The 55,536-nt window shown below is 68.5% G+C and carries 53 protein-coding genes, 1 tRNA gene and 1 pseudogene (1 of these 55 running past the window's edge); 32 read left to right on the top strand and 23 right to left on the bottom strand.

Annotated features, from left to right (window positions below):
* Positions 1 to 523, bottom strand: partial view of a protease SohB gene (sohB, locus tag HUS23_03715; protein ID QKT02977.1) — the 5' portion only. The gene continues 458 nt to the left of window position 1, outside the view; the window shows 523 of its 981 coding nt (coding positions 1–523); it begins with the start codon at positions 521 to 523; its stop codon lies beyond the left edge, outside the window.
* A gap of 108 nt (positions 524 to 631) precedes the next feature.
* Entirely contained in the window at positions 632 to 2,713 is a 2,082-nt protein-coding gene (locus HUS23_03710; GenBank protein ID QKT02976.1) for a thioredoxin domain-containing protein, read from the bottom strand.
* A gap of 171 nt (positions 2,714 to 2,884) precedes the next feature.
* Here HUS23_03710 and HUS23_03705 point away from each other — a divergent pair, with 171 nt between their 5' ends.
* The 5 genes from HUS23_03705 (at position 2,885) to HUS23_03685 (ending at position 8,399) form a co-directional block, all read left to right on the top strand.
* Positions 2,885 to 4,075, top strand: coding sequence for a class I SAM-dependent rRNA methyltransferase (locus HUS23_03705; protein QKT02975.1), 1,191 nt, complete (start codon positions 2,885 to 2,887; stop codon positions 4,073 to 4,075).
* Between the two features lie 75 nt (positions 4,076 to 4,150).
* Positions 4,151 to 4,951 carry a prolipoprotein diacylglyceryl transferase gene (locus tag HUS23_03700; protein ID QKT02974.1) on the top strand — a complete coding sequence of 267 codons (801 nt, stop codon included), beginning with the start codon at positions 4,151 to 4,153 and terminating at the stop codon, positions 4,949 to 4,951.
* Between the two features lie 7 nt (positions 4,952 to 4,958).
* Positions 4,959 to 5,753 (top strand): thymidylate synthase, encoded by a 795-nt coding sequence (locus HUS23_03695; GenBank protein QKT02973.1) that lies wholly within the window; start codon positions 4,959 to 4,961, stop codon positions 5,751 to 5,753.
* A complete protein-coding gene (locus tag HUS23_03690) occupies positions 5,753 to 7,108 on the top strand; it encodes a deoxyguanosinetriphosphate triphosphohydrolase (protein QKT02972.1) in 1,356 nt (451 codons plus the stop codon). The genes HUS23_03695 and HUS23_03690 overlap by 1 nt, the downstream gene beginning before the upstream one ends.
* A gap of 148 nt (positions 7,109 to 7,256) precedes the next feature.
* A complete protein-coding gene (locus HUS23_03685) occupies positions 7,257 to 8,399 on the top strand; it encodes a DUF1343 domain-containing protein (GenBank protein QKT02971.1) in 1,143 nt (380 codons plus the stop codon).
* A 195-nt stretch (positions 8,400 to 8,594) separates the two neighbouring features.
* On the opposite strand, the gene HUS23_03680 is transcribed toward HUS23_03685, so the two are convergent.
* The 6 genes and pseudogenes from HUS23_03680 to HUS23_03655 all read right to left on the bottom strand — a co-directional run bounded on the left by HUS23_03680 (position 8,595) and on the right by HUS23_03655 (position 14,634).
* Positions 8,595 to 11,627, bottom strand: coding sequence for a hypothetical protein (locus HUS23_03680; GenBank protein QKT02970.1), 3,033 nt, complete (start codon positions 11,625 to 11,627; stop codon positions 8,595 to 8,597).
* A gap of 3 nt (positions 11,628 to 11,630) precedes the next feature.
* Entirely contained in the window at positions 11,631 to 12,149 is a 519-nt protein-coding gene (locus HUS23_03675; GenBank protein QKT02969.1) for a hypothetical protein, read from the bottom strand.
* Positions 12,150 to 13,033: 884 nt separating this feature from the next.
* Positions 13,034 to 13,234: pseudogene (locus HUS23_03670) on the bottom strand (prepilin-type N-terminal cleavage/methylation domain-containing protein).
* Entirely contained in the window at positions 13,146 to 13,697 is a 552-nt protein-coding gene (gene pilV / locus HUS23_03665; protein ID QKT02968.1) for a type IV pilus modification protein PilV, read from the bottom strand. Before pilV ends, HUS23_03670 begins: the two are co-directional and overlap by 89 nt.
* Complete coding sequence (locus tag HUS23_03660) at positions 13,694 to 14,203, bottom strand: GspH/FimT family pseudopilin (protein QKT02967.1); 510 nt, start codon at positions 14,201 to 14,203, stop codon at positions 13,694 to 13,696. Before HUS23_03660 ends, pilV begins: the two co-directional genes overlap by 4 nt.
* Positions 14,203 to 14,634: a type IV pilin protein gene (locus HUS23_03655; protein QKT02966.1), complete on the bottom strand. Its 432-nt coding sequence runs from the start codon at positions 14,632 to 14,634 to the stop codon at positions 14,203 to 14,205. The genes HUS23_03660 and HUS23_03655 overlap by 1 nt, the downstream gene beginning before the upstream one ends.
* 32 nt (positions 14,635 to 14,666) lie before the next feature.
* Here HUS23_03655 and thiO point away from each other — a divergent pair, with 32 nt between their 5' ends.
* The 5 genes from thiO (at position 14,667) to HUS23_03630 (ending at position 18,511) form a co-directional block, all read left to right on the top strand.
* On the top strand, positions 14,667 to 15,845 hold the full coding sequence (thiO, locus tag HUS23_03650; GenBank protein QKT02965.1) for a glycine oxidase ThiO: 1,179 nt from the start codon (positions 14,667 to 14,669) through the stop codon (positions 15,843 to 15,845).
* A gap of 78 nt (positions 15,846 to 15,923) precedes the next feature.
* A complete protein-coding gene (locus HUS23_03645) occupies positions 15,924 to 16,364 on the top strand; it encodes a transcriptional repressor (GenBank protein QKT02964.1) in 441 nt (146 codons plus the stop codon).
* 50 nt (positions 16,365 to 16,414) lie between these two features.
* Positions 16,415 to 16,490 (top strand) — tRNA-Thr (locus HUS23_03640).
* Positions 16,491 to 16,647: 157 nt separating this feature from the next.
* Positions 16,648 to 18,126 (top strand): AAA family ATPase, encoded by a 1,479-nt coding sequence (locus HUS23_03635; protein ID QKT02963.1) that lies wholly within the window; start codon positions 16,648 to 16,650, stop codon positions 18,124 to 18,126.
* A gap of 1 nt (position 18,127) precedes the next feature.
* The gene (locus tag HUS23_03630) at positions 18,128 to 18,511 is read left to right on the top strand and encodes a response regulator (protein QKT02962.1); all 384 of its coding nucleotides are present in this window, start codon (positions 18,128 to 18,130) and stop codon (positions 18,509 to 18,511) included.
* A gap of 8 nt (positions 18,512 to 18,519) precedes the next feature.
* Here the strand turns inward: HUS23_03630 and HUS23_03625 are convergent, their stop codons facing one another.
* The gene (locus HUS23_03625) at positions 18,520 to 20,361 is read right to left on the bottom strand and encodes an EAL domain-containing protein (protein QKT02961.1); all 1,842 of its coding nucleotides are present in this window, start codon (positions 20,359 to 20,361) and stop codon (positions 18,520 to 18,522) included.
* A gap of 181 nt (positions 20,362 to 20,542) precedes the next feature.
* On the opposite strand from HUS23_03625, the gene HUS23_03620 reads away from it, so the two are divergent.
* Complete coding sequence (locus HUS23_03620) at positions 20,543 to 20,944, top strand: HNH nuclease family protein (GenBank protein ID QKT02960.1); 402 nt, start codon at positions 20,543 to 20,545, stop codon at positions 20,942 to 20,944.
* Between the two features lie 6 nt (positions 20,945 to 20,950).
* On the opposite strand, the gene HUS23_03615 is transcribed toward HUS23_03620, so the two are convergent.
* Positions 20,951 to 22,270, bottom strand: coding sequence for a DUF2254 domain-containing protein (locus HUS23_03615; protein QKT02959.1), 1,320 nt, complete (start codon positions 22,268 to 22,270; stop codon positions 20,951 to 20,953).
* 96 nt (positions 22,271 to 22,366) lie between these two features.
* On the opposite strand from HUS23_03615, the gene HUS23_03610 reads away from it, so the two are divergent.
* A complete protein-coding gene (locus HUS23_03610; protein QKT02958.1) occupies positions 22,367 to 23,407 on the top strand; it encodes a 6-carboxytetrahydropterin synthase in 1,041 nt (346 codons plus the stop codon).
* A gap of 86 nt (positions 23,408 to 23,493) precedes the next feature.
* Here the strand turns inward: HUS23_03610 and HUS23_03605 are convergent, their stop codons facing one another.
* Positions 23,494 to 24,450: a YihY/virulence factor BrkB family protein gene (locus tag HUS23_03605; GenBank protein ID QKT02957.1), complete on the bottom strand. Its 957-nt coding sequence runs from the start codon at positions 24,448 to 24,450 to the stop codon at positions 23,494 to 23,496.
* Positions 24,451 to 24,459: 9 nt separating this feature from the next.
* A complete protein-coding gene (locus HUS23_03600; protein ID QKT02956.1) occupies positions 24,460 to 25,152 on the bottom strand; it encodes a hypothetical protein in 693 nt (230 codons plus the stop codon).
* 231 nt (positions 25,153 to 25,383) lie between these two features.
* Here HUS23_03600 and HUS23_03595 point away from each other — a divergent pair, with 231 nt between their 5' ends.
* Positions 25,384 to 25,584, top strand: a complete 201-nt coding sequence (locus tag HUS23_03595) for a hypothetical protein (protein QKT02955.1) — start codon at positions 25,384 to 25,386, stop codon at positions 25,582 to 25,584.
* A 29-nt stretch (positions 25,585 to 25,613) separates the two neighbouring features.
* Here HUS23_03595 and HUS23_03590 read toward each other — a convergent pair whose 3' ends face one another.
* Positions 25,614 to 26,456: a LysR family transcriptional regulator gene (locus tag HUS23_03590; GenBank protein QKT02954.1), complete on the bottom strand. Its 843-nt coding sequence runs from the start codon at positions 26,454 to 26,456 to the stop codon at positions 25,614 to 25,616.
* On the opposite strand from HUS23_03590, the gene HUS23_03585 reads away from it, so the two are divergent.
* Positions 26,455 to 26,955 carry a GNAT family N-acetyltransferase gene (locus tag HUS23_03585; GenBank protein QKT04956.1) on the top strand — a complete coding sequence of 167 codons (501 nt, stop codon included), beginning with the start codon at positions 26,455 to 26,457 and terminating at the stop codon, positions 26,953 to 26,955. The two genes, HUS23_03590 and HUS23_03585, sit on opposite strands and share 2 nt — an antisense overlap.
* On the opposite strand, the gene HUS23_03580 is transcribed toward HUS23_03585, so the two are convergent.
* From HUS23_03580 to HUS23_03570, 3 genes are all read right to left on the bottom strand, one after another.
* Entirely contained in the window at positions 26,943 to 27,521 is a 579-nt protein-coding gene (locus tag HUS23_03580; GenBank protein QKT02953.1) for a thioredoxin family protein, read from the bottom strand. The two genes, HUS23_03585 and HUS23_03580, sit on opposite strands and share 13 nt — an antisense overlap.
* 98 nt (positions 27,522 to 27,619) lie before the next feature.
* Positions 27,620 to 27,853, bottom strand: a complete 234-nt coding sequence (locus tag HUS23_03575; GenBank protein ID QKT02952.1) for a hypothetical protein — start codon at positions 27,851 to 27,853, stop codon at positions 27,620 to 27,622.
* A gap of 9 nt (positions 27,854 to 27,862) precedes the next feature.
* Positions 27,863 to 28,111 (bottom strand): hypothetical protein, encoded by a 249-nt coding sequence (locus tag HUS23_03570; GenBank protein ID QKT02951.1) that lies wholly within the window; start codon positions 28,109 to 28,111, stop codon positions 27,863 to 27,865.
* Between the two features lie 147 nt (positions 28,112 to 28,258).
* Here HUS23_03570 and HUS23_03565 point away from each other — a divergent pair, with 147 nt between their 5' ends.
* From HUS23_03565 to HUS23_03555, 3 genes are all read left to right on the top strand, one after another.
* On the top strand, positions 28,259 to 28,969 hold the full coding sequence (locus tag HUS23_03565; protein ID QKT02950.1) for a M48 family metallopeptidase: 711 nt from the start codon (positions 28,259 to 28,261) through the stop codon (positions 28,967 to 28,969).
* Positions 28,970 to 29,038: 69 nt separating this feature from the next.
* Positions 29,039 to 29,701: an NERD domain-containing protein gene (locus HUS23_03560; GenBank protein QKT02949.1), complete on the top strand. Its 663-nt coding sequence runs from the start codon at positions 29,039 to 29,041 to the stop codon at positions 29,699 to 29,701.
* Positions 29,702 to 29,728: 27 nt separating this feature from the next.
* Positions 29,729 to 30,349 (top strand): DnaJ domain-containing protein, encoded by a 621-nt coding sequence (locus HUS23_03555; protein ID QKT02948.1) that lies wholly within the window; start codon positions 29,729 to 29,731, stop codon positions 30,347 to 30,349.
* A gap of 9 nt (positions 30,350 to 30,358) precedes the next feature.
* On the opposite strand, the gene HUS23_03550 is transcribed toward HUS23_03555, so the two are convergent.
* Complete coding sequence (locus HUS23_03550) at positions 30,359 to 31,009, bottom strand: hypothetical protein (protein QKT02947.1); 651 nt, start codon at positions 31,007 to 31,009, stop codon at positions 30,359 to 30,361.
* A 282-nt stretch (positions 31,010 to 31,291) separates the two neighbouring features.
* On the opposite strand from HUS23_03550, the gene HUS23_03545 reads away from it, so the two are divergent.
* The 5 genes from HUS23_03545 to HUS23_03525 all read left to right on the top strand — a co-directional run bounded on the left by HUS23_03545 (position 31,292) and on the right by HUS23_03525 (position 36,473).
* Entirely contained in the window at positions 31,292 to 32,566 is a 1,275-nt protein-coding gene (locus tag HUS23_03545) for a class I SAM-dependent methyltransferase (GenBank protein ID QKT02946.1), read from the top strand.
* The gene (locus tag HUS23_03540) at positions 32,563 to 33,690 is read left to right on the top strand and encodes an NAD(P)/FAD-dependent oxidoreductase (protein ID QKT02945.1); all 1,128 of its coding nucleotides are present in this window, start codon (positions 32,563 to 32,565) and stop codon (positions 33,688 to 33,690) included. Before HUS23_03545 ends, HUS23_03540 begins: the two co-directional genes overlap by 4 nt.
* Positions 33,691 to 34,200 (top strand): histidine phosphatase family protein, encoded by a 510-nt coding sequence (locus HUS23_03535; GenBank protein QKT02944.1) that lies wholly within the window; start codon positions 33,691 to 33,693, stop codon positions 34,198 to 34,200.
* Positions 34,187 to 35,698, top strand: coding sequence for a Ppx/GppA family phosphatase (locus HUS23_03530; GenBank protein QKT02943.1), 1,512 nt, complete (start codon positions 34,187 to 34,189; stop codon positions 35,696 to 35,698). Before HUS23_03535 ends, HUS23_03530 begins: the two co-directional genes overlap by 14 nt.
* 151 nt (positions 35,699 to 35,849) lie before the next feature.
* Entirely contained in the window at positions 35,850 to 36,473 is a 624-nt protein-coding gene (locus tag HUS23_03525) for an MgtC/SapB family protein (GenBank protein ID QKT04955.1), read from the top strand.
* Positions 36,474 to 36,496: 23 nt separating this feature from the next.
* On the opposite strand, the gene ppk1 is transcribed toward HUS23_03525, so the two are convergent.
* The gene (gene ppk1 / locus HUS23_03520; protein ID QKT02942.1) at positions 36,497 to 38,572 is read right to left on the bottom strand and encodes a polyphosphate kinase 1; all 2,076 of its coding nucleotides are present in this window, start codon (positions 38,570 to 38,572) and stop codon (positions 36,497 to 36,499) included.
* Positions 38,573 to 38,751: 179 nt separating this feature from the next.
* Between ppk1 and HUS23_03515 the strand changes: the two genes are divergently transcribed.
* The 9 genes from HUS23_03515 (at position 38,752) to HUS23_03475 (ending at position 48,137) form a co-directional block, all read left to right on the top strand.
* Entirely contained in the window at positions 38,752 to 39,771 is a 1,020-nt protein-coding gene (locus HUS23_03515; protein ID QKT02941.1) for an MBL fold metallo-hydrolase, read from the top strand.
* A complete protein-coding gene (locus tag HUS23_03510) occupies positions 39,755 to 40,744 on the top strand; it encodes a glutathione S-transferase family protein (GenBank protein QKT02940.1) in 990 nt (329 codons plus the stop codon). The genes HUS23_03515 and HUS23_03510 overlap by 17 nt, the downstream gene beginning before the upstream one ends.
* A gap of 250 nt (positions 40,745 to 40,994) precedes the next feature.
* Positions 40,995 to 44,819, top strand: coding sequence for an ATP-dependent RNA helicase HrpA (gene hrpA, locus HUS23_03505; GenBank protein ID QKT02939.1), 3,825 nt, complete (start codon positions 40,995 to 40,997; stop codon positions 44,817 to 44,819).
* 13 nt (positions 44,820 to 44,832) lie between these two features.
* Positions 44,833 to 45,456, top strand: a complete 624-nt coding sequence (locus HUS23_03500; GenBank protein ID QKT02938.1) for a UdgX family uracil-DNA binding protein — start codon at positions 44,833 to 44,835, stop codon at positions 45,454 to 45,456.
* 53 nt (positions 45,457 to 45,509) lie between these two features.
* The gene (gene mug / locus HUS23_03495; GenBank protein ID QKT04954.1) at positions 45,510 to 46,037 is read left to right on the top strand and encodes a G/U mismatch-specific DNA glycosylase; all 528 of its coding nucleotides are present in this window, start codon (positions 45,510 to 45,512) and stop codon (positions 46,035 to 46,037) included.
* Positions 46,038 to 46,112: 75 nt separating this feature from the next.
* Positions 46,113 to 46,565 (top strand): DNA lyase, encoded by a 453-nt coding sequence (locus HUS23_03490; GenBank protein ID QKT02937.1) that lies wholly within the window; start codon positions 46,113 to 46,115, stop codon positions 46,563 to 46,565.
* Positions 46,555 to 46,878 carry a carboxymuconolactone decarboxylase family protein gene (locus tag HUS23_03485; GenBank protein QKT02936.1) on the top strand — a complete coding sequence of 108 codons (324 nt, stop codon included), beginning with the start codon at positions 46,555 to 46,557 and terminating at the stop codon, positions 46,876 to 46,878. Before HUS23_03490 ends, HUS23_03485 begins: the two co-directional genes overlap by 11 nt.
* Positions 46,879 to 46,962: 84 nt before the next feature.
* On the top strand, positions 46,963 to 47,394 hold the full coding sequence (locus HUS23_03480; GenBank protein QKT02935.1) for a hypothetical protein: 432 nt from the start codon (positions 46,963 to 46,965) through the stop codon (positions 47,392 to 47,394).
* Positions 47,395 to 47,606: 212 nt separating this feature from the next.
* Positions 47,607 to 48,137, top strand: coding sequence for a hypothetical protein (locus tag HUS23_03475; protein ID QKT02934.1), 531 nt, complete (start codon positions 47,607 to 47,609; stop codon positions 48,135 to 48,137).
* 44 nt (positions 48,138 to 48,181) lie between these two features.
* On the opposite strand, the gene HUS23_03470 is transcribed toward HUS23_03475, so the two are convergent.
* From HUS23_03470 to HUS23_03450, 5 genes are all read right to left on the bottom strand, one after another.
* Positions 48,182 to 49,615 (bottom strand): hypothetical protein, encoded by a 1,434-nt coding sequence (locus tag HUS23_03470; GenBank protein QKT04953.1) that lies wholly within the window; start codon positions 49,613 to 49,615, stop codon positions 48,182 to 48,184.
* On the bottom strand, positions 49,615 to 50,664 hold the full coding sequence (locus HUS23_03465) for an SDR family oxidoreductase (protein ID QKT02933.1): 1,050 nt from the start codon (positions 50,662 to 50,664) through the stop codon (positions 49,615 to 49,617). The genes HUS23_03470 and HUS23_03465 overlap by 1 nt, the downstream gene beginning before the upstream one ends.
* Before the next feature lie 278 nt (positions 50,665 to 50,942).
* Complete coding sequence (locus HUS23_03460) at positions 50,943 to 51,329, bottom strand: PilZ domain-containing protein (protein QKT02932.1); 387 nt, start codon at positions 51,327 to 51,329, stop codon at positions 50,943 to 50,945.
* Between the two features lie 701 nt (positions 51,330 to 52,030).
* Positions 52,031 to 52,699 (bottom strand): response regulator transcription factor, encoded by a 669-nt coding sequence (locus HUS23_03455; GenBank protein QKT02931.1) that lies wholly within the window; start codon positions 52,697 to 52,699, stop codon positions 52,031 to 52,033.
* Positions 52,689 to 54,431, bottom strand: coding sequence for a PAS domain S-box protein (locus HUS23_03450; GenBank protein ID QKT02930.1), 1,743 nt, complete (start codon positions 54,429 to 54,431; stop codon positions 52,689 to 52,691). The genes HUS23_03455 and HUS23_03450 overlap by 11 nt, the downstream gene beginning before the upstream one ends.
* 217 nt (positions 54,432 to 54,648) lie before the next feature.
* Between HUS23_03450 and HUS23_03445 the strand changes: the two genes are divergently transcribed.
* Positions 54,649 to 55,464 carry a M48 family metallopeptidase gene (locus HUS23_03445; protein ID QKT02929.1) on the top strand — a complete coding sequence of 272 codons (816 nt, stop codon included), beginning with the start codon at positions 54,649 to 54,651 and terminating at the stop codon, positions 55,462 to 55,464.
* Positions 55,465 to 55,536 lie beyond the last annotated feature (72 nt).

Genomic DNA, 55,536 nt, shown 5'->3' with positions numbered 1-55,536 from the left:
CGCAGGCCATCATGTAGCCGCCGCTCGCCGCGACCTTGTCGACCGCCACTGTGAGCGGCAGGCCCTTGGCCTTGAGGCGCAACAGCTGCGAGGCGGCCAGGCCGTAGCCGTGCACCACGCCGCCCGGGCTCTGCAGGCGCAGCAGCACCCGGTCGCCCTCGCGCGCGGCGCCCAGGATGGCGGAGATCTCCTCGCGCAGCGAGGCGACCGCCGAGGCGCGCACGTCGCCGGTGAAGTTGAGCACGAACATGCGGGGCCGACCCTTGCGCGGCCCGGCGGGCGGCGGCGGGCGCTTGCGCGGGCGCGCCAGCCAGTGGCGGTAGCTGCGTGCCGGCTCCATGCCGCGCTCCAGGGCGCGCGCCATGGCGTCGTAGCGGGCGTTGAGATGATGCACTTGCAGGCGTCCCTCCGGCGCGTGCTTGTGCCGGCCGCGCCCGCCGAGCAGGGCCGCCAGGGCCACGAGGGCAAGCACGATGGTGACGGTCTTGGCCAGGAAGAGGGCGTAGTCGCCGAGCAGGTCCATAACACCTTGAGCGGGTTGCAGGAGTCTTGGCGATTCTAGCAGGATGCTGAAAAAGAGCTGGCACGTCCACCGTTAGAACCGCCCGGTGCGGGCGCCGGACGGGGGATGTTACTGCAGCGGTGCCCCCGCCAGGGCGTTGCCCAGGGCCTCGGAGCTCTCCAGCGGCGCGGAGCAGGTCTGCCCGCGGCACAGGTAAGCGACGCCCGCGCCGCGCGGCGCACGCTGCGCGAGCGCGCCGGGCAGGGCCTGCGCCTCGGCCGGGATGCAGAACTGCAGCCGGCGCGGGGCGTAGTCGGCGCTGCGCCGCCAAGCCGCGCAGGCCTCCTGCGGCGCGCGCACCACCACCGTCTCCAGTGGGTAGGCGTACTCTTCCAGCGCGATCAGCAGCGCGCCGTAGGCGTACGGCATTTGGTTCATCTCGCGCCAGGCGGCCTTCAGCGTGCGCTCGGCGGCCTCCAGGTAGCGTGTGTCGCCGAGCAGGTGACCGAGCCGGCCGAGCACCTGGGCGGCCACGCCGTTGCCCGCCGGGGTGGCGTCGTCGGCCATGGGCTTGGGTCGGTGGATCAGGTTTTCGTGGTCGTGCGAGGTGAAGTAGAACCCGCCGCGCCGATCCTGGAAGTGGGCAAGCAGGGCGTCGGCCAGGGCCATCGCGAGCGTCATGTCGGCGTCGCGCCAGCGCGCCTGCAGCAGTTCCACCACCGCGTCGATCAGGAACACGTAGTCGTCGAGGTAGGCGTTGAACTGGGCGCGGCCGTCCTTGTACGAGGCGAGCAGCCGCCCGTCGCGGTACAGCTCGGTGCGGATGAAGCCGAGCGCCCGCTCGGCCGAGTCGAGCAGGTCGGGGCGCTCGAACACCCGCCCCGCCATGGCCATGCCCTTGATCATGAGAGCATTCCAGGCCGTGAGGATCTTCTCGTCGCGGCCCGGGCGCTCGCGCTGCTCGCGCGCCTCGAACAGGCGGTGGCGCGCGCTTGCGAGCAGCTCGCGGGCGCGCGCAAGGGAAAGGCCGGCCTCCTCGGCGACGTCCTCCAGCGGGCGCGCAACGTGCAGGTGCCAGCGGCCCTCGAAGTTCGGGGCGTCATCCAGGCCGTAGTGCGGCGCGAGGATGCGGTACTCGTCGGGCGAGAGCAGCGCCTGCGCCTCGGTCCGCGTCCAGGCGTAGAACTTGCCTTCCTCGCCCTCCGAGTCGGCGTCCAGCGTGGCGTAGAAACCGCCCTCGGGCGCCTGCATCTCGCGCATTGCCCACTCGGCCACCTCCAGGGCGACGCGCCGCATGGCGTCGTCGTCGGTGGCCTGCCAGCCCTGGGTATACAAGGCCAGCAGCGGGCCGTTGTCGTACAGCATCTTCTCGAAGTGCGGGATCTGCCAGCGCTCGTCCACCGAGTAACGACAGAAGCCGCCACCGAGCTGGTCGTACAGGCCGCCGGAGGCCATCGCGTGCAGCGTGGTGCGCGCCATGTCCAGCGCCTCGTAGTCGGCGTCGAGGTTGGCGCGCGTGTGCGCGTAGCGGCGCAGCAGCACCTCCACGTTGGTCGGGTGCGGGAACTTCGGCGCGTTGCCGAAGCCGCCGTAGCGCACGTCGTAGTGCTCGCCGAGCTGACGGCGCGCCGCGGCCAGCGGCTCGTCGTTGATTACCACGTCGTCCGGCGTGCGCTCGGTGAGGGTGGCCAGCGCGCGGCGCAGCGAGGTGTTTTGCTTGTCGATCTCCTCGCGGTTCTCGCGGTAGAAGGCCGCCACGCGGCGCAGCACGTCGGCGAAGCTGGGCAGGCCGTGGCGCGGCTTGACCGGGAAGTAGGTGCCGCCGAAGAAGGGCGTCAGGTCCTCGGGGGTGAGGAACATGGTCAGCGGCCAGCCGCCGCCGCGGCCGATGATGAGCTGGTGGGCGGTTTGGTAGATCTTGTCGAGGTCCGGGCGCTCCTCGCGGTCGACCTTGATGTTGACGAACAGCGCGTTCATCACCTCGGCGGTCTCGGGATCCTCGAAGGATTCGTGCGCCATCACATGACACCAGTGACAGGCCGAGTAGCCGATGGACAGCAGGATGGGTTTGCCCTCGTCGCGCGCGCGCGCGAGCGCTTCCTCGCCCCAGGGATACCAGTCGACCGGGTTGTCCGCGTGCTGCAACAGGTAGGGGCTGGTCTGCGAGGCCAGCCGGTTGCGTTGGGTGTCACCCCCTGTGCGTGCGCCCATGGTGTGCTCCTTGCGCAGTTAGGGGCTCATCATAGCAGCGCCGCGCGGCGGCTGTGGATGCCCGCAGGCGGCAGAGTCACTTAGCTGGCAACTGGCGCCGGCAGCGCGAGGCGCTACGCTGTGGCGGCGGTGCAGTATCATGGCGCCCGCAGGCACAACAGGAGTCCGAGGGTGAGCGAAGCGGTATTGCGGTTGAAGCGGAATGAGGAGCGGCGCCTCAAGGCGGGACACTTGTGGGTGTTCAGCAACGAGGTCGACGTGCAGGCGACGCCGCTGGCGGGCCTGGAGCCCGGCCAGGCGGTGCGCATCGAGGCCGCCGGCGGACAGCCGATCGGCATGGGTTACGTCAATCCGCGCTCGCTGATCTGCGCCCGCTTGATGGCGCGCGATGTGCGCCGCGCGCTGGATGCGGACCTGTTGATGCACCGCCTGCAGAGCGCGCTCGCCTTGCGCACGCGCCTGTTCTCCGAGCCTTGTTACCGCCTGGTGTACGGCGAGTCCGACGCGCTGCCCGGCCTGGTGGTGGACCGTTACGGCGACGTGCTGGTGGGGCAGATCACCACCGCGGGCATGGAGCGGCTCAAGCCGCTCCTCACCGAACTGCTGCAGACCCTGCTCGCGCCGCGCGCGCTGGTGTGGCGCAACGACGGGCCGCTGCGCGCCCTGGAGGGTCTGCCGGCCTACAGCGAGACCGCCTTCGGCGAGGTGGCGGGGCTGGCGCTGGCGGAGAACGGCGTGCGTTTTGAATTGGACCTCGACACCGCCCAGAAGACCGGCTGGTTCTACGATCACCGCCTCAACCGCGCGCGCCTGCAGGCCTACGTGAAGGATATGAAGGTGCTGGATCTGTTCTCCTACGTCGGCGGCTGGGGGGTGCAGGCGGCCGCGTTCGGGGCGCGCGAGGTGTTGTGTGTGGATGCCTCCGGCCCGGCGGTGGCGCAGGTGGCGCACAACGCGCGCCTGAACGGCGTGGAGCGGCGCGTGAGCGCGCGCCAGGCCGATGCCTTCGAGGCCCTCAAGGCCCTGCGCGCCGAGCGCGCGCGCTTCGACGTGGTGATCCTCGACCCGCCCGCGTTCATCAAACGCAAGAAGGACCTCAAGGAGGGCACGCTGGCCTACCAGCGGCTCTACCACGCCGCGCTCGGCGTGCTGGAGCAGGATGGCATCCTGGTGGCCGGCTCCTGTTCCTACCACCTGCCGCGCGAGCGCCTGCCGCAGCTGCTCGGCCAGGCGGCGCGCCCGCTGGGCCGCCACCTGCAGATCCTCGAGCAGGGCCACCAGGGGCCGGACCACCCGGTGCACCCGGCGATCCCCGAGACCGACTACCTGAAGGCCGCCATCGCGCGCGCGGTGGTCGGCTGAGCGCCGCGCCCCCCGCATGGATTTTCGGCCGCCGAACAAGGTAAGGTAGGCGCGCCACGTGGTACACGAGATCTCATGCTGACATACCCCGACATCGACCCGGTCGCGTTCTCGATCGGCCCGCTCGCCGTGCACTGGTACGGCCTGATGTATCTGTTCGGCTTCGCCGCCGCCTGGTGGCTGGGGCGCCGGCGCGCGCGCGCACCGCACTGGGGTATCGGCGCGCAGCAGGTCGACGACCTGGTGTTCTACAACGTGCTGGGCGTGATCCTGGGCGGGCGGCTCGGCTACATCCTGTTCTACAACTTCGGCGAGTGGATGGCCGATCCGCTCATGCTGCTGCGCGTGTGGGAGGGCGGCATGTCCTTCCACGGCGGGCTGCTCGGGGTGCTCATCGCGACCTGGTGGTACGCGCACCGCAACGGCTACGCCTTCTTCCAGCTCACCGACTTCATCGCGCCGTTGGTGCCGATCGGGTTGGGGCTGGGGCGCCTCGGCAACTTCATCAACGGCGAACTGTGGGGTCGGGTCACCGACCTGCCGTGGGGCATGGTGTTCCCCGGCGCGGGCCCCCTGCCGCGTCACCCCTCGCAGCTCTACCAGTTCGCGCTGGAAGGGGTGGCCCTGTTCGTGATCCTGTGGCTGTACTCGGCGCGCCCGCGGCCCACCATGGCCGTGTCGGGGCTGTTCCTGATCGGCTACGGCGTGTTCCGCTTCCTGGTGGAATTCGCGCGCGAACCGGACGCCCACCTCGGTTACCTCGCCTTCGGCTGGCTCACCATGGGGCAGGTGTTGTCGCTGCCGATGATCCTGGTCGGCGTGGGGTTGTTCTGGCTGGCCCACAAACGCGCGCCGGCGGGCGCGCCGGTAAAGTAGAGGCGGCATGCGTCAGTATCTCGAGTTGATGCGCCACGTGCGCGAGCACGGCGTGAAGAAGACCGACCGCACCGGCACCGGCACGCTTAGCGTGTTCGGCCACCAGATGCGCTTCGACCTCGACGAGGGCTTCCCGGTGGTCACCACCAAGAAGCTGCACCTGCGCTCCATCATCCACGAGCTGCTGTGGTTTCTGCGCGGCGACACCAACATCGCCTACCTGAACGAACACGGCGTGAGCATCTGGGACGAGTGGGCGGACGAGCAGGGCGAGCTCGGTCCGGTGTACGGCGCGCAGTGGCGCTCCTGGCCGACGCCCGACGGCGGTCACATCGACCAGATCGCGCAGGTGGTGGAGGACATCCGTCGCACGCCCGACTCGCGGCGCCTGATCGTGAGCGCGTGGAATCCGGCCGATGTGCCGCGCATGGCGTTGCCGCCCTGCCACGCCTTTTTCCAGTTTTACGTGGCCGAGGGCAAGCTCTCCTGCCAGCTCTATCAGCGCAGCGCCGACATCTTCCTCGGCGTGCCGTTCAACATCGCCTCGTACGCCCTGCTCACGATGATGATCGCGCAGGTCACCGACCTTAAGCCGGGCGAGTTCATCCACACCCTGGGCGATGCGCACCTGTACCTCAACCACCTTGAGCAGGCCGACGAGCAGCTCGCGCGCGCGCCGTTCCCGCTGCCGCGCATGGTGTTGAACCCCGCGGTGACGTCGATCTTCGCGTTCCGCTACGAGGACTTCACGCTGGAAGGCTACCAGTGCCACCCGGCGATCAAGGCGCCGGTGGCGGTCTGATGGCCATGCGCTGGGAGACGCTGCTCTCGCGCCGGCGCCTCGGCAAGCGCGAGGTCGACGCCGCGGTCAGCGCGCGCACGGACTTCCAGCGCGATTTCGACCGCATCGTGTTCAGCTCCGCCTTCCGGCGCCTGCAGGACAAGACGCAGGTATTTCCGCTGGCGGGCAACGACTACGTGCGCACGCGCCTCACCCACAGCCTGGAGTCGTCCTCGGTAGGGCGCTCGCTGGGCACCCTGGTGGGCGAGCGTATCATCGCGCGCCACCGCCTCGGCCGCGACGTCGACCCGTCCGATTTCGGTGCCATTGTCGCCGCGGCCTGCCTGTCGCACGACATTGGCAACCCGCCTTTCGGCCACCTCGGCGAGGACGCCATCTGCGAGTGGTTCGCGAGCTCGCCGCTGGGGCAACGGGTGCTGGAGCAACTCACCCCGGCCGAACGGCTGGATCTCGCGCGCTTCGAGGGCAATGCGCAAGGCTTTCGCATCCTGGCGCGGCTGCAGAGCCGCGACAACCCGGGCGGGCTGCAGCTCACCGCCGCCACGCTCGGCGCCTTCACCAAGTATCCGCGCGGCAGCACGGCGGCCGGGCAGGGGCAGGGCGCGAGCGCCAAGAAGCACGGCTACTTCGCCGACGACGCGGCGCTGTTCGCCGAGGTGGCCGAGACGCTCGCGCTTCTGCCGCGCGGGGAGGGTGCTTGGTGTCGCCATCCGCTCGCCTTCCTGGTCGAGGCCGCGGACGACATCTGCTACCGGGTGATCGACCTCGAAGACAGCTACCGCGTGGGCCTCCTTGAGTACCGCGAGGTCCATGACTTGCTGCGCGCGGTGGTGGCGGAGCCCGATCTCGACCGGCGCCTGGCCGGCATCCGCGGGCCCAAGGAGCGCATCGAGTACCTGCGCGCGCGGGCCATCAACAGCATCATCCTGCAGGTCACCGAGAGCTTCATGGAGCACGAGGCGGCGATGCTCGAAGGGCGCTTCGATGCCTCGCTGCTGGACCACATTCCCGCCGCCCCCGCAGTGCAGGGGCTGCTCGAGATCGCCATGGCGCGCATCTATGTCGCGCCGCAGGTGATGGAGGTCGAGGCCGCCGGCTTCGAGGTACTGGGCGGGCTGCTGGAGGCCTTCGTCGCCGCCGCGGAGGAGGTGGCCGCGCACGGCGCGCGGGCCGCCTCGCGCAGCCGGGTGTTCCTGCGCCTGATCCCCGAGCAGTTCATCGGCTCGGCCACCGCGCCCGAGCCGGCCGCCTACCGGCGCCTGCTGGGCATCACCGATTTCGTATCCGGCATGACGGACTCCTATGCAGTCACCCTCTACAAACGCATCAAGGGGATCTCGCTCCCCCAGCGCTGAGCGCGGCAGCCGCGGCGCGCGCCTATCACTCTTTGCCGTCCTCGCCTGCCTGCTGTGGTTGAGTGCCTGCGGGCATGAGTCGCGGCCGGCCGATCCCCCGCCCGACCCGCCGCACCCGGCGCCCGAACGCGTACTCTCTGGCATCGACGTGCTGGCGGCGCAGGACTTCGCGCCGCTGGCCGGAAAGCGCGTCGGCCTGATCACCAACGCCACCGGCGTGGACCGCGCGCTGCGCTCCACCGCCGACCTGCTGCACGAGAGCCCTGAGGTGGAACTGGTCGCGCTGTTCGCGCCCGAGCACGGCGTGCGCGGCGACCGCCCGGCAGGCGAGCGCATCGCCTCCTACACCGACGAGACCACCGGCCTGCCGGTGCACTCGCTGTACGGGCGCACGCGCGCGCCCACGCCCGAGATGCTGGCGGGCCTGGACGTGCTGGTCTACGACATCCAGGACATCGGCGTGCGCTCCTACACTTACATCAGCACACTGGGGCTCGCCATGGGGGCCGCGGCGCGCGCCGGCGTGGCGGTGCTGGTGCTGGATCGCCCCAACCCGCTCGGCGGCGAACGGGTGGAGGGGGCGCCGGTCGAGCCCGGCCACGAGACCTTCGTCGGCGCCTATCCGATTCCTTACGTCTACGGGCTTACCGTGGGCGAGCTCGCGCAGATGATGGTGGGCGAGGGCTGGTTGGGCGAGGACCTCACGGTCGACCTCGAGGTGGTGCCGCTCGAAGGCTGGCGCCGCGACATGGACTTTCGTGCCACCGGGCTGCCCTGGGTGATGACCTCGCCGCATATCCCGACCCCCGAAAGCGCCGCGTTCTATGCCGCCACCGGCATCCTCGGCGAGTTGCAGGTGCTGTCTGAAGGCGTGGGTTACACGGCGCCGTTTCGGTTCATCGGCGCGCCGTGGATCGAACCGGCGCGCTTTGCGGCCGAACTCAATGCGCTGGGCCTGCCAGGCGTGCACTTTCGGCCGGTGCACTACACGCCTTTCTATGGGCGCGACCAGGGCAAAGCCCTCGGCGGCGTCGAACTGCACCTGCGCGACCCGGCGCAGGCGCCGCTGATGGCCATCCAGCTGCACGCGCTCGCGGTGCACAACCGGCTCTATCCTCAGCACGACGCCTTTGCGCGCGCGGCGACCGACCGCCTGCGCATGTTCGACCACGTCGCCGGCGGTCCGCGCCTGCGCGCGGCGCTCATGGAAGGTGGCAACGCGTGGCAGGCGGAACTCGAGCGCGGGGTGGCGACGTTCCAGGAACGGGCGGCGCGCTATTACCTCTACTGAGCGTAGAGTGGCGCGTATGAGGCCATTGGGGCGCATCGCACGCACCGCAATGCTGATCTCCCTCAAGAGTTAAACGCCCTTGGCGCAATGCGCTGCGCTTATTGCGCCCTACGGCCGCCGATACTTCGGACGAATGTTTCAGCCCAAACGAGACCGGGGGCCTGTGGCCCCCGGTTTTGCCTAGCTTGGTTCGCGTCAGTTGTCGTCCTCGTAATCGCGATACCAGAATGTCCGCGTGCGCCGTTGCAGCGGCTCCGACTGGCTGGGCGCGATGTTGGTGCCGAGCATCGAGCCTTCCACAAGACGCGTATTGCCCTCGTCGTCCTCAATCGTCGTGATGAAGTAAACGGGCGAGGGCGGAAAGCCGCCGCCGGGGACGATCTGAGCACGCTCGCCCCCCTCGAGCCGCCCCGCACCATTGCGGAAGTCAATGGAGTAGATACGGGCGATACCCAGTGCTGCGCATGAGCCGGCCGCCGGCGGCGCGGGTTGGTTGGTGGCGAAGGTCACGGTATTCGCGAGCGTCTGCGCCGTGCCGACCGTCTTCTCTGCTGGTCCCAGGTTGACGTACCAACCGTTGCGCGTGACTGTTCCCGAGGAACCGTCAGTTACATCCGTAAGGTCAGCGTTTTCCAACGGATACTGAGTCGGTTGATACGGTTGTTCCTCATCCGTTCCATCCGTCCCATCCGTCCCATCCGTCCCATCTGTTCCGTCTGTTCCGTCCGTTTCAAACGTTTGGGGTCGGTCCTTGACCATGTAAAAACGATCTTGTACGTCGGTTCGGAAGGGCGCCTCCCGATTGCCGCTGCCGATCGCGATTCCATAGAACTGCCCGTAGTCGTCAGTGCCCCGAACGACATCAGGGCGGAACAGGAACTTCCGCTCTTGCCCGCCCGCAAGCTGGGCAAGCTTGGTGACCGACCAGTCCTCGAAAGGCTCGTCCGGATTATCGGGGATAGACACGCGCCAGATGTTCCCGCCCGTGTCGCCGAAGTACAGCCGGTCTGCGTAGGGGCGGTCGGAGCGAACCACCGCGATATCCGCCGGCACGCTGAACTCCATCCCTTCCACTTCGACGTGCGCCCCCGAGTCGGGCGGACCGGCGCGCCACAGGACGTCGCCGTTTTCGGCATCCACCACGAAGATGCCGCGCCCCATGGTTGCGGCGGCAGCTGGATCCTGGTCTTCCGCGGCGGCATCGTAGCCTGCACCGAAGATGAGGACGGGACGATCGTACTTGGGGACCCAGGCGACTTGTGGCGCCGACCACGTCTGGCCCAGTTCATCCCAATGCGAATCGGATAGGTACCCCTCCATCCCGGGGCCGCGCCGCCACATCAGGCGAGGGTTGTCGACATCTGTCACATCCAGCGCGTACAAGAAACGGCCACCACGGCGCATGCTGAGGAACAACCACGCTTGCTCCATCTGGCCGTCGCTTCCCATCTGACGATGAACGCCGATCGATCCATCGACAAAGTAGGGTTTCCAGCCGGCCTGCCCAGGGACGGCGTCGTCCTCCCGGAGCTTATTCAGGTCGGCAAAAAACTCCGGTAGAACAAGGCTCCACAGCTCCTGGCCGCCGTCGTATCCGCCACGGATCGCCCGAAACATGCCGTCGTTGGAGCCGTAGTACACGACGATGTTCTCTAGGTTGTCGTCGCTATAGTTGAGCACTGCGGGTTGCGAGTGCAGCACGTCGCCGTGTACGGACGGTCGCGTTATCGTGGTCGCGGCCCCGGGGCGTTCCCGAATCGAGGTGTTGTCCGCGCCGCGAGCCCAGTTAATCACGGCATCCCGCTGGTCAGTGGCGACTTGTAGCGCCGCCGCGGTGATGTCGCTATTGTCGGTCGAAAACAGGGTGAACGGCTGGGTACCGGACCCAGTCCTACAGCTGCCCGTGCACGTATAGACCAACCGATTGCCGTGTGATACTGCGCGTTGCTGCTGTGCGGCACCACCTTTCTCCACTATGCCGCCATCAGGCAAGTCCGATGGCTGCTCAGGGTACTCCGAAGCCCAATAATTAACACTGTCGTACGTCCAATAGCTTTCCGCATGGGGAACGATAAACCCCGTATCTGCACTTTGCGCAGGGATACCTCGACGATCCGCCAGAAAGACTTGGCCGGTTACCGAATCGTAGCCGAGACGATAGAGCTTGAGATTGCCGAGCCATCGCGGACCGTCGTCCGGACGGAACACCCCCATATACACCTGGTTGAGGTGCGTGCCGCGTACGTTCACGCTTACTGGGAGGGAGGTAGATGCAAACACGCTATTTACCGCCTGGATGGAAGTCAGAATCTTCTCCAGCGCATCCTTCAGCTTGTCGGTAGTGTCGGGCTCGAAATACTGCCCACGTCCTTGCCCGGCCGCACTCCGCAATAACGCCCTGGCTGACAGAGGCTGGCGCTGCCGCTCATTCGCATGAACGGCAATGGTATGCGTCACGATGTTGCGGGCGCTGTTGGGGTCAGGATCGAGACGCGCTAGATAACGCGCGTACTCGTCCATCCAGTTGTCCTCGAACTGGTCGTAATCGATGATCTCTATCTTGTAGTCGGTGCTCCCGCCAATATCGCGAAGCGCTCGACCCGCTTGAGTGTCGTTTTCCGATGGTCCTCCAAACCCGATAAACACAATGTAGTTGCGTTGGCAGTCGGAATTGGGCGGGGCGACGTAATGCGTTCGCGCCTCGTTGAGGGCATCCCGATGATTGGGGCCGTCCTCGTCCTCCGGCCCATTGCGTAGCTCAGCGCCTGCGAAGTACCGGTACGCGTCGTTCATCGTATGCGCGAAGGGGCTGTTGTTTGTGCCATCGTCCTGGTGGGTCCACGCGGCGATCTTGGTGCGGAGGTCCTGTTGGTACTCGGCCGTTAGGGTTCGTATGGGTGCGTACACGTGGGCGCCCGCACTGCTTCCCGAAGGGTTAAACCGCATGATCCCGAGCCGGAACTGATTCTGCAGCCCCTCATTGCTCAGGATTGCGTCCAGCGCGGCCTTCAATGCGTCACGCCTAGTCTTATGGACGGGGTCGTCGAAACTAGAACCCCAGTTCGCCGAATTATCAATAATGAGAAGGACATTCGGCAAGATATCGCTGTCTGGATCGGGGGGCGGTATCAGGAATAGGTCGATGTCCTCCGCCACCGCCGATGAAACCAGTAGCACTACCAGGAAAAGCGAGTTCAGGAGATAGCGAGTTGAGGTTATGATCTGCATGTCCTAGCTTTCCTCGGTTGGCTCGGGCTCATCATCATCGGAGCTGCCCACACTGACACAGTCGGGATTGGCGGCGAGCATCGCCATGCGCACGCCTTGCGCGATGGCCATGCGCGCGTTGGTACTCGCGTTAAGAACCTGCGCGCGGGCGTGCCAGTAGGCGATCTCTACGCCCACGTCGTCATCGATTAGTTCGGAGTAACCAGCCTGCGGGCGCTGTTCCATGCACTGCAGCGTGTACTGCAGTTCTACTTCGTCGCCGACGCCCCGCGCGGCGAGAAACGCGGCCGCGAAGCTTTGCGCTTCCGTTTCGTCGCCGTCGATGCGGCGGAAGTTGCCGTAGTCGCCGAGCAGCTCTTCGATGAAGTCGGCGGCGAGTGCCTCGGCCTCCTGCTGCATCTGGATGTTGCCCGAGATGCGCATGTCCACCTGGGTCAGGTTGATGCTGGAGACGGCCAGGATGGTCAGCGCGAGCAGCACCACCAAGCTGACCAGCAGCGCGAAGCCGCGTTGAGCGATCATGAGGTCTGCTCCCAGAAGATGTTCTGCATGCGCACCGTGGCGCTGTAGACGTGGCGGCGGAATGCGTCGTTGAGCGGCCCGACCTCGGTACCGCCGAGCACATAGGTCTTGCGGTCGCGATGGCCGCGACTGGGCTCCACGTTGCGCGCCAACACATGCACGCGCGCGGCGACCACTTGCGCCCATTGGGCGCTGGTCGGCGTGCTCACGTAGGCGTCGCCGCTGGTGCCGGGGCTGCTTTCGTTGGGCTGGCCGTCGCCGTTGCGGTCGATGCCGTACTCGATCTGCAGGTTCTCGATGCCTTCGACCAGCGGCTGCGAGGCCCAGCCGCCGCCGCTCAACTCCGTGCGCCACAGGGTGGGAATGCCGTCGCCGCCGTCTTCGCAACGGCTGCACTCGCGTACGTAGTAGAAGCGGGTGAGGTAACGGCGTACACCGCGCTGTGCGGTACCGTCACCAAAAACGGGGTTGTTGGTGCCCTCCAGGAGTTGGGCGTTGCGAGCGTTGGTGTGCAGGTAGTACTGGTTGCTCTGGCGCCGGTCGGGGTCGCCCGGCTCGACCGATAGCTCATCGGTGTGGGCGCGGCGGATCACCAGCACCTCGGTGCCTGCGCGCGGGGTTCCCGCCAGACACGACGGGGCCGATGCGGCGGGGTAGCCCTGTAGACTTGCGGGCGGCAGGTCCGCCTGCAAGGCGCTTAGCGCGCTCGCGCAAGGGTCGGCGGGCAGGGTGGGCGTCTGGTCGGTGCGCACCCATTCGCCCCAGAAGCCGGCATGGCGGATCTCGTTGCGCAGTACCTCCAGGGCGTAGCGGCCGTTCTCGAGTTGTCGACCCGTCTGGGCGAGCTCGCCGTAGCGGGCACTGCTGGCGGTGATGATGGCGATCACGCCGCCCAGCAGCAGCAGGCTGATGGTGAGCGCGACCATGAGCTCTACGAGCGAGAAGCCCTGCTGCGCGCGGCGGTGGTGGACGGCTGGCGTCATGATGGCCCTCGTGTCAGTCCAGATGCGCGATGCGGAAGCGGTAGCTGACCACCCGGCGCAGGCGGTCATCATCGCCATAGGCACCCGTTGCGCACTCGTCATCGGGTACGGCGGTAGGGAGCATGCCTTGCCAAGCCACCGCCACGGTGTATTCTTCCGTCGCGTCGTCGTAGCGGATGCAGCCGCGGGCGCCGACCATGGCGCCGGCGTCGTTGTCGTCCTCGGTCTGGACGGCGGCGCCTTTGAGCAGGGCGTCCCATTCGGCTAGGTTCGTGGTGACGTGGTGACGCAGGTCGCCGCCCCAGGTGCAGGTGTAGTCATCGTCGTTGCCGGCGCCGAGTGTGTTATCGCCCAGTGCTTCCGCGTGGCAGGGGGCGAAGCTGCGTCCCACGCTGCGCATGCGCTCGACCATGTCCTCCACGATCATCAGTGCCTGCGTACGCTGCTGAGCCTCCAGCGCGCTTTGCTGCGCGCGTACCTGCAGCCCGGCGATGCCGAGGATGCCGAGCGCGACCACCAACAGCGCCACCAGGATCTCGATCAGGGTGAAGCCGCGCATTCTCATGAGCTGGCCTCGCAGTTGTCGCCTAGGGCGAGGTTGGGTCGGCCGCTGAGGTCGATGCGGATGGTGCGCTGGAATGCACCGCCGGTGGTGTTGCAGAGTTCGATGGTGGCGCCGGTGGTGCTCAACCGGCCACTGCGTTCGTAAATCAGTAAGTCCGGGCCGGTGATGCTCAGCCCCTCGATGGCCGACTTCAGGCGGACGCAGTCGGTGTTGTTGGGCGTCGTGCGGCAGCTGTCGTAGCTCGTGGCGCCGTCGGCAACGATTACCCAGCCGTTCTCCCAGTTCCCGTCGTTCGGTCGCACCCATACGCGCCCGTTGCGCTTGATGGCCTCCGCGCGGGCGTAGTTCAAGTCCGCGAACAAATTGGCCGCTTCGGTCTTCACACGCTGGTTGACCACGAAGGTCCCGAGGCTGGGCGCGGCGATGGCGGCGAGGATCCCGAGCACCGCGAGCGCCACCATCAGCTCGACGAGCGTGAAGCCGCCGGTGCGCGTCGGGCGCGTCATCAGCAGGCGTTCCCGCTGGTGTCGACGTCGGCCCAACCCGGCCAGCAGCCGCGGCGGTTACCGTTCGAGTCGAGCGAGATGGCCGAGGTGCCCGCCATGACGCCGCGCGGGGTGGCGAGCAGGGTGTAGCGCGGCGGGGCGGTGTCTGGCACCGTGATGCCGATGGTGTAGTGCGGGTCGACCTCGCTCGGCACGCTGGTGTTCAGGGCCGCCACGGTGCCGACATAGGCCCGCGTGTCGAGCAGCATCTGTTCCTGGCGGCTGGCGAGGTCGAGCAGGAACTGCTGCGCTGCCGAGGCGTTGCTGCGCTCGACGTAGCGCTGGTAAGAGGGCAGGGCGACCGCTGCGAGGATGCCGATCACGACCAGCACGATCAGCAGTTCGATGAGGGTGAAGCCCCGCGCCGCGTGATTGATTCGGATAGCCTGCATAGTTCCTCCCCTGGGTTTGGGGCTACGGTAGAATGCGGGCGCGCGGGGCAGCCAGCCCGCGCAGGACGAGCGGTCGAATCCGGCCGACGAATGGTCGACAAGGGGTGCGGGTGGGCAAATCGGATGTCATCGTGGTCGGCGGCGGCCTCATCGGCTTGCTGACTGCGCGCGAGTTGGCCCTCGGCGGGGTCGAGGTACGGGTGGTCGAGCGCGGCCAGACTGGGCGCGAGTCCTCCTGGGCCGGGGGCGGCATCCTCTCGCCGCTGTATCCCTGGCGCTATCCCGAGGCGGTCACCGCACTGGCGGCATGGAGCCAGCGGCACTATCCCGAACTCTGCCGGGCGCTCGCCGACGAAACTCCCACCGACCCGGAGTGGACCCAGAGCGGCCTGCTGGTGCTGGACGCCGCCGACGAGGCCGACGCGGCTGCGGCGTGGGCCGCGCGCCACGGCGTCGCCATCGAGCGGCTGGCGGGCGAGGCCGTACAGGCGGTGGAGCCGGCGCTCGGCACAGGCGCGCGGGGCGTGGCGCTGTGGTTTCCCGAACTCGCCCAGGTGCGCAACCCGCGCCTGGTGCGCGCGGCCCGCCAAAGCCTGGATGCGCGGGGTATGGCGGTGCTCGAACACACGCCGGTGGAAGGCTTTGTCGTCGCGGACGGGCGCGTCACCGGCGTGCGCACCGCGCAGGGCGTGCTGGCCGCCGAGCGCGTGGTGGTGGCGGGCGGCGCGTGGACCGCCGAGCTGCTGCGCGCGACCGGCTACGCGCCCGCCGTGGAGCCGGTGAAAGGGCAGATGATCCTGCTGAAGGGGCCGCCGGGCTTGGTGCAGCGCGTCGTGCTCAGCCGCGACCGCTACGTGATTCCCCGGCGCGACGGTCACGTGCTGGTCGGCAGCACGCTCGAGTCGGCCGGATTCGACGTGCAGCCGTCGGCAGAGGTCGCGGCCGAACTGCGACGCGAGGCCGCGCGCATTGTGCCCGCGCTGGGCGAGCTGCCCCTGGTGCATCACTGGGCGGGGTTGCGGCCGGGTTCGCCGGACGGCACGCCCTACATCGGGGAACATCCGGGCGTGCGCGGCCTCTATATTAATGCCGGCCACTTTCGCAACGGCGTCGTGATGGGCTACGCCTCGGCGCGGTTGCTGTCCGACCTCATGCTGGCCCGCCCGCCGGTGGTGGATCCGCAGCCGTACCGGCCCCGGGCGCCGGGGTAGCGCGAAGCCGCTCCCAGGATCGCGCCGCGCAGCCAGCTACCCTAGACGCGGTCTAAGCAGGCACCCTATAATCGGATCATGGCCAAATTTCAGGACATTACGCCCAGCACCCGCCGCGTGATCGAGCTGCTGCAGGCGCACGGCATCCAGCCGACCCAGCAGCGCGTCGATATCGGCGAGATCCTGTTCGCCCAGCCGCAGCATATGTCGGCCGAACAGGTGCTTACGCTGGTCAACCAGGACCAGCCCGGCAGCGTCTCCAAGGCCACCGTGTACAACACGCTGGGCCTGTTCGCCGAGAAAGGCCTGGTGCGCGAAGTGATCGTGGACCCCAGCAAGGTGTTCTACGACTCCAACACCAGCGATCACCATCATTTCTACAACGTCGACACCGGCGCGCTCACCGACGTGGACGCCGAGCATGTCGCGGTCACGCGCCTGCCGCAGTTGCCGGACGGCACCGAGGCCGCAGGCGTCGACATCATCATCCGTATCCGCAGCGCCCACGCCCCCCGCTGACGCGGTTGTCCGGCTTTTCGCCCTCACGTATACTTCCGGGCTCTTCGCACGCCGGTGTAGCTCAGTCGGTAGAGCAACTGATTCGTAATCAGTAGGTCGGGGGTTCGATTCCTCTCGCCGGCACCATTCCATCTTTTCCATCTTTCTGCCTCACCCAACGTGGGCCGGGACGCCGGCGCGCATTTGCTCTTCTCCGACGGTTGCCCGCGCCTGGTGGGCTACGCTCAGCATAGGGATATCTTCCTTTGCGGCGCGCGGCGCCGCGGCACGGAGTGCTGAACACATGAGCGAACCGGAGGAGTGGTCACCCGCCGCGGCGCAGCGGCTGACGACCGGCGTCGCGGGGCTCGACGAGATCCTGCACGGCGGACTGATCGAGGGATCGGCCTACCTGGTGCAGGGCGCGCCGGGGACCGGCAAGACCATCCTGGCCAACCAGCTATGCTTCTCTCTCGCGCGCCAGGGCGGTCAGGCGCTGTACCTCACGCTGCTCTCCGAGACGCACGATCGACTCATCTCTCACCTAGCCGACATGAGCTTCTATGACCGGAATGCCGTGTCGAGGGGGGTTTATTACGCCAGCGGCTTCGGGGCGTTCGAGCGTGAGGGCCTGGCGGGGATCCTGCGCTTGATGCGCACCGAAAGCCGCGCCCGCGGCGCCACGCTGCTGGTGTTGGACGGATTGTTCGTGCTGGAGGATGCCAGCGTCAGCGAGGTCGCGTTCCGTCGCTTCGTTTACGATGTGACCATCTTCGCGCAGCTCACCGGCATGACTGTGCTGCTGTTGACCAACAGCAGACGCGGCGCGGGCTGCCCGGAGTACACCTTGGTCGATGGCTGGATCGAACTCGGCGCGGATCTGAAGGATCTTCGGACCTACCGCTACCTGCACGTGCACAAGTTTCGCGGCAGTGCCTTCAGCGAAGGCCGCCATATGCTCACCATTTCGCAGGCGGGGCTGCGCGTGCTGCCGCGCCTGGAAAGCGAACATCTTCCTCAGACGCCAGAGGATGCGCGCGATCCCCGCGAGCGCATGCGCTATGCCACCGGCATCGAGGGCCTCGACCGCATGTTCGGCGGGGGCATTCCGCAATACTCCACCACGCTGCTGGTGGGGCCGACCGGCATCGGTAAGACCGCCTTCGGACTGCATTTCATGAGCCAGTGCACCACCGAGGACCCGGGGCTGATCTTCAGTTTCTTCGAGAACGCGGTCGAGCTGTGCGAGAAGGCCGCAGACTTCGGCATCGACCTGGAACCGCTGCTCGCCAGCGGCGCTTTGTCTATACGCCGCGAGCCGTCGATCGAACGTCTGCTCGACGAGTTGGCTTACGACTTGCTGGAGGAGGTCCGCGGTCGCGGCGTGAAGCGGCTTTTCGTGGAGGGGGTGGAGGCGTTTCACCAAGCGGCGGTGTATCCGGAGCGCCTTGGGCGCTTTTTGACCGAGTTGACCACTCGGCTGCGGGCGGCCGGCGTGACGTCCATGTACACCCTTGAGGTCCCCGAACTCATGGGCGGCGAGCAGGCGATCAAGGTCGGGCCGGTGTCGGCGGTCGCACACAACATCGTGTTACTGCGTTACGTCGAACTGCAATCCGAGACGCGGCGCAGCATCGCGATCATGAAGGCGCGCGAAAGCCGCTTCGACGCGAAGATCCGCGAGTACCGCCTGACGGATGAGGGCATCCGCATCGAGTCGCCTTTTGCGCACCCGGAGGATGTCCTGACGGGGCATCCGCATCGGCGTCGGGGGCGCGAGTAACGTGGACGACGTGACCAACAAGGCCCATGTGTTGCTGGTGGATGACGAGCCGGGCGTGCGCGACTCCATCGCATTGCTGCTCGAGTTGGAAGGCTATCGGGTCACTCAGGCCCCCGACGGTCAGGAAGCCTGGGAGCTGTTGGGACAGGCGCGTCCGGATCTTGTGATCTCGGACTATATGATGCCGCGCTTGAACGGCCGGCAGTTGGCCGAACGTCTACGCAGCGATCCGACGCTCGAAGACATACCGATACTGCTGATGAGCGGCGCCCTGCCGCCCGCGGTCGATCCTGCGGCCATCGCCGATGGATTCCTGCAAAAGCCCGCGAGTTTCGCGCACCTCAATCAGATGGTGGAGCTGCTGCTGTCGCGCGCCGCCGATTGACAACCACGCTAGCGCAAGGTCGCCACCCACCGTTCCTCGAACTCCGCCGCCGGCAGCGGCTCGCTGAACAGGTAACCCTGCCCCTCGTGGCAGCCCCAGGCTCGCAGCTGGTCGCGCTGGCGCTCGTTTTCGATTCCCTCCGCCACCACGCGTAGCGAGAAGTTGTGCCCGAGCTCGATGATCGAGCGCACGATACGCGCGGCCGCTGCGTCTTTCGGTAGACGCGAGACGAAGCTCTGGTCGATCTTCACGGTCTGCACCGGAAAGTGCAGGAAGTACGCGAACGACGAGAAGCCGGTGCCGAAGTCGTCGATGGCGATGCCCAGCCCCATGTCCACGAGTTCGGTGAGCATGCGCCGGTGCTCGGCGGGATCCTCGATGAGGACGCGCTCCGTGAGCTCCACTTCGAGCGCGTGCGCGAGCGCGGGATGCTCCGCCAGCGCGGCGCGCACGTCATGCAGCAGCCGGTCGTCCCGAAACTGATGCGCCGAGGCGTTGAACGAGACCGCGGGAATCGGCCCCGCCGCCTGCCAGCGCGCCAAGTCCTCGCACACCTGGGTGAGCACCGCCTGTCCTAGCGCGTTGATGAGGCCCGCGTCTTCGGCCACCCGCACGAACACCTCCGGCGTGACGTAGCCATGGTCCGGGCGGCACCAGCGCACCAGAGCCTCGGCGCTCGACATGCGGCCGGTGTCCAGGTCAACGCGCGGCTGATAATGCACCTCGAGCTGCCGCGCGCCGATGGCCTCGGCCAGCGCGCTGCGCAGCGTGACGCGCTGTGTCATCGCGTGGTGCAGTTGTGGCTCGAAGAATTCGATGCGATTGCGTCCGCGCGATTTGGCCTGGTGCAGGGCTGCGTCGGCGCGCTCGATCAGGTCGGTGGAGTCGCCGGCGCCGGCACTGAGCGCCACGCCGATGCTCGCCGCGAGATAAAGACGGCGGCCGTCCACTACCAGTTCCTGTTGCAGCGCGTCGAGCAGGCGCTGCGCGGCCTGTGCCGCCACTTCGCGGTCGCGCGCGTCGGCCAGGAGCACGAAGAACTCGTCGCCGCCTTGGCGCGCGAGCACGTCGCCGTAGTCCAGCGCCGCCTCGAGCCGTTCCGCCAAGGCCTTGATAATCTGGTCGCCGCGCGTGTGGCCCAGCGTGTCATTGACCGTCTTGAAATCGTCCAGGTCGAGCACGATGACCGCCGGCGCACGCACGCCGTGCTCCTGGTCGGCGACGGCGCGGACCAGCAACTCGTTGAACAGGGCGCGGTTGGGCAGGCCCGTCAACGGGTCGTGCTGGGCAGCGTAGGTGAGGTTCGCGCCCAGTCGCTCGCGAGCCGAGATTTCCTTCAGAAGCGACCGCGTGCGCTGGTCCACCTGTTCCTGCAGGGCGGCGTTGATTTGCTCGGCCTCGCGACATTGGCGGCGCAGTTCACGGCAGGTGCGCAGTCCCCAAAGACCGGCGGGCACCGCCAGCGCCGCGATGAGCAGCGGCCATAAGTGGTCGGCCCAAACCAACGCGAGCCCCGCCGTGGGGAGGTGGTCCGCCATCGGCCACGCGGCGGCACTGACGCCGCTGTACAGCAGGCCCGGCAGCGCCACGAGGGCGAGCGCAAAGGCCGGGGGCTCGGCGCCGCGCAGGGCCAGCCATTCCGAGAGGCCGAACAGCAGCGCCAAGGCGCCGAGCAGGCACAGCGCGGTCACCTCGGGCGACAGCCTGCCGGCTTCGGGCGCCGCAAGGGCGCGCCCGAGCAGGGCGAGTACCCCGAATAGTGTGAGCCACGCGGCCAAGCGCGCCAGACGGTGCAGTGGAGATGCATGCGGGCTGTCTGTGCGGTGTAACTTAGCGTCGATGCTATTCATTTCTTCTAGGCCGGTGGTGCAGCCGCGGCAGGCGGCGCGTGCGGCGCAGGGTTATTTCAAACAAGCTTAGCCGCTGTGGCGCAAATGGGCAGTCGTCCCGGCGGGTGGCCCCGCTGGCGGCGCCGCGCGCGCTCTGCGAGAATCGGGGCAAGACGTCTTGTTCGATGAATGAGGAGACATCATGAGTTCCGGAGACGGCGGGCCGCGAAAGCCGCGCGAGGGCAAGCTCGATGCCGGTCGCCTGGATGAGGTGGTACGCGCGGCGCAGCAGGCGCGCCTGGCGCGCGAGCAGGACTATCGCGCCCAATCGCTCAAGATCCATCCCTGGGTGTGCGGCCGCTGCGGGCGTGAGTTCACGCGCGAGAATCTGCATCTGCTCACCGTGCACCACAAGGACCACAACCACGACAACAACCCACCCGACGGCAGCAACTGGGAGAACCTCTGCATCTACTGCCACGACAACGAGCACGCGCGCTACCTCGATCACGCGGCCGGCGGTGGCAGCCATGCGCCCGACAAGGCTGCGGCGGCCACCCACAATCCGTTCGCGAGCCTGAAGGATCTGCTCAAGGACGACTGACCCTCGTCATGCCCCACGCGCGTCCTCCAGGCGCGCCAACGCCCGCGCCCGCCGCGCCTCCAGGGCGGCGAGGTCGCGCGGTTCCTCCAGGCTGCGGCGCCCTGCCTCGGCCACCATGCGGACGTGCTCTCCGATGATCCGCCGATGGTCCGCGTGGCGGGTCTGGCCCGCCAGCTGATCCAGCGTCGCCAGCAGGTGAATCAGCACCGCCGCGTTGCCCTGGGCGGCCTGACGGATCTCGTTCAGCGCGGCATCGACGATGCCGTCAAAGTCGGGGAAGCGGGCGTGCAGCCGCAGCACGCCCTCCTGGTCGCGCCAGGCGCGCCGCCCCGGTTGTTGCGCCATGGCCAGCGCCAGCGCGCGCCCGAGGCGGTCGACAACGGCGACTGCGGTATGGGGATCGTTGATGCCGGAGGAGAGGGCGCGTAGGGCGATCTCGACCAATTGCCGCAAGGAGAACTCCACGTCCTGCGCGGCGGTGCGCGCGTCGCCGATGACCACCGCCTCGCGTACGGCCTCGCGCAGCGCATCGCCGAGCGCGGTGGGCGGCCACACGCGCGCCAAGGCGCACCCCGCCAGCAGGTGGTGGCCGGGCCGGAAGTCGAGCGCGACGATGGCATCGTCGCGTTGCGCCTGGGCGAGGATGCTCTCGACATCCACGGTCTGCACGTAGCCGCCGCGCGTGGCTTCCACTTCCGCATACGGCAGATGCTCGCCCGGAGGGCGGGCGCCATCCTTCTCCACGGGGGCCTCGGTACTGGGCGCCAGCTGCGCCCGAATCGCCTGATCCAGCGCCGCGCCCACGCGCTGAATCATGGTGTCGGCCACGATCGAGCGCGCCAGGTGGTGGACGTAGAACAGCAGCGCGAAAACGCTCAGCAGGACCAGGGCGGTGCCGGCGGTCACGGCAGCGCGCGGCACCGCGTCCGCGTCCAACTCTCCGTGCAGGGTGCGCAGTACCAGGACGAGGTAAACTATCGTCCCGATGAACAGTCCCAGCACCAGTTGCGTGCGCTGGTCGGCGATGAAGCTGCGGATCAGGCGTGGGCCGAGCTGGGCGGCCGCGAGCGTGAGAACCACCATGGTGATCGACAGGGCCAGTGTGGCCATGGTGATCAACGCGGTGAGCAGGTTGGCCAGCAGGTCGAAGGCGTCGGTGGCATCGCCCCCGTGCAGCCACCACATGGACGCGGCTTCCGGCGGCAGCCCGCCGGGGACTTGCAAGGCCAGCCAGGCCAAGCCTGCCGCCCCCACGCTGATGATGGCCGGTGTAAACCACAGCCCGGTGCGAACTTTTTCCCAAACGGGTAGTAACCGCGCCAGCATGAGCCCTCCTTGGCCGTCGAGGCAGGCAGCGGGGTGCAAGAGGAACTGTATGCGGTCCGCCGGCGGGTGCAAGCGCGCGGGGGACGGGAGGAACGTTTGAGCGAGCACAGCCTGCTGTACACCGCCGCCGATGGCTTCGAGGCCGCGCGCCGGGTGGGTGGCCTCCACGGCCACAGCTTTGCGGTGCGTGCCTGGGCCGCCGCGGATCGGCTGGCCCCGGCCTTTCCCGGCGACGAGGCCGCCGCGCTCGGTGTGCGCCTCGCCGAGGTGCTGGGGCCGCTGCGCCACAGCCTGTTGGAGGATCGCGTGGAGGGAAGCGCCGACATCGAACTGGTGGCGTGGCTTGCCGCCCGCGTGCCGGGCACCGCGCTGTCGCTGCGCAGCGCGCCGGATCGCGGTGCCGCGGCAGGCGCCCGAGGCGAGCGGCTGCTCTGGCAGTGCTTTCGCATCGAGGCCGCGCATCGGCTGCCCCATGTGCCGGCGGGCCATCAGTGCGGCCGCATGCACGGGCATGGCTTCGAGGTGGTGCTGCACGCGCGGTGGGCGCCGGGCGTGGGCGAGCGTCTGGCGGCGGCCTGGGCACCGCTGCAGGCCCGGCTGCACCTCAGTTGTCTCAACGACCTGGCCGGGCTGGAGAACCCCACCAGCGAGGTTCTGGCTGCCTGGCTATGGGCCCGTCTGATCGAGCCGTTGCCCGAACTGGCGACGGTGAGCGTGCACGAGACGGCGACCGCCGGCTGCCGCTACGACGGCAGCCACTACCGCATCTGGAAGGACACGCACTTCGAGAGCGCGGTGCGGCTGCAGCGTGCGCCGCCGAGCGATGCGCGCCGCTTGCTGCACGGCCACAGTTATCGCCTCCGTCTGCACCTCGAAGCCCCGCTCGACGCCGTCATGGGCTGGACCGTCGACTATGGCGACGTGAAGGCGTGCTTCGCGCCCGTCTATGCGCGCCTCGACCACCACGCCCTGCACGAGCTGAACGGGCTGGAGGATGCCGATGCGGCCAGCCTGCTGCACTGGATCCGCGCCCGCACCGAGCCGGCCCTGCCGGCGCTCGACGCCATCGAACTGCACGAGTCGCCGACCCGCGGCGCGCAGCTCGCGTGGCGGCACGTGAGTCGGTTGCCGTTCTAGGGAAGCTCTGCGTTAGCGGACTACAGGAACGCGGATCAGAGCTTCCCTGGGCGGGCATCGCAGAACATGGCGGCCCACGGACCGGATCAGGGGCGCTCGCCGACGGTGTCGGCCACATGGGCCTCGCGATCACCGAGCGCGCGCTCGTCGCCCACGGTGGTGTCGTGGCGGGTCTGATGCTCCATCTCGGCATTCAGGGTCGCGCCCAGCAGCGCGATGAAGGCGGTCACCCACAGCCACATCAGCATCACGATCACCGCGCCCAGCGAGCCGTAGGTCTCGTTGTAGTCGCCGAAGTTCTGGACGTAGAACGAGAAGGCCCAGGAGCCGATCAACCACAGTACCGTGGCGAGCACGGCGCCCCACGTCACCCAACGCTTCTGGGGATTACGCCGGTCCGGTCCGTAGCGGTAGAGCACGCCCAGCGCCAGCACCACCGCCAGCCCGAGCAGCGGCCAGCGCACGATGGAGATCAGTGTCTGGCCGATCCCCTCCCAGCCCACCACCGCGAACATGATCGGCACCACCACGATGGTGGCAAGCGCCGCCAGCAGCACCAGGATCAGCACCAGGGTCAGCAGCAGGGCGGTGCCGTACAGACGGATCATGCCGCGCGACTCTTGCTCGCCGTACACGACGTTGAGCGCGATCATGGTCGCGTAGACGCCGCGCATGGCGCCCCACAGCGCGATCGCCAGACCGATCAGCGCACCGAGGCCGAGCGCCGCTCCCGAAGCCTCGGTCACCTCACTGAGCTGTTCGAGAATGAGCTCGCGCGTATCGGCCGGCACCATCTGCAGGTTTTCGACCAACTCCTGCACGTCGGCCGGGTCGAACGCGATGCCGTAGATGGAGACCAGTGCCGCGAGGGCGGGGAAGATGGCGAACAAGGCGTAGAAGGCCACGCCCGCGGCGATGATGGAGAGGTTGTTCTCGCTGATTTGGCTTTTGACGCGTAGGCCGACGTCGCGCCAGCCCTTACGGGGGATGTCTTTGGGCGCGCGGGCTCCCCGCCCGCGCGCGGCGGCGTCGTCGTCGGCCATCGGTGCGGCTCAGGCGGCGCGGCGCCAACGGCGCAGTGTGCCGCCGAACTCGCTGCCCCGCTTCTTCAACACGCCCCCAAGCACGGCCCCCAACGCGAGTCCCGCCGCCCCGAGCACCAGCGGCCGCTCGTGCATGATGCGCTGAGCATTGCCCATCGCGCGGCGGGCGCCCTGGCGGGCGTGCTCCGTCATGGCCTGCGCGCGCTGGCGTAAGCGCTCGCGGGCCGTCTCCAGATCGGCGCCTTCGTCGAGTGCGGCCTGGGCCTCTTCGAGTAGCGCGGCCGCATCCAGGTCGTCGATGCTATAGCCGAGCTCGCCGAGGGCATAGTCGAAGTCCTGGCGCAGCGCCTTCAGGTCGGGATTCTCCGGCGTGCGGTGGCGGCGGCGGCTCAACGCCGCGCCGAGTGCCGCGGCGCCGGCCAGCGTCGCAGCGATCCCTGCGCCGATCCATACCTTGCGATTTTGGACGTAGGGCATCGCGGCACCGCGCCAGCGCTTCGCGCTGTCCATGGCACGCTGCGTGAGCGGTTGCTCGCCGCGCACGCGATTTCCCAGGTTCTGTAAGCGGTTCGAGAAACCTTCGAGCTGTCGTGACAGGCGCTCCTCCTGCGCCGCCCATGTGGCGCGGGCGCGTTCCGCGACAGCCTGCGCGTGCTCCGGCAACGCCTCGGCGCTTGCCTTGGTGCGCGTCCAAAGTGCCATTGAGACCTCCTTGTCCCGTGTCGATCGGCTGCGGACCTCATGTAAAAACGAACGTGTTGCAGCGTTCAAAGCGAGTATAGCAGCGCGTCCGAACACGCCCTGCGCCTGGGCTGGATCGCGCAGCAAAATTGGTCGTGACGTGCAGCATTTTTCGATGCACGACGCACGCGGGGGGCGTTATAAAGCGCCCATCAACCGGCACCGCCGTAAACAGGACGGGAGGTTCAAGGCATGAGCGGATACGAGCAGGGCGAGGCGTTGTTTCAGGACGAGGCCGCCGACAGCGGGACCGACTGGCAGGATCTCGATGAGGAGCGTCTGATCGGGCGTCAGGAACGCAAGCGGCACGCCGACAAGCGGCGTGCCATCGAACGTTACTGGGAGGAGCAGCGGCTGCGGCGTCAACTCGGTGACTTCGACGAACTGGGCTGATCCTCGCACCGCGCGCCGCAGGCGACTGTTCAGCGCCGCAGGAATTGCTGCAGCGCCTCGTCGACCAAGCGGCGCCGCGCGCCGCGATACGCATAGGCGGCGAACGCCTGGCGCTCGATGACCGGGGCATCGGCAACGGCGTGGAGGCGCCCCGCGTCGAGGTGGGATTGGGCGGTGGGCTGCGGTAGGTAGGCCGCGCCCCCGCGTGCAAGGATGAAGTCCAAGGCGAGCCGTCCCTGGGCCATGCGCAGGCGCGGTTCCGGCGCGTCCGGGAAATGGCGTCCGTGCAGCACGTTGAACGAGGTGCCCCAGTCGACCCGCACGTAGCCCTCGCCAAGGGCCTCTCCGGCACTTACACCCGGTCGGGTGGTCAGCAGCACCAGACGCACGTCGGGCAGCTGCACGACGTGCAGATCCGGAATCTGCGGCGCCTCGAATAGGAAGGCGACGTCCAACACGCCCTCCAACAGCCGACGAATCAGGATGTCGGCGCCGTGCGCCTCGGCACGCAGTCGCAGTTCGGGGTGGGTCGCGTGCAGACCCTGCAGCCAGGGCTGCACCAGCATGTCCCACAGGTCGGCCATGCCGCCCACCGCGAGCGTCAGACCCTCCTCTTCGCTGAGCGGCACGCTCTGCAGCGCCGCCTGCCACTGGGCGAGGATGGCTTCGGCGTGACGCAGCAGGCGCTCGCCGGCCGGAGTGAGCTGGATATTGTTGCGCGCGCGCGTGAGTAGCCGCGCGCCGAGCAGTTCTTCCAGTTGGCGGATGCGGGCGCTGGCGGCGGAGTGGGTGATGTAAAGGTTATCGGCAGCGCGCCCGAAATGGCGCGTGCGGTAGACTTCCACGAAGGTCTTCAGAAGGTCGATGTCCATGTGCGCATCTTCGCCCGCCACGCGTCCCGCCGCCACCGTGCGCGCGGCCCGCGCCGCGGACCGGCCCCAGCTCGAGGCCTTGGAGGCCCTGTTTCCGGGCGACCGCCTCTCGGCACGCGCCTGGCGGCACCTGCTCAGCCGCGCCCAGGCGGACGTGCTGGTGGTCGAGGAGGCAGCAGGGGTGCTGGTGGCCGACGCCGTGGTGCTGTATCGGCGTGGCTCGCACCGCGCGCGCCTGTACTCGCTGGTGGTGCATCCGCAGTGGGGCCGCCGTGGCATTGCCACCGCGCTGTTGGACGCCGTCGAGTCACATGCCGCGGCGCGCGGCTGTCGCGAGTTGCGGCTGGAGGTGCGGGCCGACAACGCCGGCGCCATCGCGCTGTATCGCCGGCGCGGCTTTCACGAGCAAGGCTATCGTGCCGCGTACTACGACGACGGGGTCGGCGCGCTACGCATGGGCAAGCCGCTTCCGCCCCCGGTCTCGCCTCAGCCGAAGTAGGGCGGTTCGTTCCCCGGCTTCCACTTGATGTTGCAGCCGATGCTCGGCTTCTGGTCTGCCGGCAGCGGCTCGCCGGCCAGTGCCGCCTCGGCCGCCGCGCGCAGGTCATTGCCCGTGACCGGCAGGTTGTTGCCCGGTCGGCTCTCGTCGAACTGACCGCGATACACCAGGCGGCGCGCCTTGTCGAACAGGAAGAAATCGGGCGTGCAGGCGGCCATGTAGGCCTTCGCCACGGCCTGCGTCTCGTCGAACAGGTAGGGGAAGGTGTAGCCGACGGAGCGCGCCTCCTCGGCCATCTTGGCGGGACTGTCGTCGGGCTTTTGGCTAATATCGTTGGCGTTGATGCCGACCACCGCCAAGCCGCGCGGCTGATAGTCGGCGGCGAAGCGCGCCAACTCGCTGCGGATGTGCTTCACGTAGGGGCAGTGGTTGCACATGAACACCACCAGTAGCGCGGGCTGGTCGGCGAAGTCGGCCAGCGTGTACTGGCGCCCGGTGGGATCGGGTAGCGCGAAGTCCGGCGCCGGGGTGCCCAGCGCGAGCATGGTGGAAGGGGTCAACGCCATGATCGGCCTCCAGTAATCGCGACGCAGGGCATTGTAGAGGCGCCCGCGCGCGCTGAAAAGCGCGCCGCGGCGCGCGCCGCGGCGCGTGCTCCCGTGGGCTAGAGCCGGTCCTGCAGGCCGGTGATGCCCTCGGCCTCGGCGCAATGTGCGCAACAGTAGATTTTGTCGGACGCCTCGACGCCGTGCCCCATGACCAGGCAGCCGCAGTGGGCGCAGCGGGGGGCGAGTGCATGCACGGCGCATTCAAAGCTGTCGAAGGTGTGCTGCTTGCCCGCCATCACCACGTCGAAGCTCTTGTCGTAGTCGTTGCCACAAACCTCACAGCGCGACATGGTGACCTCCTAGGAAATGCGTTGGGTCAGCAACTGCTTGGCCCGTTCGGCGATACGGCGGTTGTGATCCTGCACCTCTTGGAAGAATTGTTTGGCTTCCTGATCACCTTCCTGATCCGCGTCGCCGATGTACTTCTCGGCCGTGTCCGCCGCCTGTAGCGCATGGTAGAGCGTGCTGACGATGTCGTAATCTTCGTCTCGGACGCCGGTGGCGCGTTCGCTTTCACGCATGGTAATGTCCTCCTGTCGCGTGGCCATCCTTGGTTGAGCGAAAGAACGCCCGACGGCGCGGTTATGCAAACAGCGGGCGCCGCCCAGCGCGCGTTACCTTGAAGTGTAGGACCCGCCTCTGCACTGTAAAGCGCCTGCGCAAGGCATACACCAGCCACTCCTCGAGTCCCGTTCATGTCGCAAGCGCTCGATCTCTTCAGCGTCCAAGTGCGTATCAGCGCGCGCGCGCGTTCCGTGCGCCTGCGCGTCACCGCGCACGGTGCGGTGGAGGTCGTGGTGCCGCCCGGCTTCGATCAGGCGCAGCTGCCGCAGATCCTGGCGGAGGGGGCGGTCTGGGTGCGACGTACCCAGGCGCGCCTGGCCGCCCGCCGGGCCGATCTCGCACCGCACTTGGTCGAGCCGCTGCCGCGCGAGGTCCGCCTGGCGGCGGTGGCGCGGCATTGGCAGGTCGACTACCGTCTCGGCGCCCGGCGGCGCTGGCGGATGCAGGATGAGCGCTTGGTGTTGCACGGTCCCGAGGATGTGCAAGGCTGGCGCGGGGCATTGCACGCCTGGCTGCTCGCCCAGGGGCGGCACCATCTGCCCGACTGGCTGGCGCGCGTCGCCGCCGAGGCCGCTTTACCGTTCGCGGGCTTGAGCGTGCGTCGCCAGCGTGGCCGCTGGGGTAGCTGCTCCGCGCGCAAGACCATCAACCTCAACTGCAAGCTGTTGTTCCTGCCGGCGCCACTGGTGCGCCACGTGATGCTGCACGAGCTCTGCCACACCCGACACCTCGATCACTCGCCGCGCTTCTACGCCTTGCTGCACCGCCTCGACCCCGACACGGCGGTGCATCGGCAGGCGCTCAGCGAGGCCTGGCGTTACGTCCCCCTTTGGGCAGAGTGACGCGCATCACCGCCGCCGCCTACCGGGCGCGTGGTAACATGGCGCAAAAACCGCCACACATACCAGCCGATGCCCCTCGATTACCCGGTGTTACTGCTACCCGCCACGCTGCTGCTGGCGCTGTTCCTGTTGCTCGTGCTGTGGGTGCAACTGCCTCGTCTGCGCGCGTCCACGCGGCGGCGGCGCATCGAGCGTGTGGTGCGTCGCCTCGGCGGCGAGTACCTGCGCGACGTGATGCTGCCCGATCCCGTGGACGGTCATCTGCAGATCGATTACCTGGTGCTCGCCCCGCGCAGCCTGCTGGTGCTGGACGTGCGTCCTTATGAGGGCGCCATCTTCGCCGGGGCCTCGCTCGATGCCTGGACACAGATGATCGGCCGGCGCAGCTTCAAGTTCGCCAATCCGCTGGCCGACGTGCGCCTGCGCTGCGCGGCGCTGGCGCCTTATGCCCAGGCAATCCCGGTGGAGGGGCGCGTGGTGTTCACGCGTGAGGCCTGGTTCCCCAAGGGGGTGCCGGAAGGCGTCTCGCGCCTGGATGAATTGGTGCAGGACATCGGCACCACGCCCGGCGAGGGCGAGCCGGGGCCGAAGCTGCGCGAGGCCTGGACACGTATCAAGGCGGCGGTGCAGCCGGCGGTCCTGCCGGCCCCCCGGTATCCAAGACGCACCAGCTACGCGTTGTTGGTGGCGCTGCTCGGCCTGCTCCTGGTGTCGGCGCGCCTGGTGGTGTGAGGTCGATGTTGCGCGGGGCGCGAGCCGATGACTGAGACGCCGCGCGCGGCGGATGCGCAGGCGCTCGGCGCGCAGCTCTATGCCGCGCTGGCGCCGCGGGTGCAGCAGACGCTGCGCGCCCACCCGGGCGGCGTCAAGGAGGCCGAATTGCTGCGCCGGCTGGGGGAGGCGGGCACGCCGGGCTTCGAGCGCGAGGCGCGCGGCACCTCGCTCGGGCTGTTCCGCGCCCACTTCATGTTGTTCCACGTGCTGTACCGCCTGCGCGATACCCTGGCGCCCGACGAGACGCTGGATATCGACTGTCGCTGCATCCGGCTGCGGCCGGCCGCGCCGGCGCGCGCGCGGGCGGTGCAGGCGGTCGATCCGCTGCGCCTCTACTACCTTGACCTGTCGCGCCTGGCCCTGAACGAAACCGATGTGCAGGCCCTGCTGGCGGGCTTCTGGCGCGGCGCGCGCGGCGTGGATGTCGGCGGTCGCGCGGGCGCGCTGGCGGAGCTGGGACTCAGTGAGCCGGTGACCGCGGCAGCCATCAAGCGGCGCTACCGAGAGCTCGCCATGCAACGTCATCCCGATCGCGGCGGCAGCACCGAGGCGCTGCAGGCCCTGAACGCCGCGCTGGCCGTGTTGCTGCCGAACGGCAGCCGCTGAGGAACCTGCCTAAAACTCGCGGCGCGCGTACAGCTGCCAGCCATCCTCCGCCCCCTGCCGGTATTCCAGCCCGATGCCGCCTGGTCCCGCAGTCACCACCTCGGCACCCAGCCGGTGCAGGAAGCGCTCGCGTTGGCGCAGATCCACCGTGCGGTCCACCGGCCCGCGCAGGCGTTCCTCGCCCTCCAGGTACACCCGCGAAGTGCCCGCGCTGAGCCGCAGCCGCTCGGCCACGCGCCAGGTGCCCGCGACGCCGACCTCCGCCCGGTGTGCGTGCAGGCGCAGGCGCTGCTCGTCGCGCTCGTCGTCGGCGTCCATGTAGCGGTAGCCGGCGCCGAGGTCGAGCGCGAAGGGGCCGCGGCTCCAGGCGTGATAGCGCAGGTCGAAGCCGAGGTACCAACCGCGGGCGTCCATGGCCGGGTTGCGGGTGCGCGGGCGCAGATACAGAAAACCGAGTTCCACGCCGCCGCTCAGCCGCGCGTCCAGTCCTTCGCGCCAGCTGATGCCGAGACGCTCGGCGCGCACCCGTTCATCCTCGCCGTCGAAGCGCCAGGTGCTGTTGACGCGCGTGCCCTCCAGGCTCATGTCCGTTATCGGATAGGGGCCGCCGCCGAAGGCCGCCGCGCCCTGCGCGCCGGCCAGCAGCGCCAGGCTCGACATCGATATCAAAAGCATTCTCCGCATAGGCTTGGCAGCCCTCCGCGCACTGGTTTAAGGTTGACCAACAAAAACAAAGGCTAGGGAAGCTCTGATCCATTCAGACCTTCCCGCGGCGCAGGGATTGTGCCGCGTGGTCTGAGCCATCCAGGATGGATTCAGACCTTCCCTGGCCGCGCGCCGCAGGGGTTTTGAGGCCGTTGTGCCAAGGGCCGTGAAAGGTGCCCCGATGCGGCATATGCTTTCCAGAACCGTTTGAAGCGTATGCAAGGAGGAGTCGGACGGATGAGAAAGAACAAGACCGCCCCCCTCAGTCTGCCTTCCGGGCAGGTTTATTCCGAGGAAACTTCGGCGCGAGGCCAATCGGTATCGGCCCTGCACCGCTGGCTGGTGCGCCGCCTGATCGAGGCCGCCGGCCGTCCGCCCTGCGCGATTGTGCTGTGGAACGGCGAAACGTTCTATGGCAGTACCCGCAAGCCCGTCGCGCAACTGCACGTGCGCGACCGCGGGGCCCTGTTCCGCCTGCTGCGTAACCCCGGCCTGCAATTCGGCGAACTCTACACCGAGGGCCGTTTGCGCATCGAGGGCAGTCTGCGCGGCTTTCTCGAGGTGGTCTACCGCGCCATGGACCGCGCCGAGCGTTCGCCCTTGCTGCGCGTGCTCGGTTATACCCGTCGCCGCTCCAATTCCCTTGCCGGCTCGCGCGACAACATCCACCATCATTACGACCTCGGCAACGAGTTCTACCAACTGTGGCTGGACACCGCGTACACGCAGTATACCTGCGCGTACTATGCCGACCCGAGCATGTCCCTGGAGCAGGCGCAGATCGCCAAGCTGCACCACGTGTGCCGCAAGCTGCAGTTGAAGCCCGGGCAGACGGTGGTCGAGGCCGGCTGCGGCTGGGGCGGGCTGGCGCGCTTCATGGCCGAGCATTACGGGGTGCGCGTCAAGGCATTCAACATCTCCCATGAGCAGGTGCGCTACGCGCGGGCACGCGCCGCCGCCGATGGCCTGGACGACCGGGTCGAGTACATCGAGGACGATTACCGCAACATCCAGGGCGAGTACGACGCCTTCGTCTCGGTGGGCATGCTCGAGCACGTGGGTCGCGACAACTACCGCACCCTCGGCGACGTCGTCGACCGCTGCCTGAAACCCGAGGGGCGCGGCCTGATTCACACCATCGGGCGTAACCGCCCCAAGCCGATGAACGCGTGGATCGAGCGGCACATCTTTCCCGGCGCCTATCCGCCGACGCTGCGCGAGATGATGGACATCTTCGAGGGCGCGCCCTTTTCGGTGTTGGACGTGGAGAACCTGCGCATGCACTACGCGCGCACCCTGGAGCATTGGCTGGAGCGCTACGACGGCCACGTCGAGCAGGTGCGCGAGATGTTCGACGAGGGTTTCGTGCGCGCCTGGCGCCTGTACCTCGTCGGTTCGGCGGCCGCGTTCGCCAGTGGCGAGCTGCAGCTCTTCCAGGTGGCCTTCGCCCGCGCCCATGACAACGAGGTGCCGGCCACCCGCCGACATGTGTACGCGGAGAGTGGCGTATGAGCACGACCGAGCTCGACGTGCTGATCGTGGGCGGCGGCCCGGCGGGCTCCACCCTGGCGTGGCGTCTGCGCGGTAGCGGGCTGCGCGTGGGCATCGTGGACAAGCGCCGCTTCCCGCGCGACAAGGTCTGCGCCGGCTGGATCACCCCGGCCGTGGTGCAGGAGCTCGCGCTGGACCTCGAGGACTACGGCAGCGGGCACGTGTTGCAGCCCATTACCGGCTTTCGCGTGGGCATGCTGGGCGGGCGCATGAGCGAGAGCGACTATGGCGAGGTGGTGAGTTACGGCATCCGGCGCTGCGAGTTCGATCACTACCTACTGGCGCGCTGCGGCGCCGAGCTGCACCTGGACACCGCGGTCAAGTCGCTGCGGCGCGACGGAGGTGTCTGGGTGGTGAATGAGCACCTGCGCGCGCCGCTGCTGGTGGGGGCGGGCGGCCACTTCTGCCCGGTGGCGCGCGCGCTGGGCGCCGACCTCGGGCGCAGCGAGATGGTGATCGCGGCGCAGGAGGTCGAGTTTCGGCTGAGCCCGGCCCAGGCCGCCGCGAGCCCGGTGCGCGGGGCGGTGCCCGAGCTGTATTTCTGTCGCGACCTGAAGGGCTATGCCTGGGTGTTTCGCAAGGGCGAGTACCTGAACGTGGGCCTCGGCCGCGAGGGCAACCACCGCCTCGCCGCCCACGTCAGCGATTTCGTCGCCTTCCTGCAGCGCGAGGGCCGAATCCCGGCGGACGCGCCCTCACGCTTCTCCGGCCACGCTTACCTGTTGTACCCCAGCGCCCCGCGGCCCCTGACCGGGGAGGGGGCGCTGCTCATCGGCGACGCGGCCGGTCTTGCCTATCCGCAGAGCGGCGAGGGCATCCGCCCGGCCGTGGAGTCCGCGTTGCTCGCCGCCGAGGCGATAGCCGCCGCGCCCGAACCCGCGGCCACCGACCTCGCCGCCTACGCGCGCGCCATGACCGCGCGCTTCGGTCCCCGCCAGAGCAAGCCCGCGGTCAGCGGGGCGCTGCCGCCGGGGCTCAAGACCTACCTCGGCGGCAAGCTGCTCGGCACGCGCTGGTTCACGCGCCGCGTGGTGATGGACCGCTGGTTCCTGCACACCCATCAAGCGCCCCTGGACGCCGCCTGAATGCAACTGCTGCTCGTCCGTCATGCGCACGCCGGTTCGCCGGAGGAGTTCGCCGCCACCGGCCGCCACGACGGGGAGCGCCCCCTGAGCCGCGCGGGCGCGGACAAGATGCGCGGCGTCGCGCATGCCCTGCACATGCAGATCCCGCAGCTCGACCTGATCGCCAGCAGCCCCTACGTACGGGCCCTGGAGACCGCGCGCATCCTGGCCGAGCCGTACGGTCTCGAGGTGGTGGAGGTGCCGGCGCTGATCCCCGATCAGCCGCCGGCGGCGGTGGTCGATTGGCTGCGCGAGCAGTCGGCCGAGGCGGTGGCGGTGGTGGGGCACGAGCCGGCGCTGGGGACCTTGGCCAGCTACCTGCTGGCGGGTGCCGCGCGCCCCTTCATCACCTTCAAGAAGGCGGGGGCCTGCCTCATCGAGCACCCGGGGGCGCCCGCGCCGGGCACCGGCACGCTGATCTGGTCGCTCACCGGAGGCCAATTGCGCAAGCTCCCGCATGGCAGCGACTGAGCCTGCCCGTGCCGCGGGCGAGGCGCAGGTGGCCGCCGTCGATCTCGGTTCCAACAGCTTTCACCTGATCGTCGCGCGCGTGGTGGACGGGCGCGTGCACGTGGTGGACCGCCTGCGCGAAATGGTGCGCCTGGGGGGCGGCGTGGATGCCGACGGGCGCCTGGACCCGGCGGTGGCCGAGCGGGCGCTGGCCTGTCTGCGTCGCTTCGGCCAACGCCTGCGCGGCTTGCCCGCGTCCAACGTGCGCGCGGTCGGCACCAATGCGCTGCGTCAGGCGCACGCCGCCGGCGCGTTCCGGCGTGAGGCCGAAGCGGCGCTCGGCCACGCGATCGAGATCGTGGCGGGCCGCGAGGAGGCGCGCCTGATCTTCCTCGGGGTGGCTCGCGCCGAGGCGCCGGCGACGGGGCGCCGCCTGGTGGTCGACATCGGCGGCGGCAGTACCGAGCTGGTTATCGGCGAGGGCACGCACCCGTTGCTCGCGGAGAGTCTCGAGATCGGCTGCGTGAGCGCCAGCCGCCTGGTGGCGGATCCCATCACGGCAGAGGGTCTGCGGCGCGCCGAACTCGCCGCGCGGCTGGAACTCGAGCCTTACGAGGCTGCCTTTCGCGCGAGCGGCTGGCGGCAGGCGCTCGGTACCTCGGGCACCATCAAGGCCGTGGGGGCGGTGGCGCAGGCGTCCGGTTGGGTGGACGGCGCGGGGATCACCCGCCCGGCGCTGGATCGATTGCAGGAAGCGCTGCTGTCCGCCGGTTCGGCGCAGGCGCTCAAGCTTCCCGGCCTGGACGCCGATCGCCGGCCCGTGTTCGCGGGTGGTGTGGCGGTGCTGCGCGCGGTGTTCGAGGCGCTGGGGCTCGAGCGGCTCGCCGTGGCCGAGAGCGCGCTGCGCGAAGGCTTGCTGTACGACCTGCTGGGGCGCCTCGCGCACGAGGACGTGCGCGGCGCCACCATCGAGGCGCTCAGCCAGCGCTTCGTGGTCGATGCAGCGCAGGCCGAGCGCGTGGCGCGCACCGCGGGCGCCCTGTTGCGCGAAGCGGCCGGCGCCTGGGCGCTGACCGATGACGCGCATGGGGAGCTGCTCGCCTGGGGCGCGCGCCTGCACGAGTTGGGGCTGGCCCTGGCCCACAACCGCTATCATCGCCACGGCGCGTACGTGCTCGAGCACGCGGACCTGCCGGGGTTCTCGCGCGACGAGCAGCAGCGTCTCGCCCTGCTGGTGCTGGCCCACCGGCGCAAGTTTCCGCTCGAGGCCGTGCAGCGCCTTCCGGAAGCGGCGCGGCAGTCGCTCACGCGCCTCGCGGTGCTGTTGCGCCTGGCCGTGGTGTTGCACCGTGGGCGAAATCCCGAGCCCATCCCGACGCCGAGCCTCGGCGTGGACGGTGACAGACTCCTGCTCGATTTCCCGCCGGGCTGGCTCGACCAGCACCCGCTGACCCGCGCCGACCTCGCCCAGGAGGCGCAGTATCTACGCCCGTTGCACCTGACGCTGCGCTGCCGCTGAGGGCCGGTGGCGGCTGCGCGCATCCGGCTATGCTTCCTGAAGAAGCGGCAACCGGCAGGATGCACCGTTGGATCTCAATTTCATCGACGACCCCTATGTCACCACCGTCGTGCGCCTCGTGCTGGCGTTGATCGCGGGCGGTCTGATCGGCATGGAACGTACCCTGCACGGGCGCCAGGCGGGTTTTCGCACCCACGCCCTGGTGTGCGCGGCCTCGAGCCTCCTGATGCTGCTGTCCGTGTACCAGTGGGAGCTGCTTGCGGACCTGCCTTCGGAGGCGCTGGTGGTGGACCCGACGCGTCTCGGGCAGGGCATCATGACCGGTATCGGCTTTCTCGGCGCCGGGGCCATCGTCAAGGAGCGGCTCAGCGTGCGCGGTCTGACCACCGCCGCCTCGATCTGGATGACGGCGGCGATCGGCATCGTGATCGGCATGGGGTTCTACGCGGCGGCCGCGGCGGCGGTCGCGCTGGCCTTGGTGACGCTGTCCCTGCTGCGCTGGGTTGAAGGTCTTACCCCCTCGGAATCCCACGCCCAGCTGCGGGTGCACCTGGACGTCGCGAACGTGCTGCCCGAACGGGATCTGCGTGCGCTGCTGCGCGCCCAAGGCGTGGAGGGCGGGCGGGCCTCGTACCGTATGGATCGTAGCGGGCAAGCCTTCAGCTACGACCTGCGCTTGAAGACTCGGAAGGACGGCAACTTCCAGCAGCTCGCGCGGGTGCTGCGCGAGACGCCGGGGGTGCAAGGCTTCAGCCTGCGCCCGGTCGGCGACTGACGCGGGCGAGGCGCCGCCGGCGCTCAGGACTGCGCGGCGAGTGCCTCCAGCAACAGCAGCTGCGCCGCGCGTGGTTTCTGATTGCCGGGCTTGACGCGCCGATAGCTGCCGTCGCTTTGCAGCAGCCAGGCCTGGGTGTTGTCGGCGAGGTAGCTCATCAGGCCCTGCTCGACCACGCGCTTGGCCAGCGGCGGGTCCTCGATCGGAAAGGTCGTCTCCACGCGGCGGAAGAAATTGCGCTCCATCCAGTCGGCGCTGGACAGCCACACCTGCGTGTCGCCGCCGTTGTGGAAGTAATACACGCGCGTGTGCTCCAGCAGGCGCCCCACCACCGAACGGACCTCTATGTTGTCCGACACGCCGGCGATGCCGGGGCGCAGGCAACAGATGCCGCGCACGATGAGCTCGATCTTCACCCCGGCCTGCGAGGCTTGGTACAGCGCCTGGATGATCTGCGGCTCGGAGAGCGCATTCATCTTGGCGATGATGTGCGCCGGTCGGCCCGCGGCGGCGTGCTCGGCCTCGCGCGCAATCAGTGTGAGCAGGGTCTTGTGCAGCGTGAACGGCGCCTGCAGCAGCTTGCGCAGCTTGGTCGCGCGTCCGAGCCCGGTGAGCTGGTGAAACAGCTTGTGCACGTCCTCGCCGAGGTCCTTGTCGCAGGTGAGCAGGCCGTAGTCGGTGTACAGGCGCGCGGTGCGGGCGTGGTAGTTGCCGGTGCCCAGGTGCACGTAGCGGCGCAGGGTGCGGCCCTCGCGGCGGACCACCAGCAGCATCTTGGCGTGGGTCTTGTGGGCGACCACGCCGTACACCACGTGGGCACCGGCCTGCTGTAACTGGGTGGCGAGGGTGATGTTGGCCTGTTCGTCGAAGCGCGCGCGCAACTCGATGACCACGGTCACCTCCTTGCCGTTGCGCGCGGCCTCCACCAGGGCCTTGGCCACTGCCGAGTCGGGCCCGGTGCGGTACAGGGTCTGCTTGATGGCCAGCACCCCCGGGTCTTGCGCCGCTTGGCGCAGAAAGTCGATCACCGGCGCGAAGGACTCGAAGGGATGATGCAACAGCACGTCGCCGCGGCGGATGGCCTCGAACATGTCGGCGCTGCGCGCCAGGCGCCGTGGCATGGCCGGGGTGAAGGCGGGGTACTTGAGCTCGGGCTCGTCCACCAATTCGTGCAGGGCCAGCAATCGGTTCAGGTTGACCAGCCCGTTCACCTGGTAGAGATCGTCGGGCTCCAGCTCGAACTGTTGCAATAGGAACTGGGTGATATCGGGCGGGCAGTTGTCCGCCACCTCGAGGCGCACGGCATCCCCGAAACGCCGCGACGAGAGCTCGCCCTCCACCGCACGCAACAGGTCGTCCACCTCCTCCTCGTCGACGAACAGGTCACTGTTGCGCGTCGCGCGAAACTGATAGCTGCCGGTGGCCTTCATGCCGGGGAACAGCTCGTCCACATGCGCGTGGATGACGGAGGACAGCAGCACGAAATCGTAGGGTCCGCGCGCGAACTCGCGCGGCAGGCGGATCAGTCGCGGCAGGGCGCGCGGCGCCTGCACCACGGCAAGTCCGCTGTCGCGACCGAACGCGTCCTTGCCGGTCAGCGCCACGATGAAGTTCAGGCTCTTGTTCAGCACCCGCGGAAAGGGATGCGCCGGGTCGAGCCCGAGCGGACTCAGCACGGGCAACAGCTCGCGGGTGAAATAGCGCTTCACCCACGCGGCTTGCTTGGGCGTCCACTGCGTGCGACGCACGAAGCGGATATTGTGCCGCGCGAGTTCGGGAATCAGCACCTCGTTGAGGACGCGGTACTGTTCGTCGACGAGCCCGTGGGCGTGTTCGCTGATGCGCTTGAGCGCCTGCGGCGGGGTGAGGTTGTCGGGGCCGGCCTGCACCGCGCCGAGTTCGGCCTGCTGCTTCAGACCCGCCACACGCACTTCGAAGAACTCGTCGAGATTGGTGCTCGAGATGCACAGAAACCGCAGCCGTTCGAGCAGTGGCGTGGCCTCGTCCTTGGCCTGTTCGAGTACGCGTCGATTGAACTCCAGCGCGCTCAGCTCGCGATTGATGTACAGCTCGGGTTGTTTGAGATTGACGGCGTCCATGCGCCTCCGGCGGATTCTCGCAAGGCCTGTCGGCATTATGTGGGTCCGCCTCCCCGAGCGTCCAGTGAGGCGGTTCTGCTAAGCTATGACGTTCCTATGTTCCGGTTCCCTGCACCTTTTTCGCGCACGCGCGCAGGATGGGTGGGCGAACCCGCAGTGGCGCGAGGACTTCCAGAGCGATGCCGAGCGAACCGACCTACCTGGGCGACGGCGTTTTCCTGATCGATACCGGCTTTCAGCGCGCGGAACTGGCCGCCGCCTATCTGGTGGTCGGCGACGGGCGCGCGGCCTTCATCGACACCGGCCCCGGGCGCGCCGCCGAGCACCTGTTGAACGCATTGGCCTTCGCCGGCGTCGCGCGCCAGGCGGTGGATTATGTGATTCCCACGCACGTGCACCTCGATCATGCCGGCGCGAGCGGCGCGCTGATGGCCCAGCTGCCCGATGCGCGCTTGATCGTGCATCCGCGCGGCGCGCCTCATCTCGTCGATCCGCGCCGGCTGTGGGAAGGGGCCGTGGCGGTGTACGGCGAACAGGCCATGCGGGACGACCATGGGGAGCTCGTGCCGGTGCCCGCGGAGCGGGTGCAGGCCGCCGAGGACGGCGAGCGCCTCGCGCTCGGGCGGCGGGTGCTCGAGGTGCTGCACACCCCCGGGCATGCGCGGCACCACCTGTGTGTGTACGATCCCTATACGCGCGGGCTGTTCACCGGCGATACCTTCGGCTTGAGCTATCCCGAGGCCCGTCCGCTGATCTTTCCCACCACCACGCCGGTCCAGTTCGAACCCGAGGTCTGGCAGGAGACGCTCACGCGCATGATGGCCATGCAACCGGCGCGGGCGTACCTCACGCACTACGGCGTGCTGGAGGAGCCGAGCGCGGAGGCGGCTGACCTGCGGCGTCTCATCGACGCGCACGCGGCCCTGGCGCGGGCGGTGGAGCGCGAAGCGGACACGGCTGCCGCGTTGCGTGCGGGGCTGCGGCGGTTGTTGCACGAGGAGGCGCGGCGGCGCGGGAGCGCGCTGGCGGGGCAGGCGCTGGAGCAGCGTTACGCCATGGACCTGGAACTGAACGCGCAGGGGCTGGAGGTGTGGCTCGCGCGGCGCCGACGCGCCGGTGAGGCCGCGCCGAGCGCCGCACGTGAGGCGGCGGTGCCGGCGGGCAACACAGGAGGAGCGAGGCGTGGAACGACTGGTTAACGGCGTGTGGCGGGAGTTTTCCTCCTACAGCAACGAAGAGGGGCGCTTCGAGCGCTGGGAGAGCCCGTTTCGTGAGTGGGTGACGCCGGATGGGCGCGACGGTTTTGCACCGGAGCCCGGGCGCTACCATCTGTACGTCTCGCTGGCCTGTCCATGGGCGCACCGAACGCTGATTTTCCGCACGCTGAAGAAGCTGGACGATGTCATCTCCGTGTCGGTGGTCGATCCCATCATGGGCCCGCGCAGTTGGCACTTCAGCGACGGTCCGGGCTGCATCCCCGATACGGTGAACAACTTTCGCTATCTGTACGAGGCGTACCTCACCGCCGACCCGCGCTTCACCGGCGTGGTGACGGTGCCGGTGCTGTGGGACAAGCGCGGGCGCACCATCGTCAACAACGAGTCCTCCGAGATCATCCGCATGCTGAACAGCGCCTTCGATGCCTACGGCGATGCGCAGGTCGACTTCTACCCCGAGGCGCTGCGCGCCGATATCGACGCCGTGAACGAGCGGGTGTACGACAACGTCAACAACGGGGTGTACAAGGCGGGCTTCGCCACCAGCCAGGGCGTGTACGAGGAGGCCTACGAGGCGCTGTTCGAGACGCTGGATCACCTGGAAGAGCGCCTCGCTCACCAGCGGTACCTGGTCGGCCCGCGGCTGACCGAGGCCGACTGGCGGTTGTTCACCACGCTGGTGCGCTTCGATTCGGTCTACGTCGGCCACTTCAAGTGCAATCGGCGCCGCCTGGTGGACTACCCGAACCTGTGGGCGTACACGCGCGAGCTCTATCAGATCCCGGGCGTCGCGGTCACCGTCAACCTGGACCACATCAAGCGCCACTATTACCAGAGCCATCGGGATATCAACCCGAGCGGCATCGTGCCACGCGGTCCGGAGCTCGATTTCAACGCGCCGCACGACCGCGAGCGGTTTCCGGCCGAGCCTTGGCGAGCGGGAGAAGGGCCTTAGCCGGCCAAAAAAAACGGGGTGCCAAGGAGGCACCCCGTGAACCATAAAGGCCAGCTTGATGAGGAGTGGGACAACATGAGGGTTGCGTGCAACCTTCACGTCTCAGTTATAGCAAGGTATATGCCAAGCTTATGTGTCGTTTGCAGTCATAGGGTTATGACAGGCCTGGTCGTCGTGCTCGGCCCGGATCGCCAAAAAGCCGCCGCCGGCGCGTCGATCGTTTGACGCCCTCCATCTATTTATGACTCCGATGTCCCCCGCCACACCGCGTCCTCCCGATTCCGAAGCGGAGCTCAACGAATGCCTGGCCCATGATCGGGCGCGCTTGCGCGCCCAGCGGCGCCGCCTGGGGCGTCACCCGGCGCCGCAGGCCTTGGCCGAGTGGCGGGCGGCGGTTGCCGAAGCCGAGGCGCGCGCCGCGCAGCGCGCCGCCGCGCTGCCGCAGCCGCGCTTCGATGAGGCCCTGCCGGTCAACCAGCACCGCGAGCGCATCGCGCGCGCCGTCGCCGCGCACCAGGTGGTGGTGTTGTGCGGTGAGACCGGCTCGGGCAAGACCACGCAGCTCCCCAAGATCTGCCTCACCTTGGGGCGCGGCGCGCGCGGGCTGATCGGCCATACCCAGCCGCGGCGCATCGCGGCGCGCAGCGTGGCCGCGCGTCTGTCTGAGGAGCTGCAGTCTCCGCTCGGCCAGGCGGTGGGCTACAAGGTGCGCTTCCATGACCGCGTCAGCGCCGACAGCTACGTGAAGGTGATGACCGACGGCATCCTGCTGGCCGAGATCCAGAGCGACGCTGAACTCGCGCAGTACGACACCCTCATCATCGACGAGGCCCATGAGCGCAGCCTGAACATCGACTTCCTGCTCGGTTACCTCAAGCGCCTGTTGCCGCGGCGTCCCGATCTCAAGGTCATTATCACGTCCGCTACGCTAGACCCCGAACGCTTCGCGCGTCATTTCGACGCGCCGGTGGTGTCGGTGGAGGGGCGCGGCTATCCCGTGGAGGTGCGCTACCGCCCGTCGCAAAGCGAGGAGGGCGAGGCGGACCTCAGCGCGGGCATCGTGGCCGCGGTGGACGAACTGGCGGGGGAGCCGGCGGGCGACGTGCTGGTGTTCCTGCCCGGCGAGCGCGAGATCCGCGAGGCGGCCGAGGCACTGCGCAAACACCACCCGCCGCACACCGAGATCCTGCCGCTGTACGCGCGCCTGTCCGCGGCCGAGCAGGCGCGTATCTTCCAGGCGCACGGCGGGCGGCGCATCGTGCTCGCCACGAATGTCGCGGAGACGTCGCTCACCGTACCGGGCATCCGCTACGTGGTGGACACGGGCCTGGCGCGCATCAGCCGCTACAGCTATCGCAGCAAGATGCAGCGCCTGCCCATCGAGCCCGTGTCGCGCGCCTCCGCCGACCAGCGCAAGGGTCGCTGCGGGCGCGTGGCGCCGGGCGTGTGCATCCGTTTGTATGACGAAGCGGATTATCTGGCGCGCGCCGAATACACCCCGCCCGAGATCCAGCGCACCAACCTCGCGGCGGTGATCCTGCGCATGGCCGACCTGCGGCTCGGCGACGTGGCGCGCTTCCCGTTCGTCGACCCGCCCGAGCCGCGCGCGGTCAACGACGGCTACCGTCTGCTGCAGGAGCTGGGCGCGGTGGACGCCAAGCGCCGCTTGACGCCGCTGGGGCGGCGGCTCGCGCGTTTCCCGGTGGACCCGCGCCTGGCGCGTATGGTCCTTGCAGCGCAGGCCGAGGATTGCGTGCGCGAGGTGCTGGTGATCGCCGCGGCGCTCAGCGTGCAGGACCCGCGCGAGCGACCGGTCGCGGCCCAGCAGCAGGCCGACGAGGCGCACAAGCAGTGGGCGCACCCGGACTCCGATTTTCTGGCTTACGTGAGCCTGTGGCGCGCCTGGCAGGAGGCGCAGCGCCACCTCTCGCAGCGCAAACTGCGCCAGTGGTGCCGCGAGCGTTTTTTGTCTTACGTGCGCCTGCGTGAGTGGCAGGACATCCACAGCCAGCTCAAGACCGTCGCGCTGGAGGGCGGCGCGCGCCTGTCCGAGACGCCTGCCGAGTACGCACCGTTGCACCGCGCGCTGCTCGCCGGTCTGCTCGGCCACGTCGGCCACAAGCACGAAGACGCCTACCGTGGCGCGCGCGGCGTGCAGTTTCAGCCGCACCCGTCCTCCGGGCTGTTCAAAAAGGGCCCGCGCTGGCTCATGGCGGGCGAGCTGGTGGAGACCACGCGCGTCTACGCGCGCATCAACGCCAAGGTCGAGCCCGCCTGGGTCGAGCAGGTCGGTGCGCACCTGGTGCGCCGCCACCACTTCGAGCCGCACTGGGAGCGCAAGGCGGGCCACGTGGTCGCCTACGAACAAGTGACCCTGTGGGGCCTGGTGCTCACCGCGCGCCGGCGCGTGAACTACGCGCCCCTCGACCCGGCGCACGCGCGCGAAATCTTCATCCGCGATGCGCTGGTGGCGGGTGATCTGGCCACGCGCGCGCCGTTCTATGCGCATAACCGCGCGCTCATCGCCGAGATCGAGAGCCTGGAATCCAAGACCCGGCGGCGCGACATCCTGGTCGACGAGGCGGTGTTGTATGCCTTCTACGATGCGCGCATTCCCGCCGAGGTCAACAGCGCCGCCGGCTTCGAGGTCTGGCGCAAGCGCGCCGAGCGCGAGGCCCCGCGCCTGTTGTTCCTCACCCGCGAGGACCTCATGCAGCACGGCGCCGAGGGCGCCGCGGCCTTCCCGGACGAACTGGCGCTGGGGCCGCTGGTGCTGCGCCTGCGCTATCGCTTCGAGCCCGGCCATCCCGAGGACGGTGTGACCGTCGAGGTGCCGCTCGCGGCGCTGGGCCAGCTCGAGGCGGGCGCCTTCGAGTGGCTGGTGCCGGGACTGCTGGAGGAGAAGGTGGTGGCGCTCATCAAGTCGCTGCCCAAGGGCCTGCGCCGCCACTTCGTGCCCGCGCCCGATTTCGCGCGCGCCGCGGTGCAGGCGATGCCTCCGCGCGTGGCGCCCCTGCGTGAGGCGCTCGCCGCGCAGTTGCGGCGCATGACGGGCGTGGTGATCGACCCCGCGGCCTTCGACGAGGCAGGCCTGCCGGCGCATCTGCGCATGCACTTTCGCGTGCTGGGTACCGACGGCAAGGTGCTGGACCAGGACCGCGACCTCGATGCCCTCAAGGCGCGCCTCGCGGCGCGCGCCGGCGCGCAGTTCAGCGCCGCCGTGCACCCCGAGTGGGAGCGCGAGGCCGTGGAGGCGTGGGACGTGGGCGAACTGCCCGACAGCGTCGCGTTCGAGCGCGGCGGGCTTGCGCTGCGCGGCTATCCGGCGCTGGTGGCGGAGGGCGAGCGCGTGGCCCTGCGCCTGCTGGACGATCCCGCCAAGGCCGCCGCCGCGCACCGCGAGGGCGTGCGCGCGCTGGGCGCCCGTGCCCTGAACCGCGAGTTGCGCTACCTGCGCAAGAACCTGCCGGGGCTGGACCGCCTTTGTCTGCACTACGCCGCGGTGGGTCGCTGCCAGGATCTGACGGAGGACCTGGTCAGCGCCGCGCTCGCGCGCGCCCTGGCCCTGGACGAAGCGCCGCCGCCGCGCACGCCCGCGGACTTCGAGGCGCGTTGCGCGGCCGCGCAGCAGAATCTGGTCGGCCAAGGGAACGAGCTCGCCGCCGCGGTGGGCGAGGCCCTGGCGGAGTACCACGGCGTGCGCAAGCGCCTCAAGGGCGGGCTGCCGCCCGCCTGGCTGGAGGCGGCGGGCGATATGCGCGCCCAGCTCGGGGCACTGGTCTACCCCGGTTTCGTGGCGCGCACGCCCTGGACCTGGCTGCAGCACTACCCGCGCTACCTGCGCGCGCTGGCGCGGCGCCTGGACAAACTGGAGCGCGACCCGCAGCGCGACCGCGCCCCGCGCCTGGAACTGGCGCGGCTGCTGGAGAGCTACCGGCAGCGGCGCGGCGAGCCCAACCCGCGCGATGCGCTGCGCTGGCAACTCGAGGAGCTGCGCGTGTCGCTGTTCGCCCAGGAGTTGGGTACCGCCCAGCCCGTCTCCGTGCCGCGCCTGGCGCGCGACCTACAAGGCTGACTATCCTGCCGTTATGGACACCTCCGCCGCCGACTTCCTGCCCGCCGCGCGTACCCTGAAGGCGCTGCGCGCCGCCGCGGCCGACTGCCGCGGGTGCCCGCTGTACGCCCGTGGCACGCAGACCGTATTCGGCGAGGGGCCGCGCCGCGCCGCCCTGGTGCTGGTGGGCGAGCAGCCGGGCGACGAAGAGGACCGCGTCGGCCGGCCCTTTGTCGGCCCCGCCGGCGCCGTGCTGGCACGCGTGCTCGAGGAGGTCGGGATCGACCGCGCGGCCGTGTACGTGACCAATGCGGTGAAGCACTTCAAGTGGGAGCCGCGTGGCAGCCGCCGCCTGCACAAGAAACCCAGCGCGCGCGAGATCGCGGCCTGCCACCCCTGGCTGGCCGAGGAGGTGCGCGCGGTGCGTCCGCGGATGGTGGTCTGCCTCGGCCTCACAGCGGCGCGCGCGGCCTTCGGGCGCGCGGTACGCCTCAAGGATGTGCGCGCCCAGTTCACCGTGACGCCGCTCAGTGCGGCCACCTTCGTGACCACCCATCCCGCGGCGCTGTTGCGCGTGCGCGGGGGAGAGGCTCGCGCGCAGGCGCACGCGCAGTTTCGCCAGGACCTCGCCGACGTGGCCGCGAGGCTGGCACAGTGAGCCCACCCCCGCGCCCGACCAAGCCCGAGCTGGAGGCCGCGCGCGGCAAGACGGTGCCGGACGTGATCGCGCCCGACCTGAAGGTGCTGTTCTGTGGGATCAACCCCAGCCTGTATACCGCCGCGGTGGGCCACCACTTCGCCCGCCCCGGCAATCGCTTCTGGCCCGCCTTGCACGGCGCGGGCTTCACCCCGCGCCTGCTCAGTCCCTACGAGGAGGCCGAACTGCTGGAGTACGGGTATGGGGTGACCAACGTGGTGCCGCGCGCCACCGCTGCGGCGACCGAACTCACGCGCGCCGACTACGAGCAGGCTGCCGCCAGGCTGCGGGCCCTGGTGCGACGCTACCGCCCGTGCATCCTGGCGGTACTGGGCATCGGGGCCTACCGGCAGGCCTTCGGCCAGCCCAAGGCCCGACTCGGGCGCCAGCCGCAGGATCTGGAGGGCGCGGAGGTGTGGGTACTGCCCAACCCCAGCGGCCTGAACGCCAATCACCAGCTCCCGGACCTGGTGCGCCTGTTCGGGGCCCTGCGCGAGCAGGCCGACACCTTGGCTCGGAGGCCTGAGCGGCGCGCACCGTGAGCCGCGTCACCTTGTAGAGTGGCCGCCGTTGGTCCACGCTCGTGACAGGGCCGCGCGAGGGCGGCGAGGAGCCGTATGCGCCTGTGGACCTTACATCCGCGGTATCTCGATCCTCGCGGGCTGGTGGCGCTGTGGCGCGAGGGCCTGCTGGCGCAGAAGGTGCTGCAAGGGGGCACGCGCGGCTATCGCAATCACCCGCAGCTGCTGCGCTTCCAGGCGCAGCCGGACCCGGGCGCGGCGATCGCCGCCTATCTCGCCGCGGTTTGGCAGGAGGCGGCGATGCGTGGCTATCGCTTCGATGCGGATAAGCTGGGGGCGAGGGACGGGTGTCCACCGCTGCAGGAAACCGATGGCCAGCTGTACTACGAATGGGCGCATCTGCTGGCCAAGCTGCGCGAGCGTGCGCCGCCGTGGTATAGCCGCTGGCAGGGGTTGGAGCGGCCGCAGCCGCACCCGTTGTTCACCATCGTCCCGGGTCCGGTGCGGCCCTGGGAGATACGGCCGAAGGAGCAAGCGTATGGACGTTGACGAGTTTCCGGACTGGTACGCCCAGCTGCGCGCCCGCCACGGTGGGTTTATGAGTGCGCTGGAGGAATTGGGGCAGGCGGTGCGCGAGGAGGGGCCGCTCGACGAGCGCGCGATCCAGTTGGTGCAGCTTGCCGCGGCCGCCGCGATTCGCTCCGAAGGCGCGGTGCACAGCCACGCCCGGCGCGCCCTGGATGCCGGGGCCTCGCCCGAAGAGGTCTTTCATGCGCTGGTGGCGCTTACCAGCACGATCGGCTTCCCCAATGTCTCGGCGGCGCTCAGCTGGGTGGAAGACATCCTGCAGGCGCGGCGCTGAACCCGCCGGTGCTCCCTGATCTTCATCATCCGAGCTGCTAACATGGCGGCCCATCAAGAGTAATACGGGAAGTAGGAGGTCGACATGCGTTGGATGGTAGGGCTGTTGTTGGGTGTCGCTGTCGTGACAGGCCACGCCCAGCAGCCGCCGCAACAGCAGCAGCCCGGGCAACCGCAGCCGGATCAGCAGCAGGCGCCGCAGCAACAGCAGCAGGCGCAGCCCCAGGAGGAGTTGATCACCTCGATGGAGATGCGCGAGCTGGCCCGCTCGGTCACGCATATGCGCGACATCCTGCGGGATCTGTCGTTCCAGATGGATCGTGAGGAGATGGCCCGCGAGCGGCCCGCGACCGAGATCGCCGAGCTGCTCACTGAGCTCGGCGACACGCTGCACGACATGGCCCGGCGCATCGAACAGGGCAGCGCGCCGCCCGCAGAGCGCGAGGACATCAACCAGCGTCTTACCGAAGCGCGTCAACAGCTCCTAGAACTGGACCGCCACCGGGTCGGGCCCTGAGCATCCGAAGAACTTGGACGCGGCACGTTTGTGCGCGTGCGGCACCAAATCCTTCAGCGGTTCGTCGAACGTCGTCTACAGGCACCTCGAAGCAAGTGGTGCCCCTCGCTCAAGGGGGCCGCTCATGCCGCCTCTCTGCTAAGTTTCTCTTTATACCCATTGGTTGTGCGCGCCGGGGGCAAAGTCGCCGGTTGCGTGTGCAAGGAGGCACGATGACGCTGGAGCAATACGGCGGGTTGGGGCTGGAGAACTACCCGCACAAATTGGCGGGTCTGTATGAAACCGAGCAGGACGCCGAGCGGGCGGCATCCGCTCTGCGCGCCGCCGGTCTGGCGGATAAGCAGGTGCAGCGACTGCCGCAGCCGGGGACGCGTGACGACAAGATCGAGCCGGAGTCGGTGGGTACGCGCAACCGCTTGATGCGCGACATCACCGCGGGCACGGTGGCCGGTGGTGCGGTCGGCACCGCAGGCGCCGCTGCGGTGGCGGGAACCACGCTGCTATTCGCCGCCGCCCCCGTATTGGGACCGCTGGTCATTGCGGGCTATGGCGCGATGTTGGGTGGCGTGGCGGGTGCCGTGAGCGGCCTGCGCCTGCGCGAGGCAGACCTCGCCAACCTGGTGAACGATGCGACGGCGCGCGGCGCGCACGCGGTGGTGGTGCATGCGCGCGACGAGGCCGAGCGCGATCTGGCCCAGGATGTGCTGGACCATTCGCTGGCGGCGCGCACTGCCCAAGGCTAAGGGATGAGGGATACGGCGGCGGCCGATGGCCGCCGCCGCGCGGCTCAACTCGCGGCGCGTTGGCGGCCCGCCAACCCGGACGTGAATCCCCGCCACTCGATCGGATACTCCTGCCCCGACTGCTCGAGGAACTCGTGCAGCTGGCTGAGCGCGAGGGGGCCGGGCACCGGATAACGCGGTGCCAGCTTCTGGATGGCGGTGTGGTACCGGCCGAAGATACCGAAGTCGCGCGGATAAGCGGCTTCGTCCACGCCTAGGAAGTGCCCCTCCTTGCGCGCCCGCCGTAGCACCTTGCGCCAGTCCTCCAACGGCGGCAGCCCCACGCTGTCCACGCCGTGCATGAACAGCGTGAGATGGATGTAGTCGAACGGTTCGCGTGCATCGAGGAATTGATTGAGCGAGTCGAGGTTGCCTTCCTTGTTGAATTTCATCCAATAGGGCACGGCGCCCAGGCGCAGGGCCCAGTACGGCTCCATCAGGATGAACGACTCCACCAGTAAGCGGTTGGCCTTGATACGCCGCTGCGCGTACCACCAGCGGTACAGGTCGGCGACCATCGGGCTGAAGTGCTCGGGTTCCTCGAACACGATCCGCACCACCTCATAGCCGCGCTCCTTGGCAAAGCGCTCGATGTCCTTGCCCATGCGGGGCTCGAAGCCCCACTCGGCTTCGGGGGCGTGCTCGGTGGGTTCCGGCGCATCCCAGCGCCGCTTGTGCGAGTCGTAGCGCGCCAAGTACTCCTCCACGCGCGGACTACCCTTGAGGAACTCCTCTTCCGTGGCGCCGCCCAGCGCGCCGGCCTGGAACACGTGCCGGTCGCCAAGGCGCGTGACCGGCCACTGGCGGCGGCAGTCGACGATGAAAATCGTACCGCCCGGCGGCAGGTTCTGCTCAAGAAACCGCTCATACTCCGGCCCCAAGCGCAGGCGCTTGATGCGGAAGTAGGTCATCAGGTTGAGCATCAGCCGATCCTGATTCGGATCGTGCATGTGGTTGAGCTGGATATCCGGGTTGTTCTCCAAGAGGATGCGCGCCGGCTCCATGGCGGCATCCAGTCCATGCTGCACGTCGTCGGGATGCACATCGGTCTGCGACACCGGAACCAGAAACGTCTGCGGCAGCCATGGGATGCCCAGCGCGCTCGCGAGGTGTACCAAGCCGCCGTTGGCCGAGCCGATCATCACCGCCGGATACTTGCGCTGCGGGTAGATGTTCGCCGCCCAGCGGTAGATGGCGTCGGTGTCCACCGTGTGTATCTTCTTCGGCGACACGGATTCGCCCCAGCCGCCGACCGTGTACAGGATCTCGCGCGCGCTGTCGGGCAGCCGGTTGGCCAGCGGCACCACGCGCTTGAGCGGAATGAGCTCGGTCTGGCCCAGCGCGGGAAAGTCCTTGCCGCGCAGAAAGCGCGCCGTCGCGCGCAGCATGGCCGTGGCCGAATCGAAGTTGGCAATGTAGGACGGGGGCATTCTCCGCATCATGCGCGCCTCCTCACGTAGTCGGTGACTTGGGCAAGCGGGGTGAAGCCGAGACCTCGCCGGCGCGCCGCTTGGCGCTGAGCGCGCCGCCAAGCCAGGGCAGCGGGTACCGCCGCGAGCACCAGTCCCGCCAGTGCCAGCGGCCCGAGGTTGCGGTTGCTGCGCGCCGGCTTCCAGCCGCCGTCGACGCTGGTCCACTGTGCCATGGGTTGAAACAGGTTGCCCGCGCTCGGGGGGGCGGCTTCGTCTCGGAAGTGGTTGCGCTGCACCTGACGCGCCATCAGGCGCTCGCTCATGCCGGGCATGAGCGCGTGCTGGATGGAAACCACCCGCCCGCTGCCGCCGACGAAGGTCTCGCGCCGCGGGTGTTTGGCGAGGTTGACGAGGGCCGCTGCGACCCGTTCCGGCGCGATCACCGGATCCATGGCCTTTACGCTACGGCCGGTGTAATTGGCTGCGTGCTGGAACATGGGCGTGTCGATGGAGCCCGGCAGCAGCGTGCAGGCGTGAATGTGTTTCTCGTCGACGAGTTCCTCGCGCAGGCATTCGCCCAGCGCGCGGATGCCGGTCTTGCTGATCACGTAGGCGCTGGTGAACGGCTGGCCGATGGAGGCCACCATCGAGGCGTTATTGATGAGGACGCCGCTGCCCTGTTCCCGGAAAGCCTGCAATGCCGCCCGGGCGCCATAGATGTAACCGTACAGGTTGGTCTCGATAACGCGCCGGTAGGCCTCGGGCGGTGCCTCCTCGAAGCGCGCGAATAACGACACCGCCGCATTGTTTACCCAAACGTCGATGCGTCCATAGGTCTCCAACGCGCGTTGCGCCAGGTGTTGAACCTGGCGCTCGTCGGTCACATCGGTGGCTACGACCAGCGCCTGGCCGCCGGCGGCGTGGCATTCTTGCGCCACTTCCTCGAGGGCATCGCGTCGCCGGGCCGCCAGCACCACCGCCGCACCCTCCTGTGCAAAGCTGCGGGCGGCGGCTCGTCCGATACCGCTGGATGCGCCGGTGATCACGACGACGGCGTCCTTGAGCTTTCTCGGCATAAACCTCTCCTTGCGTGCATTCGTCCTTGAATACGCAAGAAATAGCTTAGCAGGCTGGGTCCCGCTGCGTTTCGGAGGAGGGCGTTCAGGCAGTTGCGTTGGCTTCGCAGCGGCCCCGCACAGCGTGAGCGAGCAGCGCGGGGGGCGCAAATGGGCGAGGGCGGGATGCTATCCCGCCCTCGGTATGGGGGCTTACCAATGGTAGGCGTCAGGTGCCGGTGCTACGGCTCGGACGTATGCCCGGCAAGAACGTCCGTGGCGCCGTTCCCGTTACCGGTTCAGGCGTTGCAGGTTAGAAACACCAAGCAGGGCTGCGATCCCGCGCCTGTGGGGGCGCCCAGATCGTCGTCCTCGTCCTGGTCGAGGCGGTAGAGTTCGTGCAGCGAATGCAGCGCTTCCAGATCGAAGTCGAGAAAGGTGAGCGCAGCCCCTTCGGTCGTCACGCGCGCCACTTTGGCGTGCAGGCGGCAGAAGCTCGACTGGCCGCCGCGCGGGAGCATAAAGGCTGCCTCGACCACCGCACCCTCTTCGAGACCGGGTGCGTCGCTCGTCTCGACGAACATGCCGTTGAGGCTGAGGTCGGACACGCGGCATCGCGTGATGCCGTTGCGGTACAGCACCGCGTCCAAAAGTACGTCCCTGCGCATACTCCAGCGATGTTCCATAGATCGAAGTCCTTCTCCGTGTTCGTCCCTGTCTCCCGCAGGAGACCCCTGATAGTGCCCGTCCTTGGGCGGCCAGCCTCCCTGAACGGCTGTTAGTTAGATTGCAGTGAGCGAGCGGGCGGTCCATCCTTGGAGCGACTTCCTGTCGCGTTCCCTGTGCATATTCGCGTCTTCCTGACGCCGCCGCTGTCTTGCGGCCCACCCGCGGCTCTTCCCTCCCTTCCCTGGCGTACTCCCGTTCCCTTACATTCTTCCAGCGACTCTTCCTTGAGTGGCCTCTAAGCCCCTCGGACCTCCTGTCCGAGCTTGCCAAGCGCCTCCGGGCTTTCCCTGCCTCGGGTCCCGCTCCCTGCGGGCGAGGTGCTTGGCGACCGTCCGGTCTCCCTGGCGTAAGGCCTCATTCCATGAGGTCTCAGGCCTGCGTGCAAAGCTCCTTCTTCGCCGGTCGCGCCGTCTTCCGTGATGCTTGCGACCTTGGGGAGCAGTGTAGGGAGGCGGAGGGGGTGCGCACACCCCTGCGATTCCTGAAAACCTTGGGGGAAATCCCGTACGATCCAGCAAAATCATACAGTTATAGTGTGACTGGGTTCCCGTTCCGGCAATAATTTATTGCCGTCATTAGGACCCCGGGGCGCGGCACGCTTCGCAGGGCTCCCCAGCGGCGACCGGGCGGGCGCGTGTAATCGTGAAACGCATCACGATCAGGTGCCCGAGCGGGTGCGGTTGCCGGCCGCCGGTCGCCCGGCTGCGCCTGCTTCGTCCTCCGGATCGATGGCCAGCGACATGCGCACCAGATCGGCGAGCGAGCCGGCTTCCATCTTTTCCATCACCTTTGCCCGGTGGACTTCGATGGTCTTCGCGCTGACGCCGAGGTCGAGCGCGATGCGCTTGTTGGATTTGCCCTCCACGACCAGCGCCATGACCTCGCGCTCGCGTGGCGTGAGGTGCTCGTAGCGCCCCATGATGCGTTCGCGGCGCGCCTGGGTCTCCCAGCTGTCTTCGGCCTTCTTCAGCAACTGCTGGATGCGATCCAGCAGCATCTGGTCGTTGAACGGCTTCTCGATGAAGTCGGAGGCGCCGGCTTTCATGGCCCGCACCGCCATGGGCACGTCGCCGTGCCCGGTGACGATGATGACCTGCAGCGCCGAGCCCCGTTCGGCGAGCGCTTCCTGCAACTCCAGACCGCTCATGCCGGGCATGCGGATGTCCAGCACCAGACACCCGGTCTGGGACGGTTCCATGGACTCCAGGAATTCGCGTGCCGACGCGTAGGTGTGCACGTCGAGTCCGACGGACTCGATGAGCCAACGCAGCGACTCGCGCACGGCGGTGTCGTCATCTACGACGAACACTGTTGGTTTAGGGCTCATCCTTGGGGTCTCCCGCGATGGGTAAGAAGAATCGGAAGGTACTGCCGCTCGCCTCGGGAATCATCCAGAGGTGACCGGCATGGGCTTCGATGATGGATCGGCTGATCGACAGCCCGAGACCGAGCCCCGTCGGCTTGGTCGTGAAAAAGGGTTGGAAGATCAACTCGCGGTTCTCCTCCGGAACCGCGCTGCCGGTGTTGTGGATGGCCACTTCCACCTGGCCGTCCGGGCCGAGGCTCGTGCGTATCGTCAGCACGCGTTCGGCGGCCTCCTCCTGCTGCATCGCGTCGATCGCGTTGCGGATCAGGTTGAGGATGACCTGTTCGATCTGGATGGTGTCGGCCACCACCGGCGGCAGATCGTCGTCGAGATTCAGCACGACGCGGATCCCGGCCCGTCGCATGTCCGCCGCCGCCATGTTGAGCGCCTCGCGCACCAGCTCGTTGAGTTGGGTGGAGGCCTGATGCTGCTGATCCTTGCGGATGAAGCGGCGGATGCGCCGGATGATCTCGCCCGCGCGCTGCCCCTGGCGCGTGATCTCCTGCAACGCCGTGATCAACGCCTCGGTGTCGCCGCGGCCGCTGCGCAGGCGGTGCATGCTGCCTTGGGCATAGTTCACGATGGCCGTGAGCGGCTGGTTCAACTCGTGCGCGAAGCCGGAGGCCATCTCGCTCATGAGGGTCAGGCGCCCCGCGTGCGCCAGTTCCGCGTGGTGTTGGCGCAGCTGCTCCTCGGTCTGGATGCGTTCGGTGATGTCGTGGGAGGTGGAAACGAAGGAGCGCACTTCACCGTGCCAGTCGGTGAGCGGCGTGATGGTCTTCTCTTCGTAATAGAGCGCACCGTCCTTGCGCCGGTTGACGAACTGGGCGCGAAAGGGTTTTGCGGCGCGGATCGTGCCCCACATCTGCTCGTAGAACCCCTCGTCATGAACGCCGGACTTGAGGATGCGGTGCGTGCGCCCCAAGACCTCGTCTTTCGCATACCCGGTCATCGCCGTGAACGCGGGGTTCACGTACCGGATGACGCCGTGCTGGTCGGTGATGGCGACGCTGTCGGCGATGTTCTGCAGCGCGCTGGAGAGCTTGCGCATCTCCGACTCGGCGCGGCGTCGCTGGATCTCGCCCTCCAGCCACTGCGCCATGTGCTTCAGGATCTCGCCGTCGGTCGGGCTGAAGTCCGCCGGCCGACCGCGGCCGCTGAAGTGCAGGATACCGTAGAGCTGGCCTTCGATCACAAGACGCATGCAGAACGAGGTGCGCCCCGAGGCATCACGCACGGCGTGCGGCGCGTCCTGGGTGAGGGCCTGCTCGCAACTGGCATCGGTCAGCGCAAGCGCCGTGTCCGGCGCCGCCGCCGCGCCCACCGCGGCCATGATCTCGTAGCTGTCGCCCTCGTGGCGCGCAATCAGACCGTCGCTGAGGCGAAACCGCTCGCAGCCCATCTCGAGCAGGTCGTTGAGCTTGGCGGCGAAGTCCGTTCCGGGCGCCGTCATGATGCCGTGCAGCGCACGCAAGGCGGCTTCGCTCTTGCGTAGCTCCTGCTCCGCGCGCTGGCGCTCGGCGACCTCGCGGTGCAGCTTACGATTGAGGCGGGTGACGTCCAGCGCCGCCAAGGCCGTGCCGGCCAGGACGGCCACCGCGACGACCCAGATCCAGGGATCGCTGCCCAGAGCGAGCAGCAGGCTATCGGCCAGGGGAGTTTCTGAGCTCCAGCCCGTCAGCCACCGCTCCATATCCTTGGGTCATCCTCCGTGAGAGACATCGGCCGCTGCCTTCTGGATGCGCCGGGGACGGGGAACCCGTGGGTCCGGCCGCAATGGCAGCTTGCGCATAGGCATGTGTACCGGCTTTCTCGCGTCGTTGCAAGCGAGCGCCCGCGCCAGGAGGTCAACTTGGCCGCCTAGGTGTATGCTTTGCAAGACTATGGTAGGCGGCTCGTTGGAGCGGGACATGCGTTGGATGAAACGTAGCGTGATGGCGGGGGCGGCGGCCCTGGCGGTGGCGGCGGTGGTGGCCTGTACCACCTCGCCGTTGGGGCGGCAGCAGCTGACCCTGTTCCCGGATGCGCAGCTCGCGGAGATGAGTGTGCACGCCTTTCAGCAGATCCAGGACCAGGTGCCGGAGTCGACCGACGAGGGCGTTAACCGTTACGTGCAGTGTGTGGCGGATGCCATCACTGCCGATGTAAAGCCCCCCGCCGGTGAGTGGCAGGTCAAGGTGTTTCAAGACGACACCGTGAACGCCTTCGCGCTGCCCGGCGGCGAAATCGGGGTCAACACCGGCCTGCTGCGCGCCGCGGAGAACCAGCATCAGCTGGCCGCGGTGGTGGGGCACGAGGTGGCACACGTACTGGCCCGCCACGGCAACGAGCGGGTGTCGCAGCAGTTCGCCGCCGAGCAGGGGCTTGCACTGGTGGCGGTACTCGCGAGCGACCGTTCGCCGCAGACGCAGCAGCTGTTGCTGGCTGCGCTCGGCGTGGGGGCGCAGGTCGGCATCTTGCTGCCCTTCAGTCGTGCGCAGGAGCTGGAGGCGGACGCCGTGGGCCTGGACCTGATGGCGAGCGCCGGCTTCGACCCTCGCCAGAGCGTTGATCTGTGGCACAACATGGCGCGCGAGGGCGGCGACGAGCCGCCGCGTTTCCTGTCTACCCATCCGCCCACCAAGGACCGTATCGAAGCACTGGCCAAACGCGCGGAGACGGTCATGGGCGATTATGAGAAGGCGGTCGCAGCGGGGCGCCAGCCCAACTGCGAGCGCCCGTCTTAAGGAAGCGCTACGTCATTCAGAGCGTCCCGCGGCGCAGGGAAGTACCGTCGTGATCACCGGCCACGCCGTTGA

The organism is Ectothiorhodospiraceae bacterium 2226, from assembly GCA_013348725.1.
In the GTDB taxonomy this organism is placed as follows: Bacteria; Pseudomonadota; Gammaproteobacteria.
This window is presented reverse-complemented; position numbering and strand designations above follow the sequence as displayed.

Excerpts from the sequence above, each read along its gene's own strand:
- HUS23_03710 (QKT02976.1), bottom strand. The coding sequence starts at position 2,713 with ATGGGCGCACGCACAGGGGGTGACACCCAACGCAACCGGCTGGCCTCG.
- HUS23_03700 (QKT02974.1), top strand. The coding sequence starts at position 4,151 with ATGCTGACATACCCCGACATCGACCCGGTCGCGTTCTCGATCGGCCCG.
- HUS23_03695 (QKT02973.1), top strand. The coding sequence starts at position 4,959 with ATGCGTCAGTATCTCGAGTTGATGCGCCACGTGCGCGAGCACGGCGTG.
- HUS23_03690 (QKT02972.1), top strand. The coding sequence starts at position 5,753 with ATGGCCATGCGCTGGGAGACGCTGCTCTCGCGCCGGCGCCTCGGCAAG.
- HUS23_03680 (QKT02970.1), bottom strand. The coding sequence starts at position 11,627 with ATGCAGATCATAACCTCAACTCGCTATCTCCTGAACTCGCTTTTCCTG.
- HUS23_03675 (QKT02969.1), bottom strand. The coding sequence starts at position 12,149 with ATGATCGCTCAACGCGGCTTCGCGCTGCTGGTCAGCTTGGTGGTGCTG.
- pilV (QKT02968.1), bottom strand. The coding sequence starts at position 13,697 with ATGAGAATGCGCGGCTTCACCCTGATCGAGATCCTGGTGGCGCTGTTG.
- HUS23_03660 (QKT02967.1), bottom strand. The coding sequence starts at position 14,203 with ATGACGCGCCCGACGCGCACCGGCGGCTTCACGCTCGTCGAGCTGATG.
- HUS23_03655 (QKT02966.1), bottom strand. The coding sequence starts at position 14,634 with ATGCAGGCTATCCGAATCAATCACGCGGCGCGGGGCTTCACCCTCATC.
- thiO (QKT02965.1), top strand. The coding sequence starts at position 14,667 with ATGCGGGCGCGCGGGGCAGCCAGCCCGCGCAGGACGAGCGGTCGAATC.
- HUS23_03645 (QKT02964.1), top strand. The coding sequence starts at position 15,924 with ATGGCCAAATTTCAGGACATTACGCCCAGCACCCGCCGCGTGATCGAG.
- HUS23_03635 (QKT02963.1), top strand. The coding sequence starts at position 16,648 with ATGAGCGAACCGGAGGAGTGGTCACCCGCCGCGGCGCAGCGGCTGACG.
- HUS23_03625 (QKT02961.1), bottom strand. The coding sequence starts at position 20,361 with ATGAATAGCATCGACGCTAAGTTACACCGCACAGACAGCCCGCATGCA.
- HUS23_03620 (QKT02960.1), top strand. The coding sequence starts at position 20,543 with ATGAGTTCCGGAGACGGCGGGCCGCGAAAGCCGCGCGAGGGCAAGCTC.
- HUS23_03615 (QKT02959.1), bottom strand. The coding sequence starts at position 22,270 with ATGCTGGCGCGGTTACTACCCGTTTGGGAAAAAGTTCGCACCGGGCTG.
- HUS23_03605 (QKT02957.1), bottom strand. The coding sequence starts at position 24,450 with ATGGCCGACGACGACGCCGCCGCGCGCGGGCGGGGAGCCCGCGCGCCC.
- HUS23_03600 (QKT02956.1), bottom strand. The coding sequence starts at position 25,152 with ATGGCACTTTGGACGCGCACCAAGGCAAGCGCCGAGGCGTTGCCGGAG.
- HUS23_03595 (QKT02955.1), top strand. The coding sequence starts at position 25,384 with ATGAGCGGATACGAGCAGGGCGAGGCGTTGTTTCAGGACGAGGCCGCC.
- HUS23_03585 (QKT04956.1), top strand. The coding sequence starts at position 26,455 with ATGTGCGCATCTTCGCCCGCCACGCGTCCCGCCGCCACCGTGCGCGCG.
- HUS23_03590 (QKT02954.1), bottom strand. The coding sequence starts at position 26,456 with ATGGACATCGACCTTCTGAAGACCTTCGTGGAAGTCTACCGCACGCGC.
- HUS23_03580 (QKT02953.1), bottom strand. The coding sequence starts at position 27,521 with ATGGCGTTGACCCCTTCCACCATGCTCGCGCTGGGCACCCCGGCGCCG.
- HUS23_03575 (QKT02952.1), bottom strand. The coding sequence starts at position 27,853 with ATGTCGCGCTGTGAGGTTTGTGGCAACGACTACGACAAGAGCTTCGAC.
- HUS23_03570 (QKT02951.1), bottom strand. The coding sequence starts at position 28,111 with ATGGCCACGCGACAGGAGGACATTACCATGCGTGAAAGCGAACGCGCC.
- HUS23_03565 (QKT02950.1), top strand. The coding sequence starts at position 28,259 with ATGTCGCAAGCGCTCGATCTCTTCAGCGTCCAAGTGCGTATCAGCGCG.
- HUS23_03560 (QKT02949.1), top strand. The coding sequence starts at position 29,039 with ATGCCCCTCGATTACCCGGTGTTACTGCTACCCGCCACGCTGCTGCTG.
- HUS23_03555 (QKT02948.1), top strand. The coding sequence starts at position 29,729 with ATGACTGAGACGCCGCGCGCGGCGGATGCGCAGGCGCTCGGCGCGCAG.
- HUS23_03550 (QKT02947.1), bottom strand. The coding sequence starts at position 31,009 with ATGTCGAGCCTGGCGCTGCTGGCCGGCGCGCAGGGCGCGGCGGCCTTC.
- HUS23_03545 (QKT02946.1), top strand. The coding sequence starts at position 31,292 with ATGAGAAAGAACAAGACCGCCCCCCTCAGTCTGCCTTCCGGGCAGGTT.
- HUS23_03540 (QKT02945.1), top strand. The coding sequence starts at position 32,563 with ATGAGCACGACCGAGCTCGACGTGCTGATCGTGGGCGGCGGCCCGGCG.
- HUS23_03535 (QKT02944.1), top strand. The coding sequence starts at position 33,691 with ATGCAACTGCTGCTCGTCCGTCATGCGCACGCCGGTTCGCCGGAGGAG.
- HUS23_03530 (QKT02943.1), top strand. The coding sequence starts at position 34,187 with ATGGCAGCGACTGAGCCTGCCCGTGCCGCGGGCGAGGCGCAGGTGGCC.
- HUS23_03525 (QKT04955.1), top strand. The coding sequence starts at position 35,850 with ATGGAACGTACCCTGCACGGGCGCCAGGCGGGTTTTCGCACCCACGCC.
- ppk1 (QKT02942.1), bottom strand. The coding sequence starts at position 38,572 with ATGGACGCCGTCAATCTCAAACAACCCGAGCTGTACATCAATCGCGAG.
- HUS23_03515 (QKT02941.1), top strand. The coding sequence starts at position 38,752 with ATGCCGAGCGAACCGACCTACCTGGGCGACGGCGTTTTCCTGATCGAT.
- hrpA (QKT02939.1), top strand. The coding sequence starts at position 40,995 with ATGTCCCCCGCCACACCGCGTCCTCCCGATTCCGAAGCGGAGCTCAAC.
- HUS23_03500 (QKT02938.1), top strand. The coding sequence starts at position 44,833 with ATGGACACCTCCGCCGCCGACTTCCTGCCCGCCGCGCGTACCCTGAAG.
- HUS23_03490 (QKT02937.1), top strand. The coding sequence starts at position 46,113 with ATGCGCCTGTGGACCTTACATCCGCGGTATCTCGATCCTCGCGGGCTG.
- HUS23_03485 (QKT02936.1), top strand. The coding sequence starts at position 46,555 with ATGGACGTTGACGAGTTTCCGGACTGGTACGCCCAGCTGCGCGCCCGC.
- HUS23_03480 (QKT02935.1), top strand. The coding sequence starts at position 46,963 with ATGCGTTGGATGGTAGGGCTGTTGTTGGGTGTCGCTGTCGTGACAGGC.
- HUS23_03475 (QKT02934.1), top strand. The coding sequence starts at position 47,607 with ATGACGCTGGAGCAATACGGCGGGTTGGGGCTGGAGAACTACCCGCAC.
- HUS23_03470 (QKT04953.1), bottom strand. The coding sequence starts at position 49,615 with ATGCGGAGAATGCCCCCGTCCTACATTGCCAACTTCGATTCGGCCACG.
- HUS23_03465 (QKT02933.1), bottom strand. The coding sequence starts at position 50,664 with ATGCCGAGAAAGCTCAAGGACGCCGTCGTCGTGATCACCGGCGCATCC.
- HUS23_03460 (QKT02932.1), bottom strand. The coding sequence starts at position 51,329 with ATGGAACATCGCTGGAGTATGCGCAGGGACGTACTTTTGGACGCGGTG.
- HUS23_03455 (QKT02931.1), bottom strand. The coding sequence starts at position 52,699 with ATGAGCCCTAAACCAACAGTGTTCGTCGTAGATGACGACACCGCCGTG.
- HUS23_03450 (QKT02930.1), bottom strand. The coding sequence starts at position 54,431 with ATGGAGCGGTGGCTGACGGGCTGGAGCTCAGAAACTCCCCTGGCCGAT.
- HUS23_03445 (QKT02929.1), top strand. The coding sequence starts at position 54,649 with ATGCGTTGGATGAAACGTAGCGTGATGGCGGGGGCGGCGGCCCTGGCG.